This window comes from Methylobacterium sp. AC832 (assembly GCF_979256025.1).
Genome location: NZ_CEEDMV010000012.1, coordinates 1 through 57,433, shown reverse-complemented (window position 1 = coordinate 57,433; position 57,433 = coordinate 1). Strand labels below are relative to the sequence as shown.

Here is a 57,433-nt window from a genome sequence, read left to right as displayed (position 1 = left end):
CGCCGCAATGCTCATCGATGAGTTCCTGGATGGTGAGGCCGGCGGGCGCCAGCTTCACACCGGGTTCCCTCACGCGCCCGGACACCGAATAGGAGCGCAGGCCGACACGGTCGTTACGGCCATGGCTCTTCCACCAGCCAGCGCCGCGTTCGATCAGGTCGCGCACCCAGAACAACGTCTCGATGTTGTTGATGAGGGTCGGACGATTGAACAGACCGACCTGGAACGGGAAGGGCGGTTTATGCCGTGGCAGCCCTCGCTTGCCCTCGAGCGACTCGATCAGTGAGGATTCCTCGCCGCAGATATAGGCCCCGGCCCCGCGGCGCAGATGAATGCGCGGTCCGCCGGTAGGAATCCGGGCGATTTCTCGGGTCAGGATCTCACGGGAGATCGGATACTCGTCGCGAAGGTAGATATAGACGTCCGTGGCCTCGACCACGTGGGCGCCGATCAGCATGCCTTCGAGGAAGCGGTGTGGGTCGGTGTTGAGGTAGAGCTGATCCTTGAAGGTGCCAGGCTCACCCTCGTCGCCGTTGACCGCCATCAGCCGCGGCCCAGGTTCGCCGCGCACCGATCTCCACTTGCGCCCCGTTGGGAAACCCGCGCCGCCGAGGCCACGCAAGCCGCCGTCGTCGAGCACCTGGAATATGTCGTCTATGGAAAGGTCGCCGCCTCGGAGACGGTCCAGCGTCGCGTATCCGCCGGTCGCCCGGTACGCGTCGTAGTCGGTGTATTGGGGCAGATGGGCGTGGGTGTCACCGGCCTCGACGGCCGCCCGCACGGATGCCAAGTCTGCCTTGTGGAGGAAGTTGTGCCCGACCTCGACGGCGGGCGCGTGGTCGCAGAGGCCGACGCATGGGGCACGCACGACACGGACCCGGTCCGACGCAAGCTCCCGCTGGAGCGTTGTCAGCAAGTCGTCGGCGCCGAACATCGCGCAGGTGATGCTGTCGCAGACGCGGACAGTCAGCTGCGGAATGTCAGCGTCGCCCTCCTTCACCACGTCGAAATGGGCGTAGAACGTCGCCGTCTCGAAAACCTCGGCGAAGGCGAGGTCCATCTCGTCCGCCAACGCCGCGAGATGATGTGCCCCGATCTGGCCGTAGGTATCCTGGATCAGATGGAGATGCTCGATCAGCAGGTCGCGTTGGCGCGAGCGCGTCCCAAGGAGTTGCTCGATCTCGACTTTGGCATTCGGCTCGACCTGACGGCCCTTTGGCACGGCCCGGACCTTGTTGCGTCCCGTGCCAGGATGAGAAAAATTCCTGACTGTCCCTGGTGCCTCACTCATGGGCGATCCGGTTTCCATTCGTTCTTGCGGTGATTGGTGCGAGCGCTGCCTATTGGCCACCAAAGGCCCGTAGCGGCTGACCGGCTTCGGAGCGATGTTCCATCGTCACAGCACCGGTGGACGTCTCCAGCGACGCGACCCGTGGGCCGACGATGGACCGAAGTTCCGACTCGAAAGCGTCCAGGGCAGCGTTGAGACGGTCCGTCGCGCTTTCGTCCGATCCCGACTGGCCTTTTGAATCGAGGGCCTCGGTCAGTACGCTTTGAAGCCGCTCAATCAACTCTTGCGTGAGTGGTGGCTTGGCCTGCTCAACATAGGCTTGCCTCACAGCATGCGCCTGATCGGTCGCCGTGAGGATGGGGAGCTCGGTCATGGTTGGGCTCGCAAGGGTGCAAAAAGGCGGTGCATGGCGTGCCCGTTGTTTCGGTAACTCGGCATTCTGCCTCTGGCTACCCGTTAATACGCGATATATTTCATGTGGTATATCGCTTTTGCAATGGTTTCAAACTGGCGCTGCGTTGCGGGGGCAAGACCTGGGAGCATGGCTCGGGACCGACCGGGAAGAGACGAGCTTGAGCTTTGCAGGGCGGTGGTGAGCCAGATGCTCGTTATCGTGGGGCATCACTGGACCCGGGTTCACGAGTTCGACGACGAGCCGGAGACGGCTCGGTGCAAGCGATTTGGCGGGCAGGCTCATAAAACCTCGCGGTGGTCGAGTGGGCTAGCGTTAGACCAGCCCAGAAATTGGAATCTACTCGCATACGAACGAGGACCGCTGCGTTCCAGCCTTGTACGGATCGTATTGGTCGGTCGTGACGGCCCCTTCGAGTGTGCTTGTACGCCGGTGGTATAATCCGCCGAGCAGATGTTTGCAGGGTGGATGAGTTACTTAGCAAATTCCGATGGGGCGATATTCCATGAAATCGCCCAAGCTGCGCGTTAGAGACGGTCGCAGATCGGAGGAGTTCTTCTCGGCTTCTTGGGAAACATAGCCGACATCGATATACCGATGCACATATCTCGTGTGCCGCGAATCTGCGTCGGCTGAGCGAGCAGGTGTGGACGCATCGATGTTTGAAGGGACGTGGCGCAGCGCGGCCGGTGCCGAGCTCCGACTATGGCAATTCGGGGAGGCGGTATCCGGCACGTATGCTGCTGGCCAAGCGGAGGCGATGCCGCCGCATCGTGGTCGCATACTGGTCGGTATGGCGGAAGGCAACGTGATTGGTTTCGTGACGGCATCAGGAGCATCGCACACAATCAGGAGCTGGGCGGGTCGCATCTATCCGTCTGAAGGAGGAATGGGTTTCGAGCTTCACCTAGTGAGCCAAACTGTCGGACAGCAGACGTCGCGGGTTAAGTTTTCGCGGTCGGTCAAGCTTGAGACCGTCGTGTTCACCCAGGTGACCGTCGATTAATTAGCGCCTACCCGAAGCTAGAGGCTGTTATGAACCGTGCCAGTTGAGCGACCTGTTTAAGCATGAGGCAGACGAAGGCGACGATGTTGATGCTGGGTTAGTACGACAAGAGCGGATGCAGGACTGGCCACAGGAACGTCTTGGACGCGTGCTCGGGCGCTGGGACTCTCATGTTTCCCGCGGGCTTGTCCTTCATCTCGGCCAGGGCAGTGAGCTCGACCTCGACCTGCGCGAACTGGGAACCGACGACGTCCAGCGGACGCTTGCTCGCCTCGGTCGGGAAGACACCGCGCGTGGATCGGTCAGCAGCCGCATCCCGAGCTGTTCATCAAGATCCGTCATGGCGCGACTCAGGGCCGATTGGGGCACGCCCAGTCGTGCCGCGGCAAGGGCGAAGCTGTCCTGCGGCGATACCGTCGCAAAGGACCGGAGGTCGGTCAGGTTCTCACGCGCAATCGACGGTCCCCGGCGCGCGCATCCGAAGGGGTTGATCCTGCACCTGCGGCGTGCCGATCCGGCCCCATAGTCCACGCGCATGACCCTATGTGGGTTTGCAGGGCAAATCGACGAGATCGTGCGCCGTACATTGGAGCCTATCCAAGGTGTGAGTGTTTCCTCCGCACAACCCGCTCGCGCCGGACGGTTCGAAGCGCCGCCCCCGCATCCCTACGGAGGCCGAGATGGGACGATCTGGAGATCATGAATTGAATCGGAGAGACTTGATGGTGGGAGCATCCGCCACGGCAGCCCTCGCGGCCGTACCCTCGGCGGCGGGCGCCGCCCCCGTGAGCATCGACAAGCCGGTGCTGACGAAGGTGTCGTTGACGGTGAACGGCCAGCGCCGCGACCTTGAGCTCGACACCCGCACGAGCCTGCTCGATGCCGCCCGTGAGCACCTGCATCTGACCGGTTCCAAGAAGGGCTGCGACCACGGCCAGTGCGGCGCCTGTACGATGATCGTCGATGGGCGGCGTATCAACTCTTGTCTTACCCTCGCGGTGATGCACCAGGGCGCCGAGATCACCACCATCGAGGGACTCGGCCAGCCCGAGAATCTACACCCAATGCAGGCGGCCTTCATTAAGCATGACGGTTACCAGTGCGGCTACTGCACCCCGGGCCAGATCTGTTCCGGCGTGGCCGTGCTCGCCGAGATCAAGGCCGGCATCCCCAGCCACGTCACCGCCGATCTCAATGCCACCCTCCAGGTGACAGAGGCCGAGATCCGGGAGCGCATGAGCGGCAACATCTGCCGCTGCGGCGCCTATTCCAACATCGTCGAGGCGATGACCGAGGTTGCCGGGAGGCCCGTATGAAGTCCTTCACCTACGAGCACCCAAGCTCGCCCCACGAGGCGGCCGCCGCCGTCGCGCGCACCCCGAACGCGAAGTTCATTGCCGGCGGCACGAACTTGCTTGACCTGATGAAGCTACAGATCGAGACACCGGCGCACCTCGTCGACGTGAACGGCCTAGGCCTGGACACCATCGAACCGACGCCCGAGGGCGGCCTCCGGGTCGGTGCCCTGGTGCGTAACACGGATCTGGCCGCCGATGCCCGGGTCCGCAAGGACTACGCCGTGCTCAGCCGCGCGCTCCTGGCGGGCGCGTCGGGCCAGCTGCGCAACAAAGCCACCACCGCCGGCAACTTGCTCCAGCGGACCCGCTGCCCATACTTTTACGACACGGCCCAGGCCTGCAACAAGCGCCAGCCCGGCTCTGGCTGCTCGGCCCTGGACGGGGTCTCGCGCCAGTTAGCGGTGATCGGCGGCAGCGAGGCCTGCATCGCCACCCACCCGGGTGACATGGCGGTGGCTATGCGGGTGCTCGACGCTACCGTCGAGACCGTGGATGCCAACGGCTCATCGCGAAAAATCCCGATGGCGGAATTCCACCGCCTGCCCGGCGACCGGCCCGAGATCGACACGACCCTCAAGGCCGGCGAGCTCATCACCGCCGTTACCCTGCCGAAGCCGTTGGGCGGCACGCATGTCTACCGCAAGGTCCGCGACCGGGCCTCCTACGCATACGCCCTCGTCTCGGTCGCTGCAGTGCTGCAGCCGGACGGCACGGGTCGGGCAGCATTCGGTGGCGTCTCGCACAAGCCATGGCGCGTCGAGGCGGCAGAGGGTGATCTGCCACGCGGCGCCAAGGCCGTGACCGACAAGGCCTTCGCCGGGGCCAAGCCTACTCACCAGAACGCCTACAAGCTGAAGCTCGCCGAGCGTACGCTCATGGCGGCGATCCACGAAGCGAGGGCCTGAGCCATGAAGTTCGACACCCCCGCAGGCCAGAACCCCATCGACCGTCTTAAGGTCGTTGGCCAGCCGACCGACCGGATCGACGGCAAGTACAAAACCACTGGCACCGCGCCCTACGCCTACGAACGCCATGACGTGACGCCGAGCCAGGCCTACGGCTACGTGCTCGGTGCCGGCATTGCCAAGGGCCGCATTCGCGGCATGGACACCTCCATTGCCAGGACGGCCCCAGGTGTCCTCGCCATCGTGACGACGCTCGAAACGCCCCGAATGGAACGGGGCACAATGAACACGGCCTACTTGTTCGGCGGCGACCAGGTTCAGCACTACCACCAGGCCATCGCCTTGGTGGTGGCCGAGACCTTCGAGCAGGCCCGCGCGGCCTCCTTCCTGATCACGGTCGATTATACCCCTGAAACGGGGAAGTTCGACCTGGCCGCCGAAGCGAAGTCTGCGAAGCCGGTGAAGGGCGACAGCGGCGAGGGCAGCGGTGGCAACGGCGAGGAGCGTGTCGGTGATTTTGAGGGTGCCTTCGCAAAGGCACAGGTCACGTTCGACGAGATCTACGCGACCGCCGACGAGAGCCACGCGATGATGGAGCCGCACGCGACCGTCGCGGCATGGGAGGGCGACAAGGTCACGCTCTGGACCTCGAACCAGATGATCACCTGGGCCCATGAAAGCATGGCCAAGATCCTTGGTATTCCGAAGGCGAACGTGCGGATCGAATCTCCCTACGTGGGCGGCGGATTCGGCGGCAAGCTGTTCGTGCGCGCCGACGCGGTCCTCGCGGCGCTCGGTGCCAAGGCGGCGGGACGGCCGGTGAAGGTCGCACTGACCCGTCCCCTCATCGCCAACAACACCACCCATCGGCCCGCCACTATCCAGCGCGTGCGCATCGGGGCGACGAAGGACGGCACCATCACGGCCATCGCCCACGAGAGCACCTCCGGCAACCTGCCCGACGGCGATCCCGAGACGGCGGTGAGCCAGACGAAGCTTCTCTACGCGGGCGCCAACCGGCTCACGGCGATGAAGCTCGCACTCCTCGACCTGCCCGAGGGCAACGCGATGCGCGCGCCCGGCGAGGCTCCGGGCCTGATGGTCCTGGAAGTCGCCATGGACGAGATGGCAGAAAAGCTAGGGATCGACCCCGTGGAGTTCCGCGTTCGCAACGACACCCAGGTCGACCCCCACGCCCCGGATCGCCGCTTCTCGCATCGTGACCTCGTCGGGTGCCTCAAGCTGGGGGCTGTTAGGTTCGGTTGGGCGAAGCGCAATGCCAAACCTGGCTCCGTCCGGGACGGGCAGTGGCTCGTTGGTGTCGGGGTCGCCTCCGCGTTCCGCAACAACATGGTGATGAAGTCCGGCGCACGCGTTCGTCTGGATGAACAAGGGACGGTCACGGTTGAAACCGACATGACCGACATTGGAACGGGTACCTACACCATCATCGCCCAGACGGCCGCCGAGATGATGGGCGTCCCGCTGGACAAGGTCGTGGTGCGGCTGGGGGACTCCGATTTCCCCGCCTCGGCGGGATCGGGTGGCCAATGGGGCGCCAACTCCTCGACGTCCGGGGTCTACGCGGCCTGCGTGAAGCTGCGCGAGGCCGTGGCGCAGCGTCTTGGCATCAACTCGGCCGACGCAGTCTTCGAGGACGGCCAGGTCCGCTCCGGAAACCGCGCAGTGCCGCTCGGCGAAGCGGCGCGGGGAGGGCTGACGGTCGAGGACGCCATCGAGTTCGGCGAACTCTCTAAGACCTATCAGCAATCAACGTTCGGAGCCCATTTCGTCGAGGTGGGCGTCGATGTCCACACGGCGGAGATCCGGGTCCGGCGCATGCTTGCGGTCTGCGCCGCCGGCCGCATACTCAACCCGAAGTCGGCCCGCAGCCAGGTCATTGGCGGCATGACTATGGGTGTTGGTGCTGCGCTGATGGAGGAGCTTGCGGTCGACACTAAACGCGGCTTCTTCGCTAACCACGACCTCGCCGGATACGAGGTGCCGGTACATGCCGATATCCCGCACCAGGATGTGATTTTCCTCGACGAGGTCGATCCGATCTCTTCGCCGATGAAAGCCAAGGGCGTGGGCGAGCTCGGCATCTGCGGCGTCAGCGCGGCGGTGGCAAACGCCGTTTACAACGCGACGGGTATCCGGGTGCGGGAATTCCCGCTTACCCTCGACAAGTTCCTTGACCGCATGCCCGACGCAGCCTGAGCTACGGGGAACGGCAGGGACAATGTACGGATATGCGACCTTGTTCGGGCTCGCCTCCGTAGCCGGAATGCACAGCATGTCGGCTTGTGCCGCAGTGACGTGGGCCACCTCGGAGGGCGGGACACGGGGCGCCTCGATCCCGGCCGGCGCGGGAGCACGAGCCATTGTGACGACACTGCCGCGTGGTGAGATGGCAAGGGACAAGATGTCGTTCCCAGCGGATTGCCGCATCCCGCCCTCGTTCGCATTTCGGCTCGCAATCGGCGGATGAGCGTTGGTCGGCCGTCAATCGTCACCCAGGACCGGGGCCCAGGCCGACGCCGTCGCGGGTACACGTATCGGCCGAGCGGCCCGGGGACCGGACTCGCGCAAGTTCCCTGGTCGTGCCCAGGGGCCTTATCGAAAATGCCGCTGCCATAGGGCTTGCGGTTCTCGTCGTTTCTACGGCCGAACGGCATCATGAGCCTATCAGTGCCTATCCCGAAGCTCGTAGTTGGTAAGGCCTTGATGCCCCACTGTAAGGATTCATAGAGACCATCGCGGTCGAAGATGCCCCATCGTGTGGCCGTCATGATGCGGCATGCCGGAACCCGCGTCGCATCTAACCGTGGTGGCTCGCCCGTCCATCGATCTCACGGCCGGATGGCACGCCCCTTCGACGATAGGCCCACTAGGCTGGCCGCCTGCGAACCATCTGCCGTGCCGGAACGGAGAACGGTACGGGCGCCAGGACAGTGCGCCTGCTTCCGGGCGGTCAATTGGTTAAGTAGATCTTATTAGTCGGCCGAAGCTGACCCTTCTCAGACCTTAGGAACGTCCGCTACCGGGCTATTCAATTTATCAGATGGCTATGAAGGGAATGGACAGCTTTCTGCTCATCCGCTTTCAGGCGGATGATAGGCTAATTAAACGTTGGAGGAACCAGTATGCCAATGGTCAAGCTCGCGCCACGCATCCTGCGGGAAACATTCACATCCTGGTAGCGGCCGAGGCAGCTGCCCGTTATCCGTTTGGGCCGAAACCGCGCTTAGGCGGGGATCTTCGAACCGTCCCAAGCGAAAACGCTGCCGGAGTCGGCCGCGCTTAGGCCGTTCAACACGCGCAGGAGATGAGCCGCGCTCACTTCGGGCGAGAAGACGCCGTCGGCCGTCGGGTCCGGCCGGAAGGGCCGCGACAGGCCGGAGGCGACCGTGCCGGGATGCAAGCCCACGACGATCGCCTCCGGTCGGCTTCGGGCGACCTCGATCGCGAGCGTTCGCAGGATCTGGTTCAGTGCCGACTTTGAGGCACGGTAGGTATACCAGCCGCCAAGTCGGTTGTTGCCGATCGATCCGACCCGCGCCGACAGGGCCGCGAACACGCATCGCTCCCGTCGCGCAAGCAGGGGCACGAAATGCTTGGCGACAAGCGCAGGGCCGATCGTGTTGATCGCGAAAATGGTGGCCATCGCGGCGGGGTCGAGCGCCCTGACCGTCTTCTCAGGCGAAACGCCCGCCCTGTGAAGAAGGCCGGTAGCGACGATAACCAGACCCACCGGTCCGGCTTCGCCGACCCTGGCCGCCGCCGCAGCAACCGTTGTCTCATCGCTCAGGTCGATCGGGAGGGGTCGGACACCCGCGGGAACAGATGGTCCCGAGCGTGAGAGCGCGAAGATCGGCGCGTAGGCTTCGCCCTCGGCGAGCGCGCGGACCACGGCCCCACCGATGCCGCCGGACGCACCGATGACAACCGCGCTGGTTGGGCGTGAAGCGGTCAAGGCGCGGCCTCCCGGTCAACGGCGGAGCCTCGGCGCCCTCGGCGAAAGATCAGACTTAGGTTATTGGCCGGCATCGTGATGCGCTCTGCCAGATGAAGATCATGCGCTTTTGCAGCAGCCACGACCGCCTCGATGTCGCGGACCCCCCAGGAGGCATTCCTCGCGCGCAGGCTGTTGTCGAACGTGGCGTTGCTTGGCGCGGTGTGCGCGCCATGCTCCCGGAAAGGACCGTAGAGGTACAACACACCACCCCCCGCTAGCGCCGCTTCTGCGCCAGCCATCAGCCCGATGGTCGCATCCCAGGGTGCGATGTGGATCATGTTGATCGCGACGACCGCGTCCACCCGCGGCACCGGCCACGGCTGACGAATCGCATCGATCGCCAACGGCGATCGGATGTTGGCCAGCCCGGAGGCGTGGGCATGGACGACGATGCTGCGACGGGCCACTTCATTGGGATCGCTTGGCTGCCAGTCGAGGGCGGGCAGCGCACGGGCGAAATGGACGACGTGCTCGCCCGATCCGCTCGCGATCTCGAGCACGAGACTGCTGGGCGGGAAGACGCGTTCGAGGACCTCGGCGATCGGGGCGGCGTTGCGGGCCGCGGCCGGCGAGAACAAAGCATCGCGCATGGGTCACTTCTAAGCGCGGCCGATGCCGAGTGCATGCCCTTTCGTGGCAGCACGCCTACTTCGGGGAAAAGACGCGTCTTCAGCCCATAGCGCGCAGCTGCGGCGCGGGCCGATCGCGATGAGATGCTGATGGCTCCTCAAACGGAGTTCAATCATGACTTCGACCAACGACACCACCCGCCGACCGTGGAATCTCGGCCGCCTCATCGGCCCTAAGCCGCCGTTAAAGCCCGAGCTCATCTATTCGATCCGCACTCGCCTGCAGCACGAGAGCCGCACGCGCGACCTCGCCTTGTTCAACACCGCCATCGACAGCAAACTGCGTGGCTCCGATCTCGTCCGCCTGCGCGTGGCCGATGTCCATCTCGGCGACGGCGTCCGCCTGCGCACCACCATCGTCCGGCAGAAGACTGGCCGGCCTGTACCCTTCGAGCTGACCGAGACTACCCGTGAGACCCTCGCGGCTTAGCTCAATCTGCTTCTATAGTAACAGATGAGTTGCGCTTTGAGATAAATTTGGGGATAATCTTGCGACGCGATTTCTGCGGGAGTTAATTCAGGAGCCGCCGAATGTTTCGCTCTTCAGCTCTCGCATTCCTGCTTCTGACCAATATCGCTGCACTGGCTGGCGAGCTTCCGCGCTACAACGTGGAAGCCACGTGTCGCGCCGCTCCGAGCCTGGAGGTTGGTGACCGGAACACCGACCAGACCTGCGTGCGTGATGAGACGCAGGCCCGCACGCAACTCGGGCAGCAATGGGCCGGCTTCGATGAGAAGCGCCGCGACCAGTGCATCCAGGAGGAGAGTATCGGGGGCACGCCAAGCTACGTCGACCTGCTGACTTGCCTGCAAATGTAAGCTGGCTCGCCCTCCCAAGGAGCACACCGGCACCGAAGCGCACTGACGGGAGGGGACATGTCTACCTGGCTCTTCGAAGAAGTCGCTCCAGCGACGAAGCCCAAGACCTGCTTGGGCATGCGCTACATCCCCGGCGGGACGTTCCGCATGGGATCGGACAGGCACTTTCCGGAGGAAGCACCGGCACACCGAGTGACGGTGGACAGCTTCTGGATCGACGAGACCCCCGTTACGAACCGGCAGTTCAAGACGTTCGTTCAGGCCACCTCCCATCGTACCGCCGCCGAGATCACGCCGGATCCCAAGGACCATCCCGGCGCGATGCCGCACATGCTCTACGCCGGCTCGCTCGTGTTCGTACCGCCTGACCTACCAGTCGATCTGCGGCTCTGGGGCGAGTGGTGGACCCTGCTCAAGGGGGCCAACTGGCGACGTCCCTACGGCCCGAAGAGCAACATAAACAGCCTCGACAACCATCCCGTGGTGCACGTGACTTACGCCGACGCACTCGCCTATGCGCGGTGGGCGGATAAGGACCTACCAACCGAGGCTGAATGGGAGTTCGCCGCCCGCGGCAGCCTCGACGAAGCGGAGTTCGCCTGGGGCGAGGTCTTCACTCCGAACGGGCAGCATATGGCCAACACCTGGCAGGGTCAGTTCCCCTGGCAGAACCTGGCGCAGGACGGCTTTGAGCGCACCTCGCCGGTCAAGGCCTTCCCACCTAATGGGTACGGCCTATACGACATGACCGGCAACGTCTGGGAGTGGACGAGCGACTTCTACACCGATCGCCACTCGGCCGACGCGCCGAAGGCCTGCTGCATACCGACAAATCCGCGCGGTGGCCCGGTCGAGCGAAGCTACGATCCGAGCCAGCCCGAGAGCCGGATCCCCCGTCGGGTCCTGAAGGGCGGCTCGCACCTGTGCGCGCCCAACTTCTGCAGCCGCTACCGACCGGCAGCGCGCCTTCCAGAGCCCGTCGATACCTCCACGAGCCATGTCGGCTTCCGCTGCATCATCAGGGAAAGGAGCGTTCCATGACCCGTGACAAAGCATTTACGCCGGGTACCGTAGGCCGAAACCGCAAGCGGTCCATGAGGGCGGCGCTGATCGGGGCGACGGCCTTGATCACGACGATGCCGGCGGTGCCGACCTTCGCCCAGGCGCCGCAGCAACAGAGGCCCAACATCCTCCTCATCGTCTCAGACGACACCGGCTATGGCGACCTCGGACCTTATGGCGGTGGACAGGGGCGCGGCATGCCGACGCCGAACATCGACCGCCTCGCCGATGACGGGCTGACCTTCTTCTCCTTCTACGCCCAGCCCAGCTGCACCCCGGGGCGCGCCGCGATGCAGACCGGGCGCATCCCCAACCGCAGTGGCATGACCACGGTCGCGTTCCAGGGTCAGGGCGGTGGCCTGCCTGCGGCCGAATGGACGCTCGGTTCAATGCTGAAGCAGGGCGGCTACAAGACCTACTTCACCGGCAAGTGGCACCTCGGCGAGGCGGACTACGCGTTGCCCAACGCCCAGGGCTACGACGTGATGGAGTATTGCGGCCTCTACCACCTCAACGCCTACACCTACGCCGACCCGACCTGGTTCCCCGACATGGACCCCGAGCTTCGAGCCATGTTCCAGAAGGTCACCAGGGGGGCGCTGTCGGGGAATGCCGGCGGGACGGTGACCGAGGAGTTTAAGATCAACGGCCAGTACGTGAACACGCCCGTGCTGGACGGCAAGGAGGGCGTCGTCGGCGTGCCCTTCTTCGACAGCTACGTGGAGAAGGCGGCGCTCAGCTTCCTCGACGAAGCTGCGAAGGCGAGCACGCCTTTTTACATCAACGTCAATTTCATGAAGGTGCATCAACCGAACATGCCGGCCCCGGAGTTCGAGCACAAATCGCTCTCCAAGACCAAGTATGCCGACTCGGTGGTGGAACTCGACACTCGTATCGGCCGCATCATGGACAAGCTGCGCTCGCTTGGGCTCGATAAGAACACGCTCGTCTTCTACACGACCGACAATGGCGCCTGGCAGGATGTGTATCCCGACGCCGGCTACACCCCCTTCCGCGGCACCAAGGGCACCGTTCGCGAGGGCGGCAACCGCGTACCGGCGATCGCGGTTTGGCCGGGCAAGATCAAGCCGGGCAGCAAGAACCACGACATTGTCGGCGGTCTCGACCTCATGGCCACGTTCGCGTCCGTCTCCGGCTTGAAGCTGCCGGAGAAAGACCGCGAGGGTCAGCCGATGACCTTCGACAGCTATGACATGTCACCGGTGCTGCTCGGGACGGGTAAGTCGGAGCGGAAATCGTGGTTCTTCTTCACCGAGGATGAACTGACCCCGGGCGCGGTCCGTGTCGGCAACTACAAAGCCGTGTTCAACCTTCGCGGCGATAACGGTGCAACAACCGGAGGTCTGGCTGTCGATACCAACCTGGGCTGGAAGGGCGCGAGCAAATACGTCGCGACAATCCCGCAGATCTTCGATCTCTGGCAAGACCCGCAGGAGCGTTACGACATCTTCATGAACAACTACACCGAACGCACTTGGACAATGGTCACCATGAGCGAGGCGGTGAAGGGGCTGATGAAGACCTACGCGCAGTATCCTCCGCGTAAGCTGCAAAGCGAGGTCTACACCGGCCCTGTCACGATCTCACAATACGAGCGGCTGCAATCGGTCCGAGATATGCTCTCCAAGGAGGGGATCAGTCTGCCGATGCACGGAGGCCAATGACGGCTTGATGACGCTTGGGACGGGCGCCTTTTCGTAGGCGCCCGTTTGTCTAAAGCGAGGAAGATCATGATGACCACGCGATTATCCTGGCTCTGGGCCTTGCTGTTTGTGGCCGCGCAATTCTCGTCAGCTTCTGCTCAAACCGATCCATTGCCCTCCTGGAACGACGGGCCAGCCAAGCTGGCAATCGTCTCGTTCGTAAGCGACGTCACACGCCAAGGCTCGCCGGACTTCACCGCGGTCCCCGAGCGGATCGCGACGTTCGACAATGACGGGACCTTGTGGGCCGAGCACCCAATGTACTTCCAACTCGCATTCGCGTTCGAACGAGTGAAGGCGCTGGCGCCGCTGCATCCGGAGTGGACGGAGACGCAGCCCTTCAAGGCGGTTCTTGAGGGAGACATGAAGACCTTTGCCGAATTAGGCGAGCGCGGGGCAAGCGAAGTCATCATGGCAACCCACGCCGGCATGAGTACGGCCGAATTCGAAACTATCGTGACCGACTGGCTCGCCATCGCGCGCCATCCGCGGTTCCAACGGCCCTACACCGACCTCGTCTACCAACCTATGGTCGAGTTGCTGGCCTACCTTCGAGCCAATGGCTTCAAGACCTTCATCGTGTCTGGTGGTGGTATCGAGTTCATGCGGCCGTGGGTGGAACGGGTCTATGGCATTCCGCCCGAACAGGTCGTGGGCTCGTCGATCAAAACGTCGTTCGAGATGCGTGCTGGAAGACCAGTCCTGTTCCGCCTGCCCCAGGTCAACTTCGTCGATGACAAGGCGGGCAAGCCCGTCGGCATCAACGAGCACATCGGACGTCGTCCACTCGCTGCGTTCGGCAATTCCGATGGGGATCTTGAGATGCTGCAGTGGACGACGATGGCTGGAGGCGTCCGACTCGGGGTGATCGTCCACCACACAGACGCGGAACGTGAGTACGCCTATGATCGCAACTCGCCCTTCGGTCGCCTAGACAAGGCCTTAGACGCCGCCACGGCGAACCAATGGACGGTGGTGGATATGAAGCGGGACTGGAAGCGGGTTTTCCCCTTCGAGGCTCTTGAGAGATAGGCACCAGAGGCTGCCGATAGACTGCGCTACGATTCTGCCGGGCAACGTTCAGATGTGCTGTCGATACGTCTTTATCTGGAGTGTGAGGGTACGTCCGCTCGCGCGGAGGACACGCGCTGACGGAATCGTCCCCCAGACCCGCGCTTGCCGTTAGTCAGCAAATCGATTGTGGTAAGCGCCGGCTGATCATTCAACGTCCGCTTAACCAACTCGTCCGTCAAAAGGTGCCGTTTTCGCTTCCCAATCACCTCGGTAAGAGCGTCCGTTCTCTTAGGCTGGCCACGAGCGGACGCTCTGAAGGTCGGACAAGGGTGGTGAGCGGTCATTGGGGAATCGCTCAGAAGCGAACATTCAGCTTATCGCGACTACGCCCCGACCTTCATCAAAGTGAGAATGTCGTCGAGCGCCTCGGCCATGCCATCCCCGCTGTGGCCGAGAACGGAAACATCGTTACCTTGCGCCCGCGCGCCTGAGACCCGCCGACGGGGGCGAGCACGCTGACGTCTTGTGATCGTCCTGCGACTCGATCTGCGGCTCTTCTCTAAATTCAAGCCTGCTTAGACCCGACTCCGGCATCCTGCAGACCGCTGCGTAACACTCGCATGGCCGCTAATTATTTAAATCGATGACCTATTTCGACGCGCGCCGATCCTCAGTCGCCGGCAGTTCCGCTCGATACCAAACGCAGGCCGGTCGGAACTCGGCTGTTCAGAGCAGCGATGACCTTGCTTTCCAACTCGCCGTCCCGGAACGGCTTCTGAACGATCCCCTCCACGCCGACCGACCCGACTTTCATCAGGGTGATGGTGTCGGCATATCCAGTCACGAAGAGGATCTGCATGCCGGGCCAGCGCTTGCGGATCTCGACGGCCACCTCCGCCCCGTTCATGCCGGGCGTGGCGAAATCTAGTACCACCAGGTCGACGCAGGGGTCGGCCTCCAGGGCCGCGAGCCCGGCGCGGCCGGATCCGGCCTCGCGGATTTCGTGGCCGGCCTCGGAAAGCCGCGTTGCGGTGACCTCGCGAACCTCGGTGTCGTCATCAATGACGAGGAGCACGGCCTTGCCGCCGGTGGCCTGCCACCCGGCGCAATCGACCTGCCGTCGTGCCTTGGGGAGGGGCTCCGTCTCGCTAGCGACGCGTGGCAGGTAAACCCGGATCGAGGTCCCTTCCCCGATTACGGTGTCAATTCGGATGCCACCCCCCGATTGCTTCACGAAGCCATAGGTGGCCATCAGCACAGACGATCTCGCGCCGACGACGGCTCGGTCGGGCTGACCAGGGCACGTTGAGCGGGGCCAGCTCGATGGCTTCTGCACCGCACGCTCTGTCATCGTGCCCAGTCTCGTCCCGCAGGACGAAGCCGATGGCAAGATGGCTCGGGCGTTCAGTCCGGCGGGACGGGCGATCAACTGGTCGTGGGATTCGGAGGCAGCCTTCAGCAGCGCCTGGTGCGTCTCGTCGATCATTCCGGGTGGCCCTTGCGGTGGTTCGGCAGCGGATCTGCTGGCACCAGCGCAACCCCACTGATCGCGAGGGATCGGCAGGGGGACGAGGGCGCACTGCGTCGGCGGCCTCAAGGACGCTGACAGTTCCGCTCCATTCGCAGCGCAAGTCCAGTCCGAAGTGGCGTACATCGCTCACACGCCAGTGCACAGCCACTACCGAACCACGGCTCTGCTAGCCTGCGAACCGGTCTCCAGCTAGGCCACCTAAAATGCTGCGGAAGCTGCACCGGCGGCAGGCGAGAAACCGGCCGAAATCGCCGAGAATCATGCCCGCAGGACCGCCCCGGAGAAGAGGCCTCAAAGCGGCAGCTTTTCGCTATGCCCTTGAGACGCCGCACGTCTCCCGCCAAACGCGAACGTCCGTCGTTCGTGGGGAGTGAGTGGTGGGGCGCCCACCCTGTCGGAACCGGTCTCTCGCGCCGTTTCCCTGCTAACGGGGAAAACAACAGGGAACACGGCGCGGTGCAGCTCCCAAACTCTGTTTGGCCCGGCAATACAGCAGCCAAGGCAATGACTTAAGGGGCAATTCCCTGTGCGGCGGAACAGGGAATTGGTATCAGCCAAACAGGGAACGCGTGTCGTCGAAACAGGCAAGCCTATCGGTGGGACCAGAGATCGCTTCCGGGCCAATGCAAAAAGGGCCGGAGAGCCATGAGGCTCTCCGGCTGCGTGGGATTATGAGGCATCAGGGGAGGGGGCTAAGGTGTCTCCGAGCCTCGAGCGCATATCGCCAGCATCGACGAACCTGACCTCGATGCTGGGCGCATACTTCGGGCGGTCGTCCAGGGCCACCTGCCGTTCCTCCGGCGACATCCCATCGAACTCCGTCGCCGGTGCCAGGGCCTTGATGGTATCGAAAAGGAGCTTGGCGGCTTTCATGTCGCCCTGCAGTGCCTTCCGGGTGAGCTGCTGGGCAAGCGCCTCGATCTGAGTGGTCCGGATCGTGCGGCCATCCTTGGTGACAGCAATCGGCTCACGTGCCGCCTGGGTGAACGCGTCCAGAAGATCGCGCCGACCAAGCGGGGCCGAGTGACCCCGGGGCCGGCCGCGAGGATTGCCGGACTGACCTTTCCGGAAGCGATGGTCGGCCGGCGGCTTGCCGTACCCGACCTCGTACCCGGCGCGTCGCTTCGGTTTGATCATTGCAGTGTTCGTCGCGTCAGCCATCACGCAGCCTCCTCGAGCAGGGCAGGGGCCGTACGGGCCGATCGGACCTCGTCCCAGGTCTCGTCCGTGCCGTCGAGAATGGCGTCGCGGCCCGTGAAGGCCTGCCAGCGCCAGATAGCGACATCGACATAGACCGGGTCGAGTTCGAGCACCCGCGCCTCGCGTCCCGTCTTCTCCGCAGCCAGCAGGGTCGTACCGCTGCCGGAGAACGGATCGAGGACGATCGCACCGCGGCGCGTCACGTCCTTGATCGCATCGACGACCAGGGCCACCGGCTTGACCGTGGGATGCAGCGCGAGATCGCCCGCGCCCTTGAAGGTGTTGGCCCCGGAATAGGTCCACACGTTCGAACGGTTGCGCCCGTGCCGGCCAAGCTCGACGTTGTTGGTGTGGCTCGCCGTGCCGACCTTGTAGAGCGCGATCAGCTCGTGCTGCGAGCGGTAGAGCGAGCCCTGCCCCGGATTGGTCTTGCTCCACACGATGAGGTTCTTCTGCTCGCCGTAGAGCGGTCGGGTCGCGGCATGCAGCTCCGGTAGGTGACGCCAATCCATGCAGACGTAGTGCAGAGCCCCGTCACACGAGACCGAGACGGCATGGCCGAGGCTCTCGCTCAGGAAGGCGGTGAAGGCGTCCTCCGTCATCTCGCCAGAGCCCATGACGAACTCACGGTGCTGGACCCGGCCGCGGCCCATGACGTGACCGTTGACGGGCACGTTGTAGGGCGGATCGGTGAAGACCATGTCGGCCGCTCGTCCACCCATCAGACGCTCGACGTCATTGCTACTGCACGCGCTGCCGCACAGGATCCGGTGCGGGCCGAGTTGCCAGAGGTCACCGAGCTGCGAGACCGGTGCTTCCGGCTCATGCTGCTCGTCCTCGCGCGAGGCGAGGCGCTCCTCTTCGAGATCTCCCGTCAGCAGATCGAGCTCGGCGATCTCGAAGCCGGTGACGGAGAGATCCAGGCCGATCTCGGGCAGGTGGATGGCGAGTTCGCCGAGTTCGAGGGCGAGGGTCGCCCGATCCCAACCGGCGAGGGTCGCGATCTTGTTGTCGGCAATCGCATAGGCGCGCTTCTGCGTGTCGCTCAGGTGATCGAGCCGGACGGTCGGGACGGTGGGCAGGCCGAGCTGCTTTGCTGCCAACAAGCGTCCGTGCCCGGCGAGCACGAGCCCGGTCTCGTCGACGACGAGCGGCACGGTGAAGCCGAACGCCCTGATGCTGTCGGCGATCTTGGCGATCTGCTTCTTCGAATGGGTGCGAGCATTGCGCGGGCTGGCGCTAAGGGAGGTCGGAGCTTGGTCGAGGATGGTCAACCCGGCCGTGGGGAAGGCAGGCGTATTCGTCGTCATGATGGGGATGTCCTTGGAAAAGCACGCACGACGACGAGCCCGCGTGCCGGAAGGCTGCAGGGTCAAAGTCGGCGCAGAGGTTTGAGAGAGGGGCCGCTCAGGCCTAGAGATAGAAACGCCCCGGGGCGGGTGCCGCGGGGCGAGTGGACGTGCAATCGCGCAGCGAGCCGGTCAGGCGCGCCGTTCGGGGAGGATCACGATTGCAGGTAGGTCCAAGCTGGTCCGCTGCGGACGCAAAAACTTCGACCTAATGAAAATGCGCAGTTTACCCGTCGGGTGTCAAGACGCTCCTTCGCGAGATCTTGACATCAATGGAAACTACGCATCGACGACCTGAACCAATTTTCCATCTTATTATGGCACTCCGATAGGACTTATCAGCTGTGAAGCTCCCGTCCTTCGGCCGTCATGGGTTGAAATCCGCCGGCCTGCTCTACGACCGGGTTGGGTGGATTTTTGCCCATCCGCTTTTCGAGGCCGTAGCCACAAGACCGGACTTTCACCTAGGCCAAGCTGTTCGATGGAGTTGCACCCGACCCAGTTATTCGCTGGCTTGCAGCGGTATTTTCGGAACGGACCTGGGCTGGCTCTTAGGCGCAGTGTGAAGCAACCGCGCAAGCGCTGACGTCAGGCCTGCCGGACGGCGGCAGCGGCGTCGGCCAATGCGCCTCATCCCGCGCGGTCGCAGCACATGCGGAGCATCAAGGCCCTGTAGATGGCCTGCGCCTCCTCGATCCGGTCGACGAGGCAGTACTCGTCCGTCTTATGGCACTGCGCCGGCTCGCCGGGTCCTACGATCACCGTGGCGACTCCGTCGAAGGCCGGCACAAGAGCCGACGCATCGGTGAAGTAGGGTGCCCCAGCTGGTTCCGCCGACGCCCCAATCCGCTCGCGCAGCAGCGTCAGGAGGAGGGCGGCGGACGGATCGTCCGGCTCGGTAGCGAACCCAGGGAAGCTCGTGACAACCCGGATCTCAGCCTCCGGTCCGAACAGGCGGCTGAGTTCGGCGATCAGCGTTTCGTGCTTCTGCTCCGGCAGGGTCCGGATATCCACGGTGAACTCGACGAAGTCAGGGACGGAGTTGATGTTTTCTCCGCCGCGGATGGTGGTGACGCAGGCCGTGGCGCTGCCGAGCAGTGGGTGGCGGGCGCCGAACTCGTGGCCCTCAAGTCTCCGGATCCACTCCGCCGCCTTGCTGATGGCGTTTTCGCCCTCATGCGGCATTGAGGAATGCGCTGTCCTCCCGCGCGCGGTTACGATGACGCGGAGAGAGCCCTTATGGGCGAATATGGGGGCATTAGACGTCGGCTCGGCCACTATCAGGAGTTCGGCTGGCCCGAGGACTTTCTCACGGCCGACATGGAATGCGCCTTCACATCCCGTCTCTTCTCCGGCGGTGATCACGAGCGTGACACCGCGGTGGAAGCTAAGCCCGTCCCCGATCAGGTTGCATGCAGCCGCGATGAACGCCGCTACGCCGGCCTTCATGTCGCTGGAACCGCGGCCGTACAACCGGCCATCTTGCACGACCCCTTCGAAGGGTGGGAATTGCCACTCGTTCGACCCTAGTGGCACGACGTCGATGTGCCCAGTGAAGCAGAGCGGCTTGCCACCGGCCGTCCCAGGGATGCGCGCGACCAGTGTTGGTCGGTCCTTGGCAAATTCGTAGCTGGCAACGTCGAACCCGTGTTCGGTCAGCAGCCGGGCAATGAACTCGGAACATTCCTTCTCATCGCCTGGAGGATTGATCGATCGGAACCGGATGAGCTGCTTCGAGAGTTCGAGACCGTTCAGGGGCATTGGTGCTTCCACATGAAGTTTCGCGTCGTTGCCGGCCGCAAGTTCGATGTACCCAGGTTAGACGATGAAGATCTTGCGTCTTCATCAAGAATGACCGCTATCGGGTAGGACCCAAGGCCGGTCGGGCGACCAGCAAGAGTCGCAAGTAGCTGGCCCGTTTCCGAGCAGGTAATTGGGCGATACTCGCAGCTCGTCTGAATTGACTTGAATCGGTTCCTACAGAACCTGGGACAGAAACTGTCGCGTGCGCGGATCGACGGCGGACGAGAACAAAGTCTCGGGCGGCCCGTGCTCGACGATGACACCGCGATCGGTGAAGTAGACGTGGCCGGCGACCTCGCGCGCGAAGTTCATCTCGTGGGTGACGAGAAGGCAGGTCATGCCCTCCTCTGCCAATTCGCGAATGGTGACGAGAACCTCCTTGACCGTCTCGGGGTCGAGTGCAGCTGTGACCTCGTCGAACAGCATCACGTCCGGCCGCATCGCGAGCGAGCGGGCGATGGCCACGCGTTGCTGCTGCCCGCCGGACATCTCGCCGGGATAAGCCGCTTCCTTGCCGGCGAGACGCACCTTGGCAAGGAGAGCGCGTGCCCGGACCTCGACCTCGCGTCTGTCCTGGCCCAGCACGTGGATCGGCGCCATCATGACGTTCTCCAACGCCGTCTTGTGCGGGAACAGGTTGTACTGCTGGAACACCATGCCGACTTTGCGTCGCAAGGCCAGCTTGTCGAGCTTCGGGTCGACCACTTCGATCCCGTCGACCCGGATGGTGCCGGACGTGACCGGAACGAGGGCGTTGATGCAGCGGATCAGCGTCGACTTGCCCGATCCCGACGGGCCGATGATGCAGACGACCTCGCCCCGGCGCACGTCGAAGCTGATCCCCTTGAGGACCTCCACCTCACCGAAGGACTTGTGCACGTCGATCAGCTGCACGATCGGTGGGCCGGAGGACGAGACACCCACCATCAGAAAAGCACCATCAGAAACGTACCATCGGACACCCGGGCCTCACGCTGTTTCGAAGCGCCGCTCCAGGCGCGCGGTCAGCCGGTCGATCGGGTAGCAGTATAGGAAGAAGCACAGCAGGGCGAAGCCGTAGAGGGGGGCGAACAGCTCGGGCCGCCCGCCTTCGGCGGCGTGAACCTGCGCCGTCAATGTCAGCATCTCGGTGACACCGACGATGGAGGCCTGCACCGTTGCCATGGCGATCAGAGCGTAGACGTTCATCCACGGTGGCAGCATCCGCTTGAGGCATTGGGGCAGGATGATGCGGAACAGTGTCTGGCGCCGGGTGAAGGCCAGGGATTCGGCCGCCTCCCACTGGGTGGCCGGCACTGAGCTCACAGCGCCGCGTACGATCTCGGCGACGTTGGCCATAACCGGCAGCGCGAACCCCACCGTCGCCTTGGCCCAGTCGGGCAGCGGCACGCGCAGGCCGAACACCGTGACCTGAAACGGCACGAGAAACATCACAAAGAACAGCAGCACCAGCCAGGGCACGTTGCGGAAGAACTGTGTCACGCCCCAGGCGATGCGGCGCAGGACCGGCCCCTCGCTCACTAGGGCAAGCCCCAGCCCAAGACCCGCCCCCGTGCCGAGGAGCATCGCCACAAGCGAGATCGCGACGTTGAAGGCAAAGCCCGTCAGCAGGAGCGGCGCCCAGCGCAGGACGACCTGGAGCGGCGACAGCACGGCGTCCGGCCCTTGCGCGAAGGCTGGTACCACGAGGACGAGGCCGGTGAGCCACGCCCCGAGAAGCCACCCTAGAGCCGGGCGGAGGGTGAACAGGGTCCGCGTACGCGACACCCGGAACGGCAGCAGGACCGGCAGGTCGCTTGCAGGCGGCTCAGGCGCCCTCACCGGCTGTAGCCTGGGATCCGCAAGGCCTGCTCCCAGCGATGCATGATCCAGACGAGGACGCCGACCAGGACCGCGTAAGTGACGAGCAGCACGATCATCATCTCGAGCACGTTCTGCGATTCCGACCAGATCTGCTTTACCGCATAGAGCGTCTCGGGCACCGCGATGGCGTAGGCCAGGGTGGTGGTCTTGAGCAGGTTGATGAGGTTGTTGTTGAGGGCCGGCAGGCAGACGCGGAGCGCGAGCGGCAGCACGATGTAGAGGTAGGCCTTCAGGCGGGTATAGCCGAGGGCCTCGGCCGCCTCGATGGTGGTGCGCGGCACCGCTTCGATTCCGGAGCGGAAGATTTCGACGTTGAAGGCGCCGGCGAACAGGGACAGCGAGACGATGGCCCATTGCACGTTGTCGAGGATCGGCACGCGCAACCCGTCTGCGGTCTGGGTGGCCGGCAGCAGGGTGCCCAGCCCAAAGTAGAAGAAGAAGATCTGCACCAGGGGCGGCGTGTTGCGGAACACCACGACGAAGCCGTTGAGGAATCCGCGCATGAGCCGCGACGGGCCTCCTTGGAGAAGTGCCCCGACTGCGCCGATGACGAGGCTCGCCAGGATCGTCGTCACCGCCAGCAGCAGCGTCGTCTTCAGGCCGTTGACGTAGCGGTCCCAATCATAGGGGTCGTAGAAGACCGTGAAGTTGAAGCCCGTCGTGTCGTAAAGGGTCCGGAACCAGTTTGGGACGGCGTCCATCGTGTTCCTCAAGACGGCGGGTCATTCGGCCCGGCGCGGCTCAGTTGGTGGCGTTCTTGTACTTCTCGTGCATCGCCTTCGAGTATTCCGTCGGCTCGATGCCCCACTTCTTCTCTGATTCGACGATGAAGCCGGACTTCATCCAGTCCTTGGTCGTAACTTCCATCAAGGTTTGGAGGGAGCCGTTGCCGGGCGCCACCGCCATCATCCAGGGGGCGTCGAGGATACCCTTCAGCGGCAGGGCGTAATCCGCCTTCCAGTCGGCGTCGAGGAGCTTCCCCTGCAGCATGCTCTGATCGTAGACGTAGCCGAGGCAGTTGCCCTGCTTGAGGGCGAAGAGCGGCTTCTCCGAGCCGTCGAAGGCGACGATTTCGACACCGTAGGTGCGGGCCACGTCCTTGTTGTACCAGGCGCCGGAGGTGGCGCAGAGGGGCTTGCCCTTCAGCTGCGCCCAGTCGGTGATATTGGCCTTCTTGGGCAGCATCACGTTGACGAAGTCGGAATAATATTGCGGGTCGATAGCCTGGACCACGCGGCGGCGCTCCGGCTTGTCCGAAATCGTGGCGATGAGGAGGTCGACCTTGCCCTGCTGCAGGAACTCGATCCGGTTGGAGGAGACCACCGGCACCAGTTCGAGCTTCACGCCGAGGCGCTTGGCGACGTCGGCGGCGAGATCCGGTTCCATCCCGATGATCGCTCCGCTCGGATCGCGAAAGCCGAAGGGACGGTAATCCGCCTTCACGCCGACGATGAGCGTCCCGCGCTGTTTGATCGCCTCAATCCCATCCGCAGCCGAGGCCAAGGAGGCAGGGAGCAATGCGGTGGCGGCGAGCAGGCCGCAACCGAGGTACGCCCTAGTCAGCTTACGCATCGCACCACATCCCTGCTTGGTTCATGCCGATCGACCGGAAATCAAAACCGAGACCCGACGATCCCTCTTCGAGCAGATTGCCTTGTCCGGTCCGAACGGGTCAAGCAATCGGCAGGCCATCACTGGGGGGCTCAGCCGAACCGTCCGAGCGAATACGGTGCGAGATCGATCCGCCCGCTGGTCTGCACCATCTCGTTCGCCACGGCCTCGCCGATCCCGGCAGAGTGCTTGAAGCCGTGCCCCGAACAGGCCGAGACGACGAGAACCCGGTTCATCTGTGGATGGCGGTCGATGATGAAGCCGCGGTCGGGGGTCACGGTGTAGAGGCAGGCGGCGGCCTTGGTCGCTCGCCCCGTAACGCCGGCGAGCCGGCCCGCCACGTGGTGCCGGTACATGGCGGTGGATTCCTCGGGGCTCACGGCGCGGTCAAAGGCCTCGGCCCGCGTGGCGGTCTCGTATTGTTCGGTGGCGACCTTGACCTGGACCTCCCCCGGCAGGGGCGGGAAGCCGTAGAGGTAGTCCGTGTCGCCGGAACCGTGCATCCAGATGAAGACCGGCGACTCGGAGCCGTAGGCCGAGGCGTCGTCGAGGGCGTACCAGTGCAGGAGTTGGCGGCTGACCGTGAGCAGCTCCGTGAACGGCGCGCCGAGAAGAGGCGCGGTCCAGGCCCCGGCCGAGACCACCACCTGATCGGCCAGGACGACGCCGTTTTCGGTCTCGATGCGGACCCCGCCCGGCTCTTGGATAATCGACAGCACCGTCGTCCCGGTGCGGATGTCGGCGCCGAGCTCGCCGGCCCGTTGCAGCTGCGCAGCGATGCAGCGCTCGGGGCGCACGTAGCCGCCACCAGGCTCGTAATAGGCCCTCTCGTAGCCGCCGAGATTCAGGAATTGCGGGAAGCGGCGCGCGACCTCGCCTCCGTCGAGGACCTCGTGCTGGATCGCGAAGACCCGTGCGGCATCGATCGAACGCCCGACGAAATCCGGCTTGCCGTGATGGGAGGTGTCACCGCTGCCCGGCCCCATCACCAAGGCGCCGCATGCCGTCAGTAGCGTCTCGCCGGTCTCCGCCTCCAGGGTTCGCCAGATCCGGTGCGAAGCCAGGACGAAGGGGACGTAGTCGCGGCCCTCCCCGACGGCCTGCCGGGTGATGCGGCTCTCTCCGTGGCTCGACCCCAGAATGTGCGGCGGGGCAAAGCGATCGAGGCCAACCGCTTTCGCGCCCCGCAGCCCCAGTTGATAGAGGGCCGCGCTTCCCATGGCGCCAAGGCCGACGACGGCGATGTCAAAACGGTCTTCCATCGCAGGATGCGCTCCGGTTCGTTCTCAAGCCCATTCTCTGCAACGGATGCGAAACCCCGAGCTTCCGACGGAAGATCGCTACCGAGCGCGGGAGGGATCGATCACCAGGATATACTCGCACGGGTCCGTGCCGAGATTCGTGAACGCGTGCCCGGCATCGGCTTCGAAGTACAGGCTGTCCCCCGTCTCCGCGACGACGGTCCGGTCGCCGATCACGGCGCGCAGGCGGCCGCGCAGGATGTAGATGTATTCCGAGACGCCAGGGCGATGGGCCGTGAATTCGCCCGTGCTGCCACCGGGCGGCAAGGTGTTCAGCACCAGATCGATGCCTCGGCCCGGTAGGACCGGCGACAGGCAGCGACGCAGGAAGCCCGATTCTTCGTCCCGAAGGATGGGTTGGCGACGCGCCGGGATCAGCAGGACTTCGAGTTCGGTCGCCGGGGCCATCAAGCGCGAGAAGGTCACGCCGAGCGCCTCCGCCAGGCGGGAGAGTACAGCGGTCGAGGGCACCGCCTCGGCGCGCTCGATCTTCGAGATCATCGAGCGGCTCACGCCGGAGCGCGTCGCCAGCGCCTCTAGGGACAGGTGGAGTTCCCTGCGGCGGCGACGGATCTCCTCGGACACGTAGGCCTGGGAACTCGTTTCGACCGCTGTTTGCGCCGGGGCAACCATCTCCCTCACCGACATGCCGTCATCCACTCCCATCCTCCCGGTAGACCGGCAAGTAGGGCCGTGCGGGTCAGCTTCGCCCCTGAATAGGGGATCGTCCTGACGTTTGCACGCGCCCCATCCCGCGACGTCCCGGCTTTCGCCGCACGGCCGGGCGCCGTCGTGCGCGCCCGGGGTGCGCCAAACGATCGCTGCCGCATCTGGCACGGCGATTGCCTCCACATCAGTGGAATCTTCTCCAGTTCGGTGGAGGGTCGAAGGCCATGGCGAGTACGGCGATTGTGATGGAGACCGAAGGCGGTCTCGACCGGCATGAGGTCTCGCTCGCGGACCGACGACAGATTGTCTGGTCGAGCGTGATCGGCACGACAGTCGAATGGTACGACTTCCTGATCTACGGCACCGCCAGTGCCCTGGTGTTCAACAAGCTCTTCTTTCCGAGCATCGACCCCGTCGTCGGGACGATAGCCGCCTTCGGTTCCTACGCTGTCGGATTCCTGGCACGCCCCCTAGGCGGCATCGTCTTCGGCCATTTCGGCGACAAGATCGGTCGAAAGGCCATGCTCTCCCTGACGATCATGATCATGGGCCTCGGCACCTTCCTGATCGGCTGCCTGCCGACCTATGCGCAGATCGGCGTCTGGGCACCGATCCTGCTCGTCACCCTGCGACTGGTCCAGGGCATCGGTATCGGTGGGGAGTGGGGCGGCGCGGTCCTGATGGTGGTCGAGAGCGTACCGGCCCATCGGCGGGGCTTCTTCGGAAGCATCGTCCAGCTCGGCTATCCTTTGGGCGTCATTCTCTCCATCGGAGCCTTCGCTTTGGCCGGGCTGATGCCCGAGGCCGAGTTTCTGGCTTGGGGCTGGCGCCTTCCATTCCTAGCGAGCGCCTTCCTCGTCGGTGTCGGGCTCTTCATCCGGCTTCGCCTGCACGAAACACCCTCCTTTCAGCGCGTGAAGCAGCGCGCTGCCGTGGCCAAGATCCCGGTCGTCGAGATCCTCACGGAGCATCCCCGCACTTTCCTGAAGGCTGTCGGCCTGAAGGTGTCGGAGATCGCCTATGTCAGTATCGTCACGGTGTTCTCGATCTCCTACGTGACGGGGCAGCTCGGTTTGCCGCGAAGCGTCATCCTCAACGGCATCCTGATTGCAGCAATCATCGAGCTCTTCACGATTCCCGTCTTCGGATGGCTGTCGGACCGCTATGGCCGACGCACCCTATTCGTCGTCGCCTGCCTGTTCTCCATCGTTTTTGCCTTCCCGCTGTTCCAGCTTCTCGACACCCGCGATCCGACCGTCATCACGCTGACCGTCGCGGTGGCCCTGAGCTTCGGCCAGGGCATCATGTTCGGGACGGGCGCGGCCTGGATGTCGGAGCTGTTCGATGCGCGCCTGCGCTACAGCGGCGCCTCGCTCGGATTCCAGGTCGGAGCAGCCCTGAGCGGAGGCTTCACGCCGCTCATCGCCGCCGCACTGTTGACCTGGAGCAGCGGCGCGACATGGCCGATCTCGGTCTACCTAATCGTGCTGGCCTGCGTGACGCTGGTCGCTGCGTTCCTGTCGCCCGAAACCGCTCGCCGGCAGATCGACTAAGCCGCTGGACCGCCCGAACTCGGTGCATGATTAGGAACTTCGATACCGCCGATCCTTCACAGTGGATATTTTTCTAGTATCGTAGATTGATCCCAACAGCCCCGTTCACCCCGAGGAACACGAATGAACCGAACCATCATCAAGACGGACAAGGCCGCACCGGCCGCCGGACCCTATGCGCAGGCAACCCGTGTCGGCGATCTCGTCTTCGCCTCGGGGCAACTCCCGATCGACCCGGAGACCGGCGCATTTCCCGACGGGATCGCTGCGCAGACCAAGGCCTCGCTCGCCAATCTCGCGGCGGTCCTCGAGGCGGGTGGTGCGAGCCTGGCGACGGTCGCCAAGACGACCGTGTTCCTCAAGGACATGAACGACTTCGCCGCCATGAATGCCGTCTATGCGGAGCATTTCCCCGGTGATGCCCCGGCGCGCTCGACGATCGAGGTCGCCCGGTTGCCCCGCGACGCCATGGTCGAAATCGACGCCATCGCCCTCGCGACACAGTCGGAGACCACGCGATGACGGACGCATCAGCACCCCGCATGGTCGAGGCGTTCGCACATCCGGCCGGTTCGATAGCGGTCGGCGTTCAGGGAGGCGCGGTGGGCTGGCGGGGCAGGCTGCTCAACATCCATACGGCCTCGGCGGCGAGCTACGAGATGGAGGAACGCACCGAGGCCAGGTGTGTCGCCGGGCGCGGCATCGAGGGCGACCGCTACTTTCTCGGTTTGGGCACTTATTCGCCCAAGCCCGACACCCGCGAGGTGACCCTGATCGAGCAGGAGGCGCTGGATGCGATCAACCGCAACGACCCGCCGCTCCAAAGCGGTCCTCTGCACATCGCGCCGATCGACCACCGCCGCAATCTCACGGTTCGGGGTGTCCCACTGAACCACCTCGTGGGGCGTCGATTTCGGGTGGGCGAGGTGATCCTGCGCGGCGGACGGCTCAACTTTCCTTGCAAGTACCTAGAGGAACTCCTGGGCCAGTCGGTCTACCTGCCTCTCTACAACCGCTCGGGCCTCAATTGCGGAATCGAGCGCGGCGGAATCATCCGGGTCGGCGATACGATCGAGATGGTGGACTAGGTCGTGAGCGCACGTCTGGTCATGAGGCTGCAGGTCTCGGCGGCTATGGCGACAACGTCCGAAGTACTGCATCTAACCCTGGTCCATCCGCGGCGGCCGGAGCTCCCATCTTGGACAGCCGGCGCCCACGTGGATCTCCGACTGCCGGATGGACGCGTGCGCCAGTACTCGCTTTGCGGCGACCCTGCAGATCGTACGCGATACGAGATCGCAATCAAGCGCGAGGAGGCGGGACGCGGGGGTTCGACTTGGGTGCACGGCAACCTCACCGTCGGCGCGGTCGTCGATGTCTCAGCGCCCCGCAACAACTTCCCCCTCGCACCCGCCGCACGTCGGCACATCCTTGTGGCGGGCGGCATCGGCGTGACGCCGCTCCTCGCTATGGCACGCACGCTTGCGGCGGAAGGAGCGGACTTCGTGCTCCATTTCTGTGCGTCGTCGGCCACCCAAGCGCCTCTCCTCGCGGACGTCCGCGCGATCTGCGGTGACCGACTTCAGGGTTGGTTCGCCGCTGAAGGTCGACGCTTCGATCCGATGCGTCTCGGCGACGTCAAGGTGGACACGCATGTCTATGCCTGTGGCCCGCAGCGTCTCACCGACTCCGTCCAAGCTGCCCTCGACTCGCAGGGCTGGCCACCGGAGCAGGTCCATGTCGAGCATTTCGCCCCACTGTCGGACGAAACCTTCAAACCCGAGCCGTTCGAAGTTCGCATCGCATCCACAGGCGCCCAGCTCCACGTAGCTGCGAACCGTTCGCTCCTCGACGTCCTGCGGGAGCACGGCTTCTCCCAACCCTCCTCATGCGAACTCGGAGTCTGCGGCGCCTGCGAGTGCGGCTATCACGATGGCACAGTGATCCATCGCGATGCCGTGCTCTCGGTCGGGAAACGCCGGGACCGGATGACGCCATGCGTCTCGCGCGCTCAGGGCAGCGTGACCCTCGAACTCTGAAAGAGGGCGGGGGGTGACTACCGAACGCGATCAACCGCCTGGACCCAGCATGACCGAAATCGAGACCGACACCTTCCTCCACGACCTGTACGCCTTGCGCGAGATCGGGCGGTTCCGCACCGGCGTCCACCGGCCGACCTTTTCGCCTGAAGATATGCAGGCGCGTCGCTGGCTGATGGGCCGGATCGAGGCTTGCGGTCTCGAGGCGTCGATCGACGGCATCGGCAACGTGCTTGGGCGGCATCGTGGCCCGGGGCCCCACCTCCTGGTCGGCAGCCACATTGAGACCCAGAACGAGGCCGGCTGGCTCGACGGGGCGCTCGGCGTCGTCGCCGGACTGGCGCTGGCCCGGGCCGCGCTTCCCGTCGACGTCGTCGCCTTCGCAGATGAGGAGGGACACTTTTCCGGCGGCTTCCTGGGTAGCCGCTCGGCGATCGGTGACCTGACCGAGGCCGAGATCGACGCCGCCCGCAACCGCACCGACGGCACCCCCCTGCGCGTGGCGCTCGAATCGGCCGGACTGGCCGGAAAACCTCGGATGCAGTTGGATCCCGCGCGCTACCAGGGCTTTCTGGAACTGCATATCGAGCAGGGCACGCAACTCGAGTCCGCAGGTCTGCATCTCGGTGTCGTCAGCGGCATCGTGGCGATCTGGCAGTTTCAGATCGTCTTCGAAGGCAAGCAGGACCATGCCGGAGGCACCACCATGGCCGAGCGCAGGGATGCGGGACTCTCCGCGGTACGCCTGCTCGCGGCCATCGATCGGGAATTTCCGAAGTTCTGCGGCCCGCGTAGCACCTGGACGACAGGGCGGATCACGCTCGATCCCGGCGGCTACAGCATCATTCCGGGCCGCGCAGAGGTGGCCTTCCAGTTCCGCGACGTGTCGGTCCCAGTGCTGGAGCGAATGGAAGCTTGCCTCGAAGCACTGGTGCAAGAGTCGAACCGGCGTGAGCGCTGCACTGCCACGCTCATACCCTTGTCGAAGGCGATCCCCGCCCGGTGTGATCCGAACCTGATGCGGGCCCTCTCGGAGGCTGCCGAGCAGGTCTGCCCTGGCCGTTGGCAGGTGATGCCCTCAGGCGCCGGCCACGACGCCCAGAACATCGCCCGTATCCTGCCGGCCGCCATGCTGTTCGTCCCGTCGGTCGGCGGCATCAGCCATCACTGGACAGAGGATACCAGCGATACAGATCTCGCCTTTGGCGTGCGCGCGCTCGGAGTGGCGGCGCGGGTGTTGTCCAGATAGTTCGGGCACATGTTTCCGGAGCCCCTATCAACGCTTCAGCCGCGAATCCGTCGCGATTTGCAATGAACACGACCTAGGATGTCGGCGATGGGACCGACCCACACCAACGGAATGCCGCGGTAAGATTCCGCATTCGAGCGTCGGCCGAATCCCTCGCCACGTCATGTTTGGGTCGAGATCCGCCCGTCCACTCCACGACCGAACAGGGTGGTTTTCCGCCTGTCCGGTCTCGGAGAGCAAAACACAAGAAACAGACGGTGGCTCGGGCCACAAGGGGGGCGCAACGCTCCAATCGCAGCCACTCGACGGGGGCAGGTGAGTGCTCTCAGCGATGACGCATGCCCTTGCCAAGGAGCCAGACCCGAGGAGAGTCGCGGCCAACGCGACAGACCCGGGGCTGGAGGCGATCGAACTGTTCCTCAGCGGCGGACCAAGGAGCAGATTGTACAAGGGACGAGAATAATCCCGCTCGGTCGCCCGAGCGAACCCGGCGACATCGCCGCCGCTATCGCGTTTTTGGTCGGACCGGACGGCGGTTGGGTGAACGGCCCGATTCTACGGGCCAACGGCGGTTTGGTCTGAGCGCGACGGCGCCTGCCTGCAGCCCTGATTGTCCGAGCGTTCAGTCCCTACCGCTCCTGGCGAAGGGCCCGAGCGAGACGCGCGCCGCCTCTCGCAGGGCCTCGCGATTAGCCTCGGACGACGCGATGACGCCCATGGCGGAGGCCACCGTCGACAGCAAATCGCGCCAGCGCCAGAGTATCCGCGACCTCTGGCAGATCGCCGTCGGCCTTTGCCTGGACGAAGCGCACGAGGAGTTCCCTTGCTACGCCGAACAGAGGCATCGTTGATCGACAAGGGAACTGGCAACCTGCGCGCGGTGCAGATTCTGCTCGGGCATTCGAAGATCGAAAGTACGGTACGCTACCTTGATATGGACGTCGAAGACGCGTTCGCTCTAGTAGAAGGAACCAAAATCAGAGAGCGAGCCACCTCGACGGCAATGCGGAGAGAGCCTCCGAAGCCGCGTGGCCGGATAAAGCCCATGACTGTCGCTCGACCATGCTGGCATTGGCCGTGAAGTAGAGGAGGCGACGCGGACACGCGCCTTCTCGCGCATACTGACCCACCGGGTTCCCGGAAGGCGCTTGTCCGCCGGCGCGATCGCTCATAGCTCTCGACTATGACCAAGATCCCTTTCGACAACAGCTACGTCCGCTTACCGGACCGCTTCTTCGTCCGCCACGCCCCGACACCTGTCGCAGCCCCGCGCCTGATCCGTTTGAACCGCGCGCTGGCGGCGAACCTCGGCATGGACCCGGATTGGCTCGCCGGACCCGCTGGGGTGGGGATGCTCGCGGGGAACAGCGTCCCTGAAGGCGCCGAGCCGATCGCGACGGCTTACGCCGGGCACCAGTTCGGCAACTTCGTGCCGCAGCTCGGTGACGGGCGCGCCGTTCTGCTCGGCGAGGTCGTCGACCGTGACGGGCAGCGCCGTGACATCCAGCTCAAGGGCGCGGGCCCGACCCCGTTCTCCCGCCGTGGCGACGGCCGGGCGGCGCTTGGGCCGGTGCTGCGCGAGTATCTCGTGAGCGAGGCCATGGCCGCGCTCGGCATCCCCACCACACGGGCGCTGGCGGCGGTTGCCACCGGCGAGTTGGTCATGCGTGAGACCCGGCTGCCCGGGGCGGTGCTCGCTCGCGTGGCGGCTAGCCACATCAGAGTTGGCACCTTCCAATACTTCGCCGCCCGGGGCGACGCGGAGGCGGTGCGGGCGCTCGCCGATCATGCTCTCGTCCGGCACTATCCCGAGGCATCCTCCGCGGAACATCCCTACCGAGCGCTGCTCGACGGCGTCGTGGCCCGCCAAGCCGAGCTCGTGGCGGGCTGGCTGCTGGTCGGCTTCGTCCACGGGGTGATGAACACCGACAACATGTCGGTGGCCGGCGAGACGATCGACTACGGTCCCTGCGCCTTCCTCGACGCCTACGATCCGCGCACGAGCTTCAGCTCGATCGACGCGCACGGGCGCTACGCCTACGGCCAGCAGCCCGGGATCGCCCTTTGGAACCTCACCCGTCTGGCCGAGGCCCTCTTGCCGCTGCTGGCCGAGGACGAGGCGGCGGCGGTCGAAGCGGCCGAGGCGGTGCTTGCCGGGTTCGGCCCGCGCTTCGAGAAAGCGTATCACGATGGCCTGGCGCACAAGCTCGGGCTGTCCGCGGATCGGGACGGAGCCGTCGCGCTCGCGGACGACTTGCTGGCGCGGATGGCGGAGAACCGAGCGGATTTTACTCTGACCTTCCGCCGCCTGTGCGACGCGGCCGAGCGGCCGGAGGCGGACGCCGGGGTGCGCGACCTGTTCGTCGACCCGACCGAGTACGACGCCTGGGCCGTACGCTGGCGGAAGCTGTTGGATGAAGAGGGACGGACCCCCGCGGCGACGGCGTCAGCGATGCGCACCATCAACCCGGCCTTCATCCCGCGCAACCACCACGTCGAAGCGATGATCGCGGTGGCGGTCGAGCAAGGCGACTTCGGCCCGTTCGAGGAGCTATTGGCGGTGCTGTCGCGGCCCTACGACGACCAGCCCGCCCACGCCCGCTATGCCGAGGCGCCCGAGGGCGGCGGGGCGGACTACCGGACATTCTGCGGCACGTGAACGCGCGCGTCGGCGTCCGCGTCACTGGAGATCGTCATTCGACCTCATGGTTCGGAAACCGGTTTCCGTGGCATCCTTGGCGGCATCCGGTGCCCCAGCTCGTCCATGGCAATGGGCGGCGCCTCAAACGTATACGTGGAGAACGGTCAAGTCCGTTGTGTCCCTCGCCGTGTCGACGACGAGCCACTCCTCTTGCTCTCCGGCACGAACTAGGCGCCGTAGCAAACTTCCTCTTTGTACCCTGGGGAATCTTCGTCTGAGCTGTGATGGCGCAGCTGAATTCTCAGGGAGGACATGTTCGATCACTCCTGGGCAAGACGAAGCTTGGGAGCCGCTGCGAACAGTGCCTGCGTATAGGCTTGGCGCGGGTTGGCGAAAAGTGCGGCGGTCGCCCCTTCCTCGACGATCCGTCCGCCGAGCATGACCACGAGGCGGTCGCAGAGGCGTGCAGCCACGCGCAGGTCGTGCGTGATGAAAAGGATCGAGAGGTTGAGACGCTCGCGGATATCCTCCAGCAATTCCAGTACTTGGCGCTGCACCGAGACGTCCAAGGCCGATACGGCCTCATCCGCGATGAGCACATCGGGTTCCATGGCCAACGCCCGCGCAATGGCGATGCGCTGGCGCTGGCCGCCGGAGAATTCGTGCGGATAGCGGTCGAGCGCGCCGGTATCGAGATGTACGAGATCGAGGAGGCGCGTCGCGCGCGCCCAAGCTGCCTCTTTCGACAGACCGTAGTTCATCGGCCCCTCAATGATCGACTGCCCCACCGTCCGGCGTGGATTGAGCGAGCGGTAGGGATCTTGGAACACCATTTGGACGCGACGCCGATAGGGGCGAAGTTCCCGCGTCGGCAACAGGGCGATGTCGTCGCCACCGATACGGATATGACCGGCGGACGGATCGACGAAGCGGGCGACGCATCGCGCCAAAGTTGATTTGCCCGAGCCCGACTCTCCCACGATGCCGAGGGTTTCCCCCGGTTGCAGCGCGAGGCTGACACCGTCCAGGGCCGTCACCGCGCGACCGCCACCGAAAAGACCGCGTCCGCCATAGGTCTTGGTGAGGTCACGCACGGCGAGGATCGGCGCCGAAGGCTGCCTGCGTGGCCGGGGAGGCGGCGGCTCGGCCCGAGGAACCGCCGCGATGAGCATGCGGGTATAGGGGTCGCGAGGCTTGGTCAGCACATCCTCGACGCTGCCCTCCTCCACGAGACGCCCCTTCTGCATCACCACCACCCGGTCGGCGATCTGGGAGACCACACCGAAATCGTGGGTGATGAACAGGATGCCGGCGTTGCGGCGGGCCTGGAGTTCCTTCAGCAGCTTAAGGATTTGCGCCTGGGTGGTGACGTCGAGCGCAGTGGTCGGCTCGTCGGCGATGATCAGGGCCGGGTCGTTGGCGAGCGCCATGGCGATCATCACCCGCTGGCGCTGGCCACCGGACAGCTGGTGCGGGTAGGCCTTCGCGAGGCTCGGTGGATCGGGCAGGTGGACATCACCGAGAAGGTCGAGGACGCGGCGACGCCGCGCTTCGCGGCCGCCCCGGCCGGAATGCGCTTCCAGCATCTCGGCGATCTGGTCGCCGACGTTCAGCACAGGGTTCAGTGCTGTCATCGGCTCCTGGAACACCATGGCCATGCGGCTGCCGCGCAGGGCGCGCAGGCGCGCGGGGCCGACCTTCAGCACATCCTCGCCCTGCAACAGGATCTGCCCGGCGGACGGCGACAGGTTCGGCGGCAGGAGCCCCATCACCGCGCTCGCGGTGACGGATTTGCCCGAGCCGGATTCGCCGACGACGCAGACGATCTCGTTCGTACCGACGCTGAGCGACAGGCCCTCGATGGCGTTGGTCCGGTCGGCGCCCCGCGGCAGCGGAACGGTGAGGCCGGTAATGCATAGGACAGGTTCCAGGCTCGCCGAGGCTCCCGTCATCGCAAGGCTCCGAAGCGGCGCGCGGTGCGCGGGTCGAGGGCGTCGCGTAGGCCGTCGCCGATGATGTTGACGGCGAGCACCGTGGCGGCAACGCAGAGGCCGGGGAACAGGATCACCCAGGGCGCGATCTGGAAGGATTGGCGCCCCTCAGCCATGATGTTGCCCCAGCTCGGGATCTCGGTGGGAATGCCGGCGCCGAGGAAACTGAGGATCGCCTCGGTCAGAATCGCCGAAGCGCAGACATAGGTGCCCTGGACGATCAGCGGCGCGATGGTGTTGGGCAGGACGTGGCGGATCAGTAGCATCGGCAGACGGGTGCCGGCACCGATGGCGGCCTCGACATAGGGCTCCGAGCGCACCGACAGGACGACGCTGCGCACGAGGCGCGCCACCCTCGGGATCTCGGGAATGGCGATGGCGACGATCACCGTGCTGATGCCGGCTCCCGACAGAGTCACCATGGCAATGGCCAGAAGGATCGACGGGATCGCCATGATGCCGTCCATGATCCGCATCACCACCGCGTCGAGGCGGCGCAGGTAGCCCGCCACGAGCCCGATGAACAGGCCGATGAGTACGGCGGCGGCGGCCACCGAGAAGCCGATGGTGAGCGACACCTGGGCGCCGTAAACGACACGGGTCCAGACGTCGCGCCCGAATGCGTCGGTGCCGAGCCAGGCCACGCTCGAAGGTGGTTTTAGGCGCAGGCGGGGCCGCAGCAGGATCGGGTCGCCGGTCCAGAGGATGGGTGCTGCTAGGGCCGCGAGCCCGACGACCAGCAGGACGGCGAGCCCGAAAAGCACGCCCGGATGGCGCAGGGCCGGTGGCAGCGATGCGAACCGCGCGGCAAGGGGGGAGGGGATGGGGGAGGGCATTGTCCGATCCTCGCCGCTCAATAGCGTATCCTCGGATCGAACAGCAGGTAGGACAGGTCGATGGCGAGATTGACCACCACGTAGAGGGCGGAGAACAGCAGGATCACGCCCTGGATGACCGGATAGTCGCGGGCAAGCACCGAATCGACGGTGAGGCGGCCGAGGCCGGGCAGGTTGAAGACGCTTTCGGTGACGACGACGCCGCTGATGAGGAGCGCGATGCCCAACCCGATCACCGAGATCACCGGCACCGCCGCGTTGCGCAGGGCATGGCGCCACAGCACCTGCGTCTCCCCGATGCCCTTGGCGCGGGCGGTGCGGATGTAGTCCTCGCCCAGAACCTCCAGCACGCTGGAGCGCGTGGTCCTGGCGATGAGGGCAATGTAGATCACCGAGAGCGTGAGCGTCGGCAGGATCAGCCGCGACAGGAACGGCCAGACGCCTTCGGTGATGCTGACATAGCCCTGCACCGGCAGGAGCCGCAGCTGCATGGCGAAGCCGAAGATGAGGAGATAGCCGAGGACGAAGACCGGCACCGAGAAGCCGAGCACCGAGACCGCCATCACCGCCCGGTCGACCCAGGTGCCGTGCCACCACGCCGCCAGCACCCCGAGGGGGACTGCCACGAGGACGGCGAAGACGATGGTGGTGGTGGCCAGCGCCAGCGTCGGCTCGATCCGCTCCAGAATGAGCTTTGCGACGGGCTGGTTTGATATGATCGACGCGCCGAGATCGCCGTGAAGCAGACGGCCGATCCAGGACAGGAACTGGGTCAGGATCGGCTGGTCCAGGCCGAGCCGCGCCCGGATCGCAGCGATCTGGTCGGGGCTCGCGGCATCCCCCGCGAGGATGGCGGCGGGATCACCCGGCGCCAGCCGCAGCAGTAGGAAAACGATGACCGCCACCACGCCCATGACGGGAAGCGTGGCGGCGAGGCGTCCGGCGAGAAAGCGACCCATTCAGATCTCCGGGTTCTCGGATCGAGGTGCGGTTCCCCCCACCCGCGGGGGAGGGGAGGCCGTGCGAACGTCACTTCTTCTCGATGTTCCAGAACACCGGCGCGGGGGCTTCGAGGATGCCCTTGAGCTTGGGGCCGGCTGCCAGCGGGCTGATGAACTGGCCGGTCGGGTAGTACATCCCGACCGCGTAGGCCCGCTCCTGCACCATCTTGGCAATGGCGACCTGCTTGGCCGGATCGATCTCCAAAGCGTAGGCGTCGCGCATCTTCTCGATCTCGGCATCCTCCGCCCAGCCGAAGAAGCCGCCGTTGCGGCCGCGCGCGTTGACGCCGACATTGCTCACCGGGTTCAGCATGTCGGCGTTGACCCAGGTCGTGTGAAAGATGTTCCAGCCGCCCTGGTCCACCGGATCCTGCTTGGCACGGCGTCCCACAAGGGTCTGCCAATCCATCGATTGCAGATCGACGTTCATGCCGATCTTGCGCAGCGCCTGGGCGGTCACCGGCCCCAGCGGCGCGGCGATGGCGAGGTCCGTCGGCTGCATCACGACAATGGGCTTCCCGTCATAGCCGCCCTCCTTCAGCAGTTGCTTGGCGCGGGCGAGATCAGTCTTGGGCGCACCGGCATCGGTGGCGTTGGGCGTGTTGCAGACGAACATTGCGAGACACGGCACCATGTAGTCCGGGTCGCCGATCTGGGCGTCGAGGTAATCCTGCTGGTTGACGGCTAGCAGCACGGCCTGGCGCATCTTCTCGTTGTCGAAGGGCGGGTTGACCCAGTTCATCCGGAGCATTCCAGAGACACCGAGCGTATTGTAGTTGATGATCTGCACACCCGCCCCTGCCTTCAGGATAGGCAGGAAGTCATGTGGCGGCTGCTCGATGTAATCGATCTCGCCGTTGATGAGGGCGTTCACGGCAGTCTGATAATCGGGGATGTTGAGCCACTCGACCCGGTCGACTTTCACCACCTTCGCGCCGGAGGTCCAGCTCGGCGCCTCGCTGCGCGGCACGTAATCCGGGTTCTTTTCGTAGACCACCTTCAGACCGGGCTGGAACTCGGCCTTGACGAAGCGAAACGGGCCGGAGCCGACCTCCTCCGGCACGTTCTTGTCCGCCGGTGTTTCGGCGATGCGCTTGGGCATGATGAACGGCACGTTCGAGGACGGCTTGCCCAGGGAGGTGAGAACGAGGCCGTAGGGCTGTTTCAGCTTGAGGGTGAAGGTCTTGTCGTCGACCACGTCGAGGGAGGCGGTGTAGGCCATGAGTTTCTGGCCCATGCTGTCGCGCTTGCCCCAGCGTTGCAGCGAGGCGATGCAATCGGCCGACGTCACCGGAGTGCCGTCGTGGAACTTCAGCCCGTCGCGCAAGGTGAAGGTGTAGGTCAGCGTGTCGTCGCTGACGCTGTAATCCTTCACCATCTGCGGCTGGACCTTGAAGGTCGCATCGGTGGCGAACAACGTGTCGTAGATCATGTAGCCGTGATTACGGGCGATGTAGGCGGTGGTGATGATCGGGTCGGTGATCCGCAGGCCCGAATGCATCACGGCGCGGATGGTGACGGGCTTGGCCTGCGCCATCACCTCGGTCGTGACCGCTCCGGCCGCCATCGCAGCGAGGGCCAGCGCCGCCCGGAAACCCGTCCTGAACGCCTTGTCCATGGAATTCCTCCCCAACGCCGCGATGCGGCTCTCGTGACGAAGTGCATGCAGGATGCAGGCCGTTACCGTCCGTCGAGCCTCGCCATCAGGCCGGCCAGTAGCCTGGCGCGATGCGGCAGTGAGGCGGTCAACACGTGTTCGTCGAGGGTATGGTAGCCGGCGCCGCAGGGGCCGAGACCGTCGAGGGTCGGGATGCCGAGATTGCCGGTGAAATTGCCGTCGGAGCCGCCGCCGAAGCTCTCGTGCGGGAGGGCCGAGCCGAGGTCGCCGGCGATCATCCGGGCGGTCTCGTAGAGCGCCATCGTCCCGGCATCGGGCTCCCAGACCGGGCGGGTGACACCGCGCGTCACCGTAAAGGCGACGCCGTCCGCCTCTCCAGACAGGGCGAGCATCCGCTCGACGCCGCGGTCGAGATCGCCCTGGCGCTTGGCCATGCTCAGCACCTCGGCCCGGCAGGTGGTGGCGACGCAATTCACCCATTGCCCGCCCTGGACGATGCCGACGCTGAAGGTGCAATCGGCATCCGACATCGCCTCGATGGCGATGATCTGCTGCGCCATGGCCCGGATGGCCGAGCGTCCGTCACCCAGTCGCGCTCCCGCATGGCTCGGACGGCCGGTGGCGGTGAGATCGAAGCGGGCGATGGCGTAGCGGCCCGTGAGCACCGCGTTCCCCGGCTGGCCGGGCTCCGGCACCAGGACGTAGCGATGGCGCTGGGCCTCCGCCTCGATCAAGTCGCGGGTCGAAGGGCTGCCGACCTCTTCGTCGCTCGTGAGCAGGAAAGTGACCGGGAGCGGTGTCTCGACGGCGGCTTTTCGCAGCGCCTTGACGGCTTCGAGGGCAATGAAGTTGCCCCCCTTCATATCGAGGATGCCCGGGCCGTAGCAGCGATCGCCTTCCACCCGCCAGGGGAGGGCGGCCAGGGTGCCGAGGGGATGGACCGTGTCGAGATGGCCGAGGACGAGGATGCCCGGCTCGTCCCGGCGCGGATGCGGTAACCGGGCGCGGACGCAATCGCCGAAATCCATGCGTCCGGGGATCGACTCCACCGACGCACCGGCCATGGCGAGGTCGCGCGCGGCAAGGCTCATCATCCGGTTCACCGCCGCCCTGTCATGGGTCGGGCTCTCGCACTCGATCCAGGGGCGAAGGCCGGCGAGCAGGTCGCCGAGTTCGAACGGAAGGTCGGTCAGAGCGAGATCCTCAAGAGCCATCGATCAATCCTGTGTGAACGGGTCGGCGATGCGGGGCCAATAGGCCGGGTCGCGTTTGGTGTAGGGGATCGCTCCGTAATCCGGTGGAACCGCGCCGGGGGCGGCGACGTAGCGAATCTCGCTGGCGATGGGCGCGAAGGCCGCGTGGAAGTGCTGCATCGATTTCACCACGACGATGCGCTTGTCGTCGAGGGTGAGGCCGAGGCCAGTATAGGCATCCGGGGCGAAGGGCTGCTGGCGCTGCGAGGCCAGAACGATATGGATGCCGTCCGCCTCGATCCAGGCGCAGGGACCGAGTTGCGCGCGGCCGCCGCTGAGGCCGCCCTGGCTATGAGCCTCGGAGAGTCCGCGCACGGTGATGCGCAGGTCGAGGGGATCGCCGGAGGTGACACCGCACTTGCCGGCGATGCGCAGATCGAACGTGGCGCCGATTCCGGCCTCGTGACAGATGCCAACCGCGCCCGGATCCCAGTACAGGCCGGTGACGGCGTCGCGGATGCCGCGCTCGACCATCCGGGCGAGGAGAGCGGTGTTGTCGGAGGGAGCGCCCGCCCCGGCATTGTCCGCGATGTCCGCGAGCACCATCGGGCGCGGATCGGTGGAGGCCAGCGCCGCGTCGAGCGCGGCATCGACCGTATCGACCCGTGTCGCGGCCTCCCCGCGCATCGCCCAGATCTCGGCGGCGAGAATTCGGGCGAGGGACGCGGCCTTGGCCGTATCGCCGTTGGCCACCACGAGCATCCGGGCGCCGACCTCGGCGACGTCCCCCCATGGAAAACCGTGTCCGAACGAGACGGACAGGATGCCATCCCTGCCCTCCAGCGCCTCCATCCGCCGCACGAACCCAGCGACCGGCTCCGCCGTGGTGCGCCACATATTGACCATGCGGCAATCCTGGATCGCCATGACCGGGCGGATCGTCCCCTCGGCCGTGCCGATGACAAGCGGATAGAGGTCGCGCGCCCGCGCCACGATGTCCGTATGCGGGTATTCCTTATAGATCACGACGACGTCGGCCGCCCGACGTATAGTCTCGGTCAGATGGCAATGAAGGTCGAGTTCGACGCCGACCGCCACTTTCGGCCCGACCAGGGCGCGGACTCGCTCCAGCGTGTCGCCCTCGCAATCGTCATAGCCCTGCGCGACCATGGCGCCGTGCATGAACAGCAGCACCGCATCGACGGGTAGCGCCGCTTCGAGATCGGACAACAGAGTATCGCGTAAGTCTTCGTAGACCGCGCGCAGGGTGATGCCACCGGGCTGGGCGAAGGTGGACAGGCTTTCGACCACGATGTGCCCGTCGCTCTCGGCCATCTCCCGCCAAGCCTTGAGGCCGATATTGCTGAGGCTCGGCGGTCTGAGGCTCCCATTGCGGCGGGCGTAATCGGCGAGGAAGGCGGCCCTGCCCGTGGGCAGGGGAGCGAAGGTGTTCGTCTCGGTGGCGAGGCCGGCGATGAAGATCTTCACGTGCTCGGCAACTCCTGGCTAGGTCGAAGGGGCTGGCTGGGTCGAAGGGTGATGATGCTCTCGGTGGCCGCGTCCACGGCCTCGCGGGAATAGAGCAGGGGCACCGTTGCGCCCGCCGCCCAGGATACGGCATGGTCGGCGTAATGGCGGCTGTCGGTGCGGCCCGACTGGCCCGGCGCGTTCACGAACACGCTGGCGTCCCAATCGCCTACATCGACGATCATGCGGAACGAAGCGCCCGTGGTGAGGGCACCGTCATGGGGGTGGTAATCCGCATGCATCACGGAGGCGGCCGAACCGCCGACAGGCAGCGGACCGACATTCTCGCTGACCGCGCCGCCGATGCCGGAGAGGGGATGCCGGAAGAATCCATGATGGAAACGGCCCCATTCCCATCCGGCGGGATCCGTACCGAACCGCGCCTCGCAATCGAGCCAGGCCGAGGCGAGGGCGCGGGTGACGAGCGCCGTGCGCGTCGCTTCGTCGAGGTGCGGGTGACCATGGTCGAGCGCGTCGAGCAGTGTCTCTGTGTCACCGGGCCGGAACAGGTCTGCATCGGCCGGCTCGGGCGCCAGGGCGGTGACGAGGGCCGGCCGCAGGTGACGGAGCCAGAGCGTCTCGATGAGGCAGGCGGCGGCGCTCTCCGCATGCAGGTATCCGTCGAAACCGAGGAGCAGGTGGATGGCGGCGCGGGACGCAGCATCGTCGGCCGGGGGCAGGGCGGCCACGAGTCGGCCGAGGCGGAGGGCGGGTTCCGAGAACACGTCGGCCTGAAGGCGGGTCGAGGCGTCGAGCGTATGCCCGGCATCGTCCTCGAGGACGGAGCGGATGCGCCGGGCCCTCCAGGGGTCAAGCCACTCGAAGCTCAGCTTGCGCGTCTCAGCCGGATAATCCGCGGGCAGGTTCATCTCGTTCGCGCTGAAGACGAAGCCGCATTCGGGGTCTACATGGTGCGGCAGCACGAACGGATCGTGGAAATCCGCCCATTCGTAACGCCCGTCACCGGGCACCGGGAGCAGCCCGTCCCAGTTCGGGCGCACGGGCGCCTTGCCCGCCATGAACCATGCGATGGTGCCACCGGTATCCGCATAGACCTGGTTGGTGGAGGGTGCCGACCAATCGCGCAACGCCTCACGAAATTCCGTCACCGTGGTGGCGCCGAGATAGGCGAGGCTGCCGAGATAGGCGGCTGTCCCCGGCTCGGACCAGACCGTCCGCACGGCGAAGGCCTGGCGCCCGGACACATCCTCACAGATCACCGGCCCGTGACGGGTGAAAGCGAGGGTGACCTCTTCGTCGGAGCCGTCGCGCACGGGAATGCGCTCGACGACCCGCGCCATCGCCTCCCAGCCCGTTCCATAGCGGTAGAGGCCGGGATCATCCGGATGGGTCTCGTAGACGAACAGATCTTCCTGATCGATCGGCGCGATGGTGAGGCTGAAGGCGGCGGTGCCGTTATGGCCGATGGAGATGCCCGGCAGCGCCGGTTCTCCGGCTCCGATCACGTCGAGCCCCGGCGCGGTGAGATGAACGACGTAGCGCAGGGAGGGGAGCTGGTAGGCGCGATGCGGGTCGCTCGCCAGGATCGGACGGCCGGTGGCGGTCCGTGCCCCCGAGACCGCCCAGTTGTTCGAGCCTTCGCTGGCCTCCGCCGGCGCCACGACAGGTTGGCGATCCGAGCGATGGACGGCGCCGGACGCATCGACCTCGCTCCATATCCAGGCATCGGCGCGTTGGGCGGCGAGGCGGGCCGGATCGAAGCTCACCGGCGCAGTGGCGAGACGGAAGACCGTGAGGAGGTCTTGGGGCAATCGCTCGGGCGCCAACCCTTCGGGAATCACGGGATGGTGGTCCGGGCTCAACGACTTGCGCAGGACATCCGTCGCAAGGCCGCAACGCGCCAGGACACGGGCGCGGGCGACCTCCGAGGCGACGTTGCGCACGAGGGCATGGCTGCGGATCCGCACCACGTCCTCCGCATCCCAAAAGGCGGGCCGCGTGCCCATGGATGCGAATTCCGGCGGCAGTAGATCGTCCCTGTCACGCGTCAGGACGATGAACGCGTTGAGCCCACGGACGAAGGCCTCGACGATGCCCTTTGCGCGGGGATGGCCATAGGCCGCCCATTCGGCATCCATGTCTCCGCGATACAGGAACAGCCGCGCGGCCCGATCCTGGGCGAGGTAGCCCGGACCGAAATCTGCGGCGAGCAGGCCCAATCCGCGCTTGCGCCACAGGTCGAGCTGCCAGAGTCGGTCACGACCCGCATTGAACCCCTGCACGAGGAACGCATCGTCCTGCGATTCCGCCCGGATATGGGCGACGCCCCATCTGTCAAGACGGATCTCGGCGGGCGCAGCCAATCCTTCGATGGAGAAGGCAGGGCCGTCCAAGCTCGGTGGCGTCACCATCAGCACGGATTCCATCGGCGCGGCTTCAGACAGTGTTGTCGGCCTGCGGCACGCATAATGTATGCAATTCCATCCTGTATTCGGCGTTCTGGCAAGCCGTGCGCCAACCTGGAGTGATGGGATGAGCGGGACTTCTACGATGCCAAGTCTGCCGCAGGGCGGGATCGTCGGCCTCGACGCGACACAGATGATGGCGGCGATCCGCGACCGGCACATCTCCTGCCGGGAGGTGATGGAGGCTCATCTCGATCGCATCGCGCTGGTGAACGGGCGAGTGAACGCTATCGTGTCCCTGCGTGACCGGGGGAGGCTTTTAACCGAGGCCCACGCGGCCGATGCCGACCTTCGGCGCGGGCTGTGGCGCGGGCCGATGCATGGATTGCCCCACGCGGTGAAGGACTTGGCGCCGACGCGCGGACTTCGCACCACTTTCGGCTCACCGATCTTCGCGGATCATGTTCCGAAGGAAGATGCTTTATTCGTCGAACGCCTGCGCGCGGCAGGGGCGATCCTCATCGGCAAGACGAACGTCTCCGAGTTCGGCCTTGGCTCGCATAGCTACAACCCCGTCTGGGGCACCACGCTCAACGCCTATGATCCCGCTCTAAGTGCTGGCGGAAGCTCGGGCGGCGCCGCTGTCGCAACGGCCCTCCACATGGTGCCCATGGCCGATGGCAGCGACTTCGCCGGCTCCCTCCGTAACCCTGCCGGCTGGAACGGTATCTTCGGGTTCCGGCCTTCTCAGGGCAGGGTCCCATCGCTGCCGGGCCCGGAGGGCTATATCCAGCAACTTGCCACTGATGGTCCCATGGCGCGGAACGTCACCGATCTCGCGCTCCTCTTATCGGTGATGAGTGGGCCCGATCCCCGTGCACCCCTCTCCCTGGCAGAGCCGGGCCTCACTGCCGAGTTGCTGCCGGGCAGAGTGGAGGGTGCCCGCATCGGCTGGCTCGGCGATTTCGTCGGTGCTCTTCCCCTGGAAGACGGCATCCTGCCGCTGTCCCAGACGGGCCTCTCCGCCCTCGAAGCCGCGGGATGCCGCATCGAGGAGACCGGTCTCGGGATCAGCCGGGACGAGATCTGGGCATCCTGGCTCGTCTGGCGCCACGTCCTGGTCGGCAGCCGCTACCGACCGCTCTATGACGATCTAATCAAACGCGAGAAGATGAAGCCGGAACTGATCTGGGAGATCGAAGGCAGCCTCGGTCTTTCCGCCGACGATCTCTATCGAGCGTCGGTGGCGCGGACGCGCCTCTACCAGCGCTTCCTTGCGCTCTTCGCCGATTTCGACGCGCTGGCCCTGCCGAGCGCTCAGGTCTTTCCGTTTGCTCAGGCCGAGCCCTGGCCCACGATCATCGCCGGCACGTCCATGGATACGTATCATCGTTGGATGGAAGTGGTGGTGCCAGCGACCTTGTCCGGATGCCCCACAATCTGCCTGCCGTTAGGTCCATGGGCACCGGACGGACGATCATCGGGGTTGCAGCTCATCGGAAGGCCGGGACAGGACAGGGCGCTGCTTTGCATAGCCCATGCATTCGAGGAAGTGAGTCAGCCATCACAGCGACTTCCTTTATGAAGAGATGGGCATACACGGCAGCGCTGTTTGCCGCCTTCAACGTCCTGGACGGTACCTTGCTCGGCTACTGCACGCAGCATCATCGCCACGGCACGCTCAACCGCCTCCTTAACAATATCCAGGGCTCCTTCTGGGGCCTGACCCGTCGGTGCCTGTAGCGATATACCTTCACTGGCTTCGTCGACTCGCAGTCGATCATCAACTGAGGCACCGTTCACTACAACAAAAAGCCAGTACTGGGTTATGAGGACACGAACTCATTTTACCGTGCGTTCCAGTCCTGGGAAGGAACCACTCAAGCGCGCGGGATAGAGCTTACCGCGTCATGTTTTGGAAACAGCTCAATGGCTCCAGATCAGGTGTAGTCCTGCCCAAGGAGCCGCTTGGCCTAGGTTCATTTTCGAGAACGCAAAAATGTCCGTTGAACGCCCGGGTTGGGTCGGGACCCGTCGGTCCGCTCTACGACCGGGTCGGGTGGTCTCCTGCCCGTCCGTTTCTGGACAGCGGTTGCATCAAGCGGACATAGTCGTGGGGACCGCTTACGACCCCTTACAGAAGCTGGGAACGTCCGCTGGCAGGCTGCTTGGTGAGGTGGTGATCTACGGCTGGGACGGGTGGTTTGCGGCCAGTCTGCTCGCGAGAAAGCAGACTGGATAAATTCGGAGAAGCGTTCCGAAACTCTCACTTATGGCGCAGCGCTCGCTGCACGTTGGCTATGTCAGCCACCGACAGCCGGATCTCCAGCAAGAGGAAGATTAGGGCAGTCGTGAAGAGTACCATCGCAGCAATGAATGTCAGCGCGATGGCTTGGCTGTTATGGAAGCCGAACAGCGCATCGACGAAGGTCAGAACCACCATCCAGCCCGTGACGATGCCGCTATGCACACAGAGCGTGATCGCCCAACGCGTGTGTCCAAGCCGTCTTAGCGCATCACGCAGCACTGCTTCACGTTCAGGAGCAAGCGCCTCCTCTTCCTTGCTCACCAAGCTGCGGACGAGGTCAGCATTGCGCGTAAGCCGCTGAATTAGAAGGGAGAGGAGCGCGGCAACGGCGCCAAGAAGGAAGGCTGGCGCTGTCGCCAGTCCGATGACCCGCGTGATCTCATCGATCGGGACGTCCTTAAGCATGGTCCTAGGTTCGCCCTTCTGAAGAGCACGCCGGCTGGCGAGGCGGCATATGCCCGTTCTATGGCCGATGTAGCTCACGGTTGAACCATGGACGGACAGGGGGCCGCCTCAGTCCGACACTTGGCTCACGGGTCGCGCTTCGGGGAACTTCCAGCTGCCGTTCAGGATCGGCTCCCGAGGTCGGTACAGCCTGACCATGTAGTTCCACTTCGGAGGGGTCGGCAGGCAGTTGGGGATTTTGCCGTCACAGCCGCCGAACTGAATGTCCACTGAGCCGTCTGCACCCTTCCTTGATGTGATGGAATTGAAGGTGTAGGCGCCGAGTTCATTCTTCTCGTAGAAGCCTTGATCGTTGTAGAGGCTGACCGACCAAAAGCCGTCGACTGGCACGTCCCTGACTGTCAATCGGTACACGGTTTTTCCGTCATTCCGGGCCGGCACGACATTGAGGTAGGTGGCATCCTTGGGTGGGTTGGCACCCCAGGCGGAAGCCGCACCAATGAGGCGCTGGACCGGATCCACCTGATCCTTAGTGCCGAAGGCCCTGCTGGTATCCACGACCGTCGTGGCGAGTGCCAGAAGCGCCCCGCGGATCTTCTTCTGGCTCCCAGGATCCCAGGCCGGCACCTCGAACTTGCCCGGGCCGCCGGGTTGCTCGACCTTGATGGTATCCTGCAGGTCATGGACCTGGGCAAGGTCGGCAGTATCTGCGGGATCGACTAGCGTTCGCACCCCGATGAGGACGTAACGCGTCCCGATCTTGTCTTTTGTGAGGGTATGCGGGCCCGGCTTATAGATGGCCGGCGGGGTGTACTGGTCCTCGTCGATGACTTGCATCGACATGAAGCGGCCGCCCGCGTCGGGCAGCGTGATGGTCGCCGGGCCTGCATCGAGGTCGAACACCGCCGCGGAGTACAAGGTGTCCCGATTGAGCCGGATGATCGTCTGGTTGTCGATGGTCGCCGGCTCGCGTCGGTTCACGAATTTACCGAGACCGCCGTCCTTGACGACGTTGCCGAAGTAGAGGTCGCTCTCGGCGCGAACGAAGTTGTCGGGTGTGACGGAAACGGGGCTTCCCTTATCCCCGGCCGGCGCGCCCCCCTGAATTGGAGCCGCCCCAGGCGGGGTCGCATCTCCCGCGAGAGCGCCAAGGGCCAAACACGTCGAGGCAAGGGCTGCGAGAATGGACGTTTTCATGTCTCTCTCCTGCTTCCGGGTCGACGCACTCAGAACGGGTTGATGTAATTCAGGATCGCGGTCTGCCGCAGAACGACCTTGCGGATGACATGCGCCGGCTGCACCCGATCGGTGTAGATCGCAGCGGTTCCGGTGCTCCCCGCTGGTAGGCGACGGCCCACCTCCGGGTCATCGAGCTTGAACCGGACGACGAAGGGCGCCGCCAGGATCTCCGACGGCGCGACCGCTAACCCGCCAGGCTGTGCCTGTCCGGTCGCGATGGCCTGCAACACTGCCTCGACCCGGCCGGCATGGATCTCGCCAGGGAGAGCCTTGAAGGTGACCTCCACGGGCTGTCCGGGTTCGATGTAGCGCGTGTTGATCTGCGCGATCTCCGCGCCCAGGATCGTCTCTGACGTGTCGATGAAGGCCATGACTGGCGTCTGGGCCGTGACCCGCGCACCCTTCCGAAGTGCTAGGTTCGTCACGTAGCCGGCGGCGGGGGCGTGCACTGTGGTCTTGTCGAGGTTCCACTTAGCGCCGTCGAGCTGGGCTTTCAGCTGATCGACCTCGGCATGACGCTGCTCAACGTCGAAGGCGCGACCTGTCCCTCGGGTCTGCAACTGGGTCATCTCGCTGAGGCGGGTCTCTGCGAGTTTGAGCTGCGCATGGATGGCATCGACTTGGGACTTGTAGGGGATCGGATCGATGCGGAAGAGGACGTCGCCTTCCTTCACGGGCCTGTTCGCAACAACCGGTACGTCGACGACCTCTCCCGCCACGGAGGGGATGATCTGGACTGAGTGGCGGATGACCGCCGCCGAGCCCCATGGCGCGCCCCATCCCATCGGGATGAACAATCCGACAAGTAGGACGAGGAGCACGAGAACGGGTGAGATCTTCCAGAATAGGTTCAGGCGGACGAAGCCAAGCCAGACGAACAGGACAAGGAGTGCGATGTAGCTGTTTAGCAGGACGACGATCATTGGACCGTCTCCCGCTTGGCAGGTACGTCGACGTAGGCCCAGACCAGGATGAGGGGCCAGAACACCAAGCCGAAGACCAGCGTGGCCCAGCTTCCGATTGCCACCGCCTGCGCCCAAGGGTGGCCGCGCTTGCGGGCGATGCGACCCGGCATGACACCGAGCGCGATGAGTGATGCGACAAGGGTGGCGGCCACCACCAGCAGGACGACCCAGGTGAAGATGTCGATGAGCGGCATCGCGGCAAGCCTTACTTGGAAGCGGGGCGGAAGGCGCGACGCAAGCGCTTGCCGTCACTGGGTTGCACACGCAGGTGAGGACCGATGAGCTTCTCGGTCGCGAAGGCGATCTGCCCGTATTCCTCCTCGCAGCCTTCGGCCCGCTCCTTCGGCAGGTAGCCCTTGGTGAGCATGGCGCGGTAGCGCCGTTTGTCCGAGCCATAGGCGAGGCAGGAAAGATTGTAGAACCGCTGCCAGGACAGTCCGTGGACGTCGGCGTAGGCGCCCTTGTCGACCGGTTCGTACCTGGCCGTTGTCGCGAAGAAGTACGCGCTTCCGTCAACGACCATCCGGGCATCGGCCGGCGAAAGGTGCAGCAGGATCAGCGAGGCGACCTGATCCGCGGCATCCTCCTCGCGCCCGAGGATCGGCACGTTCAGCAGGTCGAACAGGGCATGGCTGCTCTCATGCATGAGGATCTGGAAGACCGGCCCCCGGATAGCCTCTTGGCGGGTGACACCCTCTGGCGACTTCTTTTTGGGCGCGGCGCGAACGATGCTGTCGATGAGTTCGTAGCAGACGGTGATGCTGCGGTTCTCAGGTGCGTACCAGGCGTTAAGCTCGCCAGCACATTCCTTGAGGCGGTAGGTCAGGCGGGTCGGAAGGCGTACGAGCCCGACGATGGCCCCGACGCGCTCCAGGACGCGACGCTCGCGCATGGCGTCGTAAATCTCGCGGTAGGCCGCATTTTTCGGAGGTTCATAGACAACCCGGATGCGGCCGCTACCAGGCGAGACTTGTCGCGCTACAGCAGAAGCAGCCGGCAGGAGCACCGCTGCCAACACCAGGGTAACGCACCATACGGGGCCCCGCATCAGCTTCGTCCTGCGGGAACCCGGTCGATCCGAGCCATGGTACGGATCGCGGCTCGGTCGTCCTTCGCGAGGATGCGGCCCTTGTTTCGGACGAGGCGATCGATAGGGAGTGCGATCTCGCCACCACCCATCAGGCGGCGCACGTTGACCACGACGACCTCGTGCATGCCGTCCGGGGCCGTCCGGACATCGACGATGCGACCGATGGCATAGCCGTCCGAAGTGCTGACCCAATTGCCCTTCCCGGCTCGGCGTAAGCTCTCTGCCAGGATCTGGTAGTAGGCGTTGTCCCAGCCGTTCGACGGCGAGGCAGACGTCTGGGCAAGGACTGCGGTCGAGGACGCCAACATCAAGGCGGCCGACACGCCAATGCCGATTAGGCAGCTGCGCATCTCAGAGCCCCTCTGAAAGGTACTTCGACATCGCGCTGGCTCGCATGAAGCCGACGCGGAGCGGACCAGTGAACGGGATCTTGCTGGTGTGGACCGCGCCTGCGTTCCGCGCCTCGGCCAACAACTTTGTCGTTGGGTCATCGAGCCTGGACATAAGGTCTGAGGTAGGCCGGCAGACGAACGCGGCAGAGCCATGTTGTTGGAAGCGCATGGTTCGGCCTCCTACTGCTGCTTGTCAGGCGCGACAGGTTCCCGTGGCGGGAGCTGCCATTGTCCCGACAGGAGCTCCGGCTTCGGGCCGTAGACCCGGGCGACGAGCGAGTAAGGGCCCTGCGGCGCCGGGATCCAGTTCGCCTCATGCGAAGGGCCGGGCGACTGGTGACCCAGGTAGACGGTCAGAGAGCCGTCAGGGTCGTGGACGAGCCCCTTGGTGCGGTCGCCCAGCGAGTAGCGCTTCTGGGGATTCGCGTAGAGAGCCCGATCCGGCAGCGTGTAGAGGGTCAGTGACCAGAAGAACTCGGACGGCGGCAGCCGGTCTGCCGCGAAGCGCATCATCGACGGCTTCGACCCGTCGCCGACGAAGCCGCCGTACCAGGCCTCCTCGCGCGAGTTGCCGTACAATCCCTTTTCGGCGCCCAGGGCGCGCCGCATGTAGTCATTCTCTAGGAATGCCCGTGTTCCGAACAGGGGCCCGGAGTCGAACGTCGTGGCCGCCTGCGCATCGATGGCGGCCTGGCCGTCGGAGGCCCCGGCCTTGATGGCTTCGAGGAGCGCCGGGTCTAGCTTCGTCTTGTCCCACGGGAGCCCAGGACCGATGCCGATCCGGGCGAACCGACGCATCAGGTCTACCTCGCTCGGGTCGGGTGGCTGCGTGAATTGCAGCAGGACGTTCAGGTAGCCGACAAAGTCCTCCGAGCGAGCCTTGGAGCGATCGTAGGCGGGGAAGTCGACGGCTGGAGCCGGCTCGGGAGGTCGGGAGGCCGCGAACTCACTCAGGGGCTGGAGACGATAGCCGCGCTGGACCGCCCGCACGTTTGGCACGTCCTCCGGCCCGCTTAGCGCCGTCCGCGTCAGCGTTCCGATGATGTCGGTCTCAGAACGGAATACCTGACGGATGCCATCGGGCACGATGCCATTCCAGCGCGGCCCGGTGAACAGGTAATTGCCGGCATCGTTGCCGGTGGTCCGGGAGCCCATGTAGGCGAAGTTGTGGGTGAAGAGGTCGAACCACTGGAAAACGTAGTAGCGCTTGTCCGGCACCGCCGGGACACTCACCACCCAGGGCTCGGCGCGCAGGTCGAGCCAAGCCCAAGAATAGGGGGTATCGTTGTTCGGTGTGACGACGTCGCGGTTCTCGGGGGTAAAGACCTCTGCGTAGTGCCGGAAGCGACCGAAGCCGCCGACGTACTCCGAGGCCTTTCCGTCGACGACCTGCTTATGGAACGTCTGGTAGTTTTCCAGCATCGCGTAGGCGTAGACGTAGGCTTCCTTCGCCGTGGCTCGGGCGTCATTGGGACTTGCTTGCTGAGCCGTGACCGTCCCCGAGACCAGGGTGCCAACAAAGCCGAGGATGAGAAGGCGAGAGATCATCGGGAGGTCTTCTCCTGGGCAGCAACCAGCAAGATCCGTTGCTTCGCAAATCGGGCAGCCAGCCTGCGGACATGGTGTAGAAGCGTCGGACATGGCCCGATGGCTTTGGCCGAAGGCTTTCGGATGTTCATGACGGCCTCCTGCGTTCAGGCAGGACAGCGATCCCAAAAACCCTTTGTTCGAGATGAGTCGGTGTAGAACCAGCAGTATCCAGGAGCGGGAGGGGCACCGGCCCAAGCGGCCGCCGTCGCGGCGCCAACGAAGCCGATAGCTGCACCGGCCGCCAGGGCAGCCCCCGGGCGCCACCACGCTCCGTAGGGCCGGTAGACGCCACCGACCACGACGTTTCGGCGAACCACCACGCCTCCGCGGCGGACGCCACCACCATGCCACCCTGGGCGCGGTCCATAACCTCCTGCGATTCCTCGGCGTTGAACTCCGCCGCCGGCAAATCCTGGGCGCCCCACAAATCCCCCAGCGCGTCGTCCTACGAAGCCACCCCTAAAGCCGCCTCGGAAGTTCTTACGGCTGGCAACAAGCTTCAACGAAGCATCATTGATGGCCAAAGCCATTTTGGACATGCCTAGTGGAGCAGAAATTGCTGGCCCACCCATGCTTAAAGCCCAAAGAGTAAGTAGAGGCGGAGAAATTATTTTTAGGATTCGATACATCAATTCCACCTTCGGTGATTTCAATGCAGAATTCTTGGAAGCCGATAAGGTCTCTCCTTTTTACCTACGTAAACTACGTACATTTTGCCTTACCGAAAGGCAATAGCTTATGCAAATATAAATTAGGTAAGATATTACATCAAAGCAGCATTTATCTTTTCAGATAAATCTGCTGCAACGTTCAGACAACAAATTAAACTAAACTGTCATTTAAGTTATTAGGCTTTCATTCGATCTCCGAGTTATGTAAATCATTCCTAGTATCAAAATCGGCAATAGCGGAGGCCGGTGGTGGTGAGCATTTTAAAGAAGATTGCACGCAACTTGTCTCGGTGCACGATTCTAATGTCAACTATGGTAATCGGTTGCGTCAACCCCCTAACCGTGCGGGTTGCAGAGGCAGCTGAGGCCGCTACGGGCGTTTATCTTCTCGGGATTCGCGGCCCTTTAGCTGGCATAACTCCACCGCCTGGCTTCTATTTCGAGTACGATTTCTATCACTACAGCGGTGAGCTGGGTGGTGGCCGTGTCTTCCAATCGGGCGGCGTCGTCGCCGCCAACCTCAAACAGGACACCAACGTCAGTCTTGCGACGCCACTCTGGGTAACCCCGGTTGAAATCCTCGGAGGCCACCTCGGGTTCTCGGTTGCTGTGCCCTTCGGACAACCCACCGTGAGCGCAGGCGCCTTGCTGTTCTCGCCTCGCCTCGACCGATTCATCGGCGGTCGCATCAGCGACTCGGATTTCAACGTTGGCGATCCGTTCGTGTCAGCCTTCGTGGGTTGGCATTCCGGCAACCTTCACTGGAGCCTCAGCCTTAGCGGAAACATTCCATCTGGAGCCTACGAGGTCGGTCAGCTCTCGAATGTCGCTCTCAATCGACCTGCGCTCGACCTGACTGGCGCGCTGACCTACCTCGATCCTGTTGCGGGCTACGAGTTGTCGGTGACACCGGGCGTGACCTTCAACTTCGAGAACCCGGCGACTCGCTACATCTCGGGCAACGAGTTCCACGTCGAATGGTCCGCCTCGAAGTATCTAACCAAAGAATTCACCCTGGGCTTCGTTGGCTTCCACTATCAGCAGTTCACCGATGACGGTGGCCCGGGCAACCGGATTGGAGCCTTCCGTGGGCGTGTGACCGCCCTTGGCGGCATGCTGGGGTACGACTTCAAGGCCGGGCAGATCCCGGTGACGGCGCGGGTGAAGGTTCTACGGGACGTCGAGGTCGAGAACCGCTTTTCGGGCACGACCGCTTTCGTCTCCCTCGCATTCCCTCTTTGGGTGGCGCCTCCGAAAGCTGCTCCTGAGTCTCAACACGTAGTCAGGAAATTCTAGCTCGTCTTCGTTCGGGAGCAGCCGAACGGAAAGCTTCGATCCCGCCCCTCATGATGGAGTGATTGCGATGAAACCTCTCAAACTGATGGTGCTCGGTGCCCTGGCCTTCGGCGCTTTGCTCGGCATGAGCTCATTTGAACGGGGCAACATGGGAGTCGGTACCGCAGAGGCGGCTGGCGGGTGCGGCGTCGGCTTCCATCGCGGACCCTACGGCGGTTGCCGACCGAACTACTACGGCGGTCCTGGCTACTACGGTGGTGGTGGCTACGGATACCGTGGAGGAGCTGTGTACGGTTATCGCGGGGGAGCCGTGTACGGTTATCGTGGCGGCCGGGTCTACGGAGGGCGGGCCGTGTATGGTCGCCGAGGTGGGTTCCACCGTGGTGGCTTCCACGGTGGCGGGAGGGGCTTCCACGGGGGTGGCCGTGGCTTCCACGGCGGCGGGCGCATGCATCGGTAACTGGTGAGCTCCCGGGATGTCGGGCGCCTAAGCCTTGGCGGAGCCGGCTGCAGCCTCGCGGCGGAAGGCCCCGGCCTCCCTCGTGGTCATCGACTTTGAGCATCGTGTATTCAACCAAGCCACCTGTGGGAGGCTTCAGGGTCCATTAGCCTAGGCTCCCAAGGGGCACCGCGAAGGCTGCATATAGCCTGCCTCGATCGCAAAACGGATGCATGGACGTCGATTTGCCGTTTCACGACCTCGGATCAGCGAACGTCCGCTTCAGGGCGAAGGGTCAGGGTCCGCTCCCCACCCCGAGCGGAGCTTACGGGGGGCGACGAACGACTGCTTAGGAGAAACGCAAATGGGGTTCCAGGCGGCTGAGTTGGGTCGCATGCGGAACGTCTGCTTCCGGGCAAGCGGTAAACTTCCGCTTATGGCGCATTGCTGCCGTAGCAACATGGCGACGGGCGTCGCACCTTCAGGCCGACATTGTCAGTCGGTTAAACGCCGCAAGAACTCCGTCACGCTGCGTTGCTGCCGCAGGCATCCTGATTTTCGCTCCAGACCATGGGCGCATTCATGAGCGCGGAGATACCGGACCCTTCCGGCAGAGTTCCATCGATTGCCGCCTGGATGACGGATGGAGCCAGGAAGGCGAGGTTGAGGGTCATGCGCACCGAGCGCTCGCTGCAGCCTTCGGCTACGGCGATGGCGTGGGTATCGGCGACACGGCCGGCCACAAGGTCATCGAGCCAGAAGCGAGCCTTGGCGATCCCGTCGACGAGGCGGGCCCGGGTCTCGACCCGCATCGGCCGCAGCGGCGCTGGCCCTTCATCGCCTTCAGCGCGGATGACCTCGCACCGACGACGGCTCGGCCGGGCTGACCACGGTACACGGAGGGAGGGAGGCTCGATTGCCCCTGCTTCGCCCGCTCTGTGGTCGTGCTCTGCCCCATCCGGCTCGATGAAGCTGATCGTGAGAGAGCTCGGGTGAACGACGATGCGGCCAACCTGGGCGAGCAGACGCGTCTCATCGTTCGGGAAGGGGAGGTCAGGGGAGGGCGTCTGAAGCGCCTCCCGCACGGCCTGCTCGATCTCGGGTGCCGACACCCGGGAGACCGAGCCGGCCTCGCTGCGCTGCCCAGTCTCGAGGGCGCGCGAGACGTAGTAGCGGTAGCGGAGCGCGCCCTTCCTGGCCGAGCTCGGCGTCATCCGGTTGCCGCGGTCATCGTAGAGCAGCCCCGTCAGCAACGAGCCGGTGTTGCCCCGGACGGAACCTTGCGCCTGCGCCTTGTCGCTCAGCGCCGCCTGGACCGCATCGAACAGCTCGCGTGGGACGATACCCTCGTGCTCTCCGGGATAGTGCCGGTCCTTGTGGATCACCTCGCCGATATAGACCCGGTTGCGTAGCAGATAGGCCAGCGGACCCTTGGTGAAGGCGATGCCGCCCCGGATCGTGCCATCCCGGCGCGGGGATCGCTTGGTTAGGATGCCCTGGCCCTGAAGATCGACCGCCAGCCCGTTGAGGCAGCCGAGCGCGAGGTAGCGCTCGAAGATCGTTCGTACCTGGGCCGCCTCATCGGGGCAGGGGACCAGCTTCTTGTCATGGACGCGGTAGCCCAGTGGCACGGGTCCACCCATGCGCATGCCCTTGCGCTTCGAGGCCGCGATCTTGTCGCGGATGCGTTCTGCCGTGACCTCACGCTCGAACTGGGCGAACGACAGCAGCACGTTGAGCGTCAGCCGTCCCATGCTGTTGGTGGTGTTGAAGGCCTGGGTCACCGAGACGAAGGAGACGCCGTGCGCGTCGAACAGCTCGACGAGCTTGGCAAAGTCCGAGAGCGCACGGGTGAGCCGGTCGACCTTGTAGACCACCACCACATCGACGCGCCCCGCCTCGACCTCGGCAAGCAGCCGCTGCAGCGCCGGACGCTCGAGGCTGACCGACCTTGATAAGCTGCTGCTCAGCATTCGTTATGCAAAGCCGAACCGCTTCTTCAAATCCCATCATGGCGCGTGACAACCTTATGCTGGCGTCCGCCGCGACATCGTCGCGGATGGCCTCGGTCAGGTCCGTAAGCGCCTGCTCGGCACGGATGGCCGTTCGGCGCATGAGATCCCGAATCAGCATGGCTGCCGCGGTGGGCGTTGGTACGGACCGTCCGGCCACCTCATCGAGAACCGTGCGCGGCGTTGCGGCGTGGCCAAGGCCCACGATCAGGTTCGGAAGGCGCCGCGCCGCCGCGGCCGTTGCCCATGCATTGAGCGGTGAGAAGGACGAAGCTGGACCTCCACCTCGGACGATGAGTGTGGCGGACAACCCGTGTTCGGCATGCAGCGCTTCAGCTTTAGCCATCGCTTCGATCAGAGAGCTCTCTGCGCTCGGTCCTTCGAAGCTAGCCCTGATCCGGTGGAGTGCGATCAGTCCCAATGCCTCGAGGGGCTTCAGCACATGCTCCACGTCGCGCAGGGCGTCACCGACCTCCGATGCGATGACCGCGACATGGTAAGTTTCCTCCGGATCCTTCCAGGTAGAAGGTCCGAACCGTACTCCATCCATTCGGAGCAGTCGCAGCATCTCTTCACGTCGGATCTCCAGTTCGATGGGGATTTCGCCGATCGCGTAAAGACCGATGACCTTAGCCTGCACCGTAGCGCCTCGACTGAAGCGTTGCCGAAGCGAGCATCGTATCGCCACCTCGATCCTACGATTGATGAGAGAGATGGGATCGAAGGTCCTGCCGAGCTCGGCTTCGATCATTGTCCGCTCGTTCTCACCGAGGTGAGCCTCGAGCCGCGGCGGCTCACTTCGGCTTGCAGCCTCAGCCTCACCGAGGAGAAGCACGAAGCCATCCCGTGACGTGGCTTCAACGCTGAGCACACTGGCACTCACGACGTGATCGCCTTTCACCTGTTGTCGTAGCGAAGCGATGAGATTCTGCAGGGGAATGACGGTGATGTTTGTCGGGAGGGGACGATCCCCGTTGGATAACTGGCTACTGCCGTCCTTTGGGGCAGGATGAGGCGGCAGTGCAGTCGGGAGCGGAGCGCTCAAGCCACGGATTCTGTGATGGCGCATGTTGGGTTCCTGGGCGAAGGATTTATGGAAGGGTCAGTGAGGGAAGGGGCGGCATGCCCAGTCCATGCCCCCGACGTCCTGGACGTCGAACGTTGCGACCGAGCGATGCTGTTGTTGGAAGCCTGGGCTAGGCGACATCGCGCAGCGGCCCAGGCTTGGCATGAGGGTGTGAAGCGCTGGCAGGGTCACGAGCGTGAACCGAGTGCTCGACAACCGCCCTTACGAGAAGCGGAGGCTCGGACGGCAATGAACCGTCTCAGCCTTTGCCCGGATGCCCAATATGCATCCGGGGCGTAGCGGCGCCTTGCAATAGCGACTTGGATTATGGTCGCCGTGTTCCGTGAGGAATGCCCCACCCCGGATGGCCGTCCGGAGTGG

Annotated in this window: 50 protein-coding genes and 2 pseudogenes (1 of these 52 cut by a window edge); 21 read left to right on the top strand and 31 right to left on the bottom strand. The window is 64.6% G+C overall.

The window, feature by feature from the left end:
- Both AC0IXR_RS23965 and AC0IXR_RS23960 read right to left on the bottom strand, forming a co-directional pair.
- Positions 1–1,291, bottom strand: the 5' portion of a protein-coding gene (locus AC0IXR_RS23965) for an NAD(P)H-dependent oxidoreductase subunit E (protein ID WP_471762449.1). Its footprint begins 428 nt before the window's first position; only the first 1,291 of its 1,719 coding nucleotides appear in the window; its start codon is at positions 1,289–1,291; its stop codon lies beyond the left edge, outside the window.
- Positions 1,292–1,340: 49 nt separating this feature from the next.
- The gene (locus AC0IXR_RS23960; RefSeq protein WP_471762448.1) at positions 1,341–1,664 is read right to left on the bottom strand and encodes a hypothetical protein; all 324 of its coding nucleotides are present in this window, start codon (positions 1,662–1,664) and stop codon (positions 1,341–1,343) included.
- Between the two features lie 697 nt (positions 1,665–2,361).
- Between AC0IXR_RS23960 and AC0IXR_RS23955 the strand changes: the two genes are divergently transcribed.
- Positions 2,362–2,709: an avidin/streptavidin family protein gene (locus tag AC0IXR_RS23955; protein ID WP_461228448.1), complete on the top strand. Its 348-nt coding sequence runs from the start codon at positions 2,362–2,364 to the stop codon at positions 2,707–2,709.
- Positions 2,710–2,901: 192 nt separating this feature from the next.
- On the opposite strand, the gene AC0IXR_RS23950 is transcribed toward AC0IXR_RS23955, so the two are convergent.
- Positions 2,902–3,246 (bottom strand): helix-turn-helix domain-containing protein, encoded by a 345-nt coding sequence (locus AC0IXR_RS23950; protein ID WP_461222258.1) that lies wholly within the window; start codon positions 3,244–3,246, stop codon positions 2,902–2,904.
- 185 nt (positions 3,247–3,431) lie between these two features.
- On the opposite strand from AC0IXR_RS23950, the gene paoA reads away from it, so the two are divergent.
- From paoA to paoC, 3 genes are read left to right on the top strand one after another with little or no spacing between them, the layout of a single operon-like run.
- The gene (gene paoA, locus AC0IXR_RS23945; RefSeq protein WP_461228447.1) at positions 3,432–4,025 is read left to right on the top strand and encodes an aldehyde dehydrogenase iron-sulfur subunit PaoA; all 594 of its coding nucleotides are present in this window, start codon (positions 3,432–3,434) and stop codon (positions 4,023–4,025) included.
- On the top strand, positions 4,022–4,972 hold the full coding sequence (locus AC0IXR_RS23940; protein WP_461222260.1) for an FAD binding domain-containing protein: 951 nt from the start codon (positions 4,022–4,024) through the stop codon (positions 4,970–4,972). Before paoA ends, AC0IXR_RS23940 begins: the two co-directional genes overlap by 4 nt.
- Positions 4,973–4,975: 3 nt before the next feature.
- Positions 4,976–7,192 (top strand): aldehyde oxidoreductase molybdenum-binding subunit PaoC, encoded by a 2,217-nt coding sequence (paoC, locus tag AC0IXR_RS23935; protein ID WP_471762447.1) that lies wholly within the window; start codon positions 4,976–4,978, stop codon positions 7,190–7,192.
- Positions 7,193–8,219: 1,027 nt separating this feature from the next.
- Here the strand turns inward: paoC and AC0IXR_RS23930 are convergent.
- On the bottom strand, positions 8,220–8,948 hold the full coding sequence (locus AC0IXR_RS23930; protein WP_471762446.1) for an SDR family NAD(P)-dependent oxidoreductase: 729 nt from the start codon (positions 8,946–8,948) through the stop codon (positions 8,220–8,222).
- Positions 8,945–9,580, bottom strand: coding sequence for a DUF938 domain-containing protein (locus AC0IXR_RS23925; protein ID WP_471762444.1), 636 nt, complete (start codon positions 9,578–9,580; stop codon positions 8,945–8,947). The genes AC0IXR_RS23930 and AC0IXR_RS23925 overlap by 4 nt, the downstream gene beginning before the upstream one ends.
- A gap of 154 nt (positions 9,581–9,734) precedes the next feature.
- On the opposite strand from AC0IXR_RS23925, the pseudogene AC0IXR_RS23920 reads away from it, so the two are divergent.
- From AC0IXR_RS23920 to AC0IXR_RS23900, 5 genes and pseudogenes are all read left to right on the top strand, one after another.
- Positions 9,735–10,046 (top strand): annotated as a pseudogene (locus AC0IXR_RS23920) (site-specific integrase); the annotation flags it as partial.
- Between the two features lie 104 nt (positions 10,047–10,150).
- Positions 10,151–10,438 (top strand): hypothetical protein, encoded by a 288-nt coding sequence (locus AC0IXR_RS23915; RefSeq protein WP_461228443.1) that lies wholly within the window; start codon positions 10,151–10,153, stop codon positions 10,436–10,438.
- Positions 10,439–10,495: 57 nt separating this feature from the next.
- Positions 10,496–11,479: a formylglycine-generating enzyme family protein gene (locus AC0IXR_RS23910; protein ID WP_461228442.1), complete on the top strand. Its 984-nt coding sequence runs from the start codon at positions 10,496–10,498 to the stop codon at positions 11,477–11,479.
- Entirely contained in the window at positions 11,476–13,185 is a 1,710-nt protein-coding gene (locus tag AC0IXR_RS23905) for an arylsulfatase (RefSeq protein WP_471762442.1), read from the top strand. The genes AC0IXR_RS23910 and AC0IXR_RS23905 overlap by 4 nt, the downstream gene beginning before the upstream one ends.
- A 66-nt stretch (positions 13,186–13,251) precedes the next feature.
- Positions 13,252–14,256 carry an HAD family hydrolase gene (locus AC0IXR_RS23900; protein ID WP_471762441.1) on the top strand — a complete coding sequence of 335 codons (1,005 nt, stop codon included), beginning with the start codon at positions 13,252–13,254 and terminating at the stop codon, positions 14,254–14,256.
- 652 nt (positions 14,257–14,908) lie between these two features.
- On the opposite strand, the gene AC0IXR_RS23895 is transcribed toward AC0IXR_RS23900, so the two are convergent.
- From AC0IXR_RS23895 to AC0IXR_RS23850, 10 genes are all read right to left on the bottom strand, one after another.
- Entirely contained in the window at positions 14,909–15,724 is an 816-nt protein-coding gene (locus AC0IXR_RS23895; RefSeq protein WP_471762440.1) for a response regulator, read from the bottom strand.
- A gap of 714 nt (positions 15,725–16,438) precedes the next feature.
- Positions 16,439–16,930, bottom strand: coding sequence for a DUF5681 domain-containing protein (locus tag AC0IXR_RS23890; RefSeq protein ID WP_471762439.1), 492 nt, complete (start codon positions 16,928–16,930; stop codon positions 16,439–16,441).
- Positions 16,930–18,279: a site-specific DNA-methyltransferase gene (locus tag AC0IXR_RS23885; protein WP_471762438.1), complete on the bottom strand. Its 1,350-nt coding sequence runs from the start codon at positions 18,277–18,279 to the stop codon at positions 16,930–16,932. Before AC0IXR_RS23885 ends, AC0IXR_RS23890 begins: the two co-directional genes overlap by 1 nt.
- 669 nt (positions 18,280–18,948) lie before the next feature.
- A complete protein-coding gene (locus AC0IXR_RS23880; protein WP_471762437.1) occupies positions 18,949–20,079 on the bottom strand; it encodes a M20 family metallopeptidase in 1,131 nt (376 codons plus the stop codon).
- 216 nt (positions 20,080–20,295) lie between these two features.
- Positions 20,296–21,048, bottom strand: coding sequence for an amino acid ABC transporter ATP-binding protein (locus tag AC0IXR_RS23875; RefSeq protein WP_461228470.1), 753 nt, complete (start codon positions 21,046–21,048; stop codon positions 20,296–20,298).
- A 42-nt stretch (positions 21,049–21,090) separates the two neighbouring features.
- On the bottom strand, positions 21,091–21,942 hold the full coding sequence (locus AC0IXR_RS23870; protein WP_471762436.1) for an amino acid ABC transporter permease: 852 nt from the start codon (positions 21,940–21,942) through the stop codon (positions 21,091–21,093).
- The gene (locus tag AC0IXR_RS23865; protein ID WP_461228468.1) at positions 21,939–22,685 is read right to left on the bottom strand and encodes an amino acid ABC transporter permease; all 747 of its coding nucleotides are present in this window, start codon (positions 22,683–22,685) and stop codon (positions 21,939–21,941) included. Before AC0IXR_RS23865 ends, AC0IXR_RS23870 begins: the two co-directional genes overlap by 4 nt.
- Before the next feature lie 40 nt (positions 22,686–22,725).
- A complete protein-coding gene (locus AC0IXR_RS23860) occupies positions 22,726–23,556 on the bottom strand; it encodes a transporter substrate-binding domain-containing protein (protein ID WP_471762435.1) in 831 nt (276 codons plus the stop codon).
- A gap of 131 nt (positions 23,557–23,687) precedes the next feature.
- Positions 23,688–24,857 (bottom strand): N-methyl-L-tryptophan oxidase, encoded by a 1,170-nt coding sequence (solA, locus tag AC0IXR_RS23855; protein ID WP_471762434.1) that lies wholly within the window; start codon positions 24,855–24,857, stop codon positions 23,688–23,690.
- A 78-nt stretch (positions 24,858–24,935) separates the two neighbouring features.
- Positions 24,936–25,544 (bottom strand): helix-turn-helix domain-containing protein, encoded by a 609-nt coding sequence (locus AC0IXR_RS23850; RefSeq protein ID WP_461228465.1) that lies wholly within the window; start codon positions 25,542–25,544, stop codon positions 24,936–24,938.
- Between the two features lie 266 nt (positions 25,545–25,810).
- Between AC0IXR_RS23850 and AC0IXR_RS23845 the strand changes: the two genes are divergently transcribed.
- From AC0IXR_RS23845 to AC0IXR_RS23815, 7 genes are all read left to right on the top strand, one after another.
- Positions 25,811–27,118: an MFS transporter gene (locus AC0IXR_RS23845; RefSeq protein ID WP_461229707.1), complete on the top strand. Its 1,308-nt coding sequence runs from the start codon at positions 25,811–25,813 to the stop codon at positions 27,116–27,118.
- Between the two features lie 123 nt (positions 27,119–27,241).
- Positions 27,242–27,640: a Rid family detoxifying hydrolase gene (locus AC0IXR_RS23840; RefSeq protein WP_471762433.1), complete on the top strand. Its 399-nt coding sequence runs from the start codon at positions 27,242–27,244 to the stop codon at positions 27,638–27,640.
- Entirely contained in the window at positions 27,637–28,206 is a 570-nt protein-coding gene (locus AC0IXR_RS23835; protein ID WP_471762432.1) for an MOSC domain-containing protein, read from the top strand. Before AC0IXR_RS23840 ends, AC0IXR_RS23835 begins: the two co-directional genes overlap by 4 nt.
- A 156-nt stretch (positions 28,207–28,362) precedes the next feature.
- Entirely contained in the window at positions 28,363–29,157 is a 795-nt protein-coding gene (locus tag AC0IXR_RS23830) for a PDR/VanB family oxidoreductase (RefSeq protein ID WP_471762431.1), read from the top strand.
- A gap of 49 nt (positions 29,158–29,206) precedes the next feature.
- Positions 29,207–30,406 (top strand): hydantoinase/carbamoylase family amidase, encoded by a 1,200-nt coding sequence (locus AC0IXR_RS23825; RefSeq protein ID WP_471762430.1) that lies wholly within the window; start codon positions 29,207–29,209, stop codon positions 30,404–30,406.
- A 716-nt stretch (positions 30,407–31,122) separates the two neighbouring features.
- Positions 31,123–31,257 carry a hypothetical protein gene (locus AC0IXR_RS23820; protein ID WP_471762429.1) on the top strand — a complete coding sequence of 45 codons (135 nt, stop codon included), beginning with the start codon at positions 31,123–31,125 and terminating at the stop codon, positions 31,255–31,257.
- 332 nt (positions 31,258–31,589) lie between these two features.
- Entirely contained in the window at positions 31,590–33,065 is a 1,476-nt protein-coding gene (locus tag AC0IXR_RS23815) for a protein adenylyltransferase SelO (protein WP_461228460.1), read from the top strand.
- A gap of 302 nt (positions 33,066–33,367) precedes the next feature.
- On the opposite strand, the gene AC0IXR_RS23810 is transcribed toward AC0IXR_RS23815, so the two are convergent.
- The 7 genes from AC0IXR_RS23810 to AC0IXR_RS23780 form a co-directional block, all read right to left on the bottom strand.
- Positions 33,368–34,999: a dipeptide ABC transporter ATP-binding protein gene (locus AC0IXR_RS23810; protein ID WP_471762428.1), complete on the bottom strand. Its 1,632-nt coding sequence runs from the start codon at positions 34,997–34,999 to the stop codon at positions 33,368–33,370.
- Positions 34,996–35,874, bottom strand: a complete 879-nt coding sequence (locus AC0IXR_RS23805) for an ABC transporter permease (protein ID WP_461222244.1) — start codon at positions 35,872–35,874, stop codon at positions 34,996–34,998. Before AC0IXR_RS23805 ends, AC0IXR_RS23810 begins: the two co-directional genes overlap by 4 nt.
- 17 nt (positions 35,875–35,891) lie before the next feature.
- On the bottom strand, positions 35,892–36,833 hold the full coding sequence (locus tag AC0IXR_RS23800; RefSeq protein WP_027174151.1) for an ABC transporter permease: 942 nt from the start codon (positions 36,831–36,833) through the stop codon (positions 35,892–35,894).
- 70 nt (positions 36,834–36,903) lie between these two features.
- Positions 36,904–38,493: an ABC transporter substrate-binding protein gene (locus AC0IXR_RS23795; protein ID WP_471762427.1), complete on the bottom strand. Its 1,590-nt coding sequence runs from the start codon at positions 38,491–38,493 to the stop codon at positions 36,904–36,906.
- A gap of 62 nt (positions 38,494–38,555) precedes the next feature.
- Positions 38,556–39,707, bottom strand: a complete 1,152-nt coding sequence (locus AC0IXR_RS23790; protein ID WP_471762426.1) for a M20/M25/M40 family metallo-hydrolase — start codon at positions 39,705–39,707, stop codon at positions 38,556–38,558.
- Between the two features lie 3 nt (positions 39,708–39,710).
- A complete protein-coding gene (locus AC0IXR_RS23785) occupies positions 39,711–41,174 on the bottom strand; it encodes a M81 family metallopeptidase (protein ID WP_471762425.1) in 1,464 nt (487 codons plus the stop codon).
- A complete protein-coding gene (locus AC0IXR_RS23780; protein WP_471762424.1) occupies positions 41,171–43,600 on the bottom strand; it encodes a penicillin acylase family protein in 2,430 nt (809 codons plus the stop codon). Before AC0IXR_RS23780 ends, AC0IXR_RS23785 begins: the two co-directional genes overlap by 4 nt.
- Positions 43,601–43,706: 106 nt before the next feature.
- Between AC0IXR_RS23780 and AC0IXR_RS23775 the strand changes: the two genes are divergently transcribed.
- Both AC0IXR_RS23775 and AC0IXR_RS23770 read left to right on the top strand, forming a co-directional pair.
- On the top strand, positions 43,707–45,164 hold the full coding sequence (locus tag AC0IXR_RS23775; RefSeq protein ID WP_471762423.1) for an amidase: 1,458 nt from the start codon (positions 43,707–43,709) through the stop codon (positions 45,162–45,164).
- The gene (locus AC0IXR_RS23770; RefSeq protein ID WP_471762422.1) at positions 45,161–45,322 is read left to right on the top strand and encodes a hypothetical protein; all 162 of its coding nucleotides are present in this window, start codon (positions 45,161–45,163) and stop codon (positions 45,320–45,322) included. Before AC0IXR_RS23775 ends, AC0IXR_RS23770 begins: the two co-directional genes overlap by 4 nt.
- A gap of 523 nt (positions 45,323–45,845) precedes the next feature.
- On the opposite strand, the gene AC0IXR_RS23765 is transcribed toward AC0IXR_RS23770, so the two are convergent.
- The 7 genes from AC0IXR_RS23765 to AC0IXR_RS23735 form a co-directional block, all read right to left on the bottom strand.
- Positions 45,846–46,292: a DUF2721 domain-containing protein gene (locus tag AC0IXR_RS23765; protein WP_471762420.1), complete on the bottom strand. Its 447-nt coding sequence runs from the start codon at positions 46,290–46,292 to the stop codon at positions 45,846–45,848.
- 108 nt (positions 46,293–46,400) lie between these two features.
- Complete coding sequence (locus tag AC0IXR_RS23760) at positions 46,401–47,489, bottom strand: DUF1254 domain-containing protein (RefSeq protein WP_471762419.1); 1,089 nt, start codon at positions 47,487–47,489, stop codon at positions 46,401–46,403.
- 29 nt (positions 47,490–47,518) lie between these two features.
- On the bottom strand, positions 47,519–48,454 hold the full coding sequence (locus AC0IXR_RS23755; protein WP_471762418.1) for an HlyD family secretion protein: 936 nt from the start codon (positions 48,452–48,454) through the stop codon (positions 47,519–47,521).
- A complete protein-coding gene (locus AC0IXR_RS23750) occupies positions 48,451–48,690 on the bottom strand; it encodes a DUF3302 domain-containing protein (protein ID WP_471762417.1) in 240 nt (79 codons plus the stop codon). Before AC0IXR_RS23750 ends, AC0IXR_RS23755 begins: the two co-directional genes overlap by 4 nt.
- Before the next feature lie 11 nt (positions 48,691–48,701).
- Positions 48,702–49,502: a DUF4344 domain-containing metallopeptidase gene (locus tag AC0IXR_RS23745; protein ID WP_471762468.1), complete on the bottom strand. Its 801-nt coding sequence runs from the start codon at positions 49,500–49,502 to the stop codon at positions 48,702–48,704.
- A 41-nt stretch (positions 49,503–49,543) separates the two neighbouring features.
- Positions 49,544–49,936 (bottom strand): hypothetical protein, encoded by a 393-nt coding sequence (locus AC0IXR_RS23740; RefSeq protein WP_471762415.1) that lies wholly within the window; start codon positions 49,934–49,936, stop codon positions 49,544–49,546.
- Positions 49,937–50,158: 222 nt separating this feature from the next.
- On the bottom strand, positions 50,159–51,526 hold the full coding sequence (locus AC0IXR_RS23735; protein WP_471762414.1) for a DUF1254 domain-containing protein: 1,368 nt from the start codon (positions 51,524–51,526) through the stop codon (positions 50,159–50,161).
- A 558-nt stretch (positions 51,527–52,084) separates the two neighbouring features.
- Here AC0IXR_RS23735 and AC0IXR_RS23730 point away from each other — a divergent pair.
- The 3 genes from AC0IXR_RS23730 to AC0IXR_RS23720 all read left to right on the top strand — a co-directional run bounded on the left by AC0IXR_RS23730 (position 52,085) and on the right by AC0IXR_RS23720 (position 53,995).
- Positions 52,085–52,303: a hypothetical protein gene (locus tag AC0IXR_RS23730; protein WP_471762413.1), complete on the top strand. Its 219-nt coding sequence runs from the start codon at positions 52,085–52,087 to the stop codon at positions 52,301–52,303.
- Positions 52,304–52,581: 278 nt separating this feature from the next.
- Positions 52,582–53,535 (top strand): SphA family protein, encoded by a 954-nt coding sequence (locus AC0IXR_RS23725; protein WP_471762412.1) that lies wholly within the window; start codon positions 52,582–52,584, stop codon positions 53,533–53,535.
- A 67-nt stretch (positions 53,536–53,602) separates the two neighbouring features.
- On the top strand, positions 53,603–53,995 hold the full coding sequence (locus AC0IXR_RS23720) for a GCG_CRPN prefix-to-repeats domain-containing protein (protein ID WP_471762411.1): 393 nt from the start codon (positions 53,603–53,605) through the stop codon (positions 53,993–53,995).
- 503 nt (positions 53,996–54,498) lie between these two features.
- Here the strand turns inward: AC0IXR_RS23720 and AC0IXR_RS23715 are convergent.
- A complete protein-coding gene (locus AC0IXR_RS23715) occupies positions 54,499–55,947 on the bottom strand; it encodes a recombinase family protein (RefSeq protein ID WP_471762410.1) in 1,449 nt (482 codons plus the stop codon).
- A 43-nt stretch (positions 55,948–55,990) separates the two neighbouring features.
- Positions 55,991–56,536, bottom strand: a pseudogene (locus AC0IXR_RS23710) (exodeoxyribonuclease VII large subunit); the annotation flags it as partial.
- Between the last annotated feature and the right edge of the window lie 897 nt (positions 56,537–57,433).

Bases quoted from the DNA above. Each gene is read 5' to 3' on its own strand.
- AC0IXR_RS23900 (WP_471762441.1), top strand. From the start codon at position 13,252: ATGATGACCACGCGATTATCCTGGCTCTGGGCCTTGCTGTTTGTGGCC.
- AC0IXR_RS23840 (WP_471762433.1), top strand. From the start codon at position 27,242: ATGAACCGAACCATCATCAAGACGGACAAGGCCGCACCGGCCGCCGGA.
- AC0IXR_RS23810 (WP_471762428.1), bottom strand. From the start codon at position 34,999: ATGACGGGAGCCTCGGCGAGCCTGGAACCTGTCCTATGCATTACCGGC.
- paoA (WP_461228447.1), top strand. From the start codon at position 3,432: ATGGTGGGAGCATCCGCCACGGCAGCCCTCGCGGCCGTACCCTCGGCG.
- AC0IXR_RS23955 (WP_461228448.1), top strand. From the start codon at position 2,362: ATGTTTGAAGGGACGTGGCGCAGCGCGGCCGGTGCCGAGCTCCGACTA.
- AC0IXR_RS23740 (WP_471762415.1), bottom strand. From the start codon at position 49,936: ATGCGCAGCTGCCTAATCGGCATTGGCGTGTCGGCCGCCTTGATGTTG.
- AC0IXR_RS23815 (WP_461228460.1), top strand. From the start codon at position 31,590: ATGACCAAGATCCCTTTCGACAACAGCTACGTCCGCTTACCGGACCGC.
- AC0IXR_RS23940 (WP_461222260.1), top strand. From the start codon at position 4,022: ATGAAGTCCTTCACCTACGAGCACCCAAGCTCGCCCCACGAGGCGGCC.
- AC0IXR_RS23760 (WP_471762419.1), bottom strand. From the start codon at position 47,489: ATGAAAACGTCCATTCTCGCAGCCCTTGCCTCGACGTGTTTGGCCCTT.
- AC0IXR_RS23890 (WP_471762439.1), bottom strand. From the start codon at position 16,930: ATGGCTGACGCGACGAACACTGCAATGATCAAACCGAAGCGACGCGCC.
- AC0IXR_RS23825 (WP_471762430.1), top strand. From the start codon at position 29,207: ATGACCGAAATCGAGACCGACACCTTCCTCCACGACCTGTACGCCTTG.
- AC0IXR_RS23960 (WP_471762448.1), bottom strand. From the start codon at position 1,664: ATGACCGAGCTCCCCATCCTCACGGCGACCGATCAGGCGCATGCTGTG.
- AC0IXR_RS23875 (WP_461228470.1), bottom strand. From the start codon at position 21,048: ATGGTGGGTGTCTCGTCCTCCGGCCCACCGATCGTGCAGCTGATCGAC.
- AC0IXR_RS23880 (WP_471762437.1), bottom strand. From the start codon at position 20,079: ATGCCCCTGAACGGTCTCGAACTCTCGAAGCAGCTCATCCGGTTCCGA.
- AC0IXR_RS23765 (WP_471762420.1), bottom strand. From the start codon at position 46,292: ATGCTTAAGGACGTCCCGATCGATGAGATCACGCGGGTCATCGGACTG.
- AC0IXR_RS23770 (WP_471762422.1), top strand. From the start codon at position 45,161: ATGAAGAGATGGGCATACACGGCAGCGCTGTTTGCCGCCTTCAACGTC.
- AC0IXR_RS23755 (WP_471762418.1), bottom strand. From the start codon at position 48,454: ATGATCGTCGTCCTGCTAAACAGCTACATCGCACTCCTTGTCCTGTTC.
- AC0IXR_RS23780 (WP_471762424.1), bottom strand. From the start codon at position 43,600: ATGGAATCCGTGCTGATGGTGACGCCACCGAGCTTGGACGGCCCTGCC.
- AC0IXR_RS23820 (WP_471762429.1), top strand. From the start codon at position 31,123: ATGGCGGAGGCCACCGTCGACAGCAAATCGCGCCAGCGCCAGAGTATC.
- AC0IXR_RS23775 (WP_471762423.1), top strand. From the start codon at position 43,707: ATGAGCGGGACTTCTACGATGCCAAGTCTGCCGCAGGGCGGGATCGTC.
- AC0IXR_RS23915 (WP_461228443.1), top strand. From the start codon at position 10,151: ATGTTTCGCTCTTCAGCTCTCGCATTCCTGCTTCTGACCAATATCGCT.
- AC0IXR_RS23715 (WP_471762410.1), bottom strand. From the start codon at position 55,947: ATGCTGAGCAGCAGCTTATCAAGGTCGGTCAGCCTCGAGCGTCCGGCG.
- AC0IXR_RS23750 (WP_471762417.1), bottom strand. From the start codon at position 48,690: ATGCCGCTCATCGACATCTTCACCTGGGTCGTCCTGCTGGTGGTGGCC.
- AC0IXR_RS23735 (WP_471762414.1), bottom strand. From the start codon at position 51,526: ATGATCTCTCGCCTTCTCATCCTCGGCTTTGTTGGCACCCTGGTCTCG.
- AC0IXR_RS23860 (WP_471762435.1), bottom strand. From the start codon at position 23,556: ATGCGTAAGCTGACTAGGGCGTACCTCGGTTGCGGCCTGCTCGCCGCC.
- AC0IXR_RS23950 (WP_461222258.1), bottom strand. From the start codon at position 3,246: ATGCGCGTGGACTATGGGGCCGGATCGGCACGCCGCAGGTGCAGGATC.
- AC0IXR_RS23905 (WP_471762442.1), top strand. From the start codon at position 11,476: ATGACCCGTGACAAAGCATTTACGCCGGGTACCGTAGGCCGAAACCGC.
- AC0IXR_RS23845 (WP_461229707.1), top strand. From the start codon at position 25,811: ATGGAGACCGAAGGCGGTCTCGACCGGCATGAGGTCTCGCTCGCGGAC.
- AC0IXR_RS23790 (WP_471762426.1), bottom strand. From the start codon at position 39,707: ATGGCTCTTGAGGATCTCGCTCTGACCGACCTTCCGTTCGAACTCGGC.
- AC0IXR_RS23805 (WP_461222244.1), bottom strand. From the start codon at position 35,874: ATGCCCTCCCCCATCCCCTCCCCCCTTGCCGCGCGGTTCGCATCGCTG.
- AC0IXR_RS23720 (WP_471762411.1), top strand. From the start codon at position 53,603: ATGAAACCTCTCAAACTGATGGTGCTCGGTGCCCTGGCCTTCGGCGCT.
- AC0IXR_RS23865 (WP_461228468.1), bottom strand. From the start codon at position 22,685: ATGGACGCCGTCCCAAACTGGTTCCGGACCCTTTACGACACGACGGGC.
- AC0IXR_RS23730 (WP_471762413.1), top strand. From the start codon at position 52,085: ATGGCCAAAGCCATTTTGGACATGCCTAGTGGAGCAGAAATTGCTGGC.
- AC0IXR_RS23895 (WP_471762440.1), bottom strand. From the start codon at position 15,724: ATGATCGACGAGACGCACCAGGCGCTGCTGAAGGCTGCCTCCGAATCC.
- AC0IXR_RS23910 (WP_461228442.1), top strand. From the start codon at position 10,496: ATGTCTACCTGGCTCTTCGAAGAAGTCGCTCCAGCGACGAAGCCCAAG.
- AC0IXR_RS23835 (WP_471762432.1), top strand. From the start codon at position 27,637: ATGACGGACGCATCAGCACCCCGCATGGTCGAGGCGTTCGCACATCCG.
- solA (WP_471762434.1), bottom strand. From the start codon at position 24,857: ATGGAAGACCGTTTTGACATCGCCGTCGTCGGCCTTGGCGCCATGGGA.
- AC0IXR_RS23800 (WP_027174151.1), bottom strand. From the start codon at position 36,833: ATGGGTCGCTTTCTCGCCGGACGCCTCGCCGCCACGCTTCCCGTCATG.
- AC0IXR_RS23925 (WP_471762444.1), bottom strand. From the start codon at position 9,580: ATGCGCGATGCTTTGTTCTCGCCGGCCGCGGCCCGCAACGCCGCCCCG.
- paoC (WP_471762447.1), top strand. From the start codon at position 4,976: ATGAAGTTCGACACCCCCGCAGGCCAGAACCCCATCGACCGTCTTAAG.
- AC0IXR_RS23850 (WP_461228465.1), bottom strand. From the start codon at position 25,544: ATGTCGGTGAGGGAGATGGTTGCCCCGGCGCAAACAGCGGTCGAAACG.
- AC0IXR_RS23885 (WP_471762438.1), bottom strand. From the start codon at position 18,279: ATGACGACGAATACGCCTGCCTTCCCCACGGCCGGGTTGACCATCCTC.
- AC0IXR_RS23795 (WP_471762427.1), bottom strand. From the start codon at position 38,493: ATGGACAAGGCGTTCAGGACGGGTTTCCGGGCGGCGCTGGCCCTCGCT.